This window comes from Bacillus sp. AFS041924, from assembly GCF_002577195.1.
GTDB lineage: Bacteria > Bacillota > Bacilli > Bacillales > Bacillaceae_G > Gottfriedia.
This window is the reverse complement of sequence record NZ_NULG01000011.1, coordinates 5,478-54,688: the sequence shown is the minus strand read 5'-3', so window position 1 is coordinate 54,688 and position 49,211 is coordinate 5,478. Positions and strand designations below refer to the sequence as shown.

The window sequence follows — 49,211 nt, the reverse complement described above, 5'->3', positions numbered from 1 at the left end:
AGTCTGAAAATCAAATTTTTAGGACTTTGTCTACACACTGAAAGAAAGGAAGAATATTCCTTTCTTTTACTTTTTTTATCAAACCATTCCATTTAACCATGTATGATTTTCATGTTAAAATGATAACTATGATTAATTAAGCTAGGAGTTGAAAGAATGTTACGAATTGGATCTCATGTTTCTATGAGCGGAAAAAAGATGTTTTTAGCCGCTAGTGAAGAAGCAGCAAGCTATGGTGCAAATACTTTTATGGTGTATACAGGTGCACCTCAAAATACACGTCGTAAAGCACTAGAAGATTTAAATATTGAAGCAGGTTTAAAACATATGGCTGAAAATGGAATTGCAGATATTATTGTCCATGCGCCTTATATCATTAATATTGGAAATACAACAAACCCAGCTACCTATGAACTAGGAGTTGAGTTTTTACAAAAAGAAATAGACCGTACAGCTGCTCTAGGAGCAAAACAAATCGTATTACATCCGGGAGCTCATGTTGGCGCAGGTGAAGATGCTGGTATAGATCGCATTATTCAAGGTTTAAATGAAGTACTAACTGCTGATACTCCTATACAAATTGCGCTTGAAACTATGGCAGGAAAAGGCTCTGAATGTGGTAAATCATTCGAAGAAATAGCGAGAATTATGGAAGGTGTTCAATACAACGATAAATTATCAGTTTGTTTGGATACATGCCATATTAATGATGCTGGCTATGATATCGTGAATGACTTTGATGGTGTTTTAGCCCAATTCGATCACTTAATTGGTATTGATAAAATAAAAGTACTTCATATTAACGATAGTAAGAACCCAATGGGAAGCCGAAAAGACCGACATGAGAACATTGGCTTTGGAACAATTGGATTCAAGGCATTAAACTATATTGTTCATCATCCACAATTAATGGACATCCCTAAAATACTAGAAACTCCATACGTTGGTGAGGATAAAAATAATAAAGTCGCACCATATAAATTAGAAATTGAAATGTTACGCAATCAAGAATTCAATGAAAGCTTCATTCAGGAATTATTGAAAGCTTAATTTAATGAAAACCAGCCCAATTTAAGTTTGTTTTATCTTCTTTTTTCCAATTAGCTATGAAAATCTTTTGAACCTTAAGTTAAACAAAAAAAAATCCCCTAACAAAATAGTTAGGGGTAATTCTATCTTCTCTATAAAACCATCTCTACAACTTTCTTTAACTTACTATCCATATATGAAGCGATTATTTTCCCATCTTTTATTCGCTTTACAGTGACAACATTATTAATTTGTTCGTGATCGTGTTCATCTAAATGTAATAATTTAATATAGACCACATTTGCCTTATCACGTTCGATTAAACTACTTGCGATATTAAGAGCTAGGTTATGGCTTAAATCATCCAAATGAAACAAATGATTAAACTTAAGTTCGTGCTCTGTTTCTTTGTCTAAATATACAATTTCATAATGTAGCTCATGTAAATCCATATTAATCCCTCTCATTTCGTTTTAGATTTAGTGGCAATACGTTGTATGAGCATTATATGATATGTGAAATGAGTAGAGTTATTAATTAACGCTTTTTAATGAACATTTAAACCAGGCTTAAGTTAAGTTAATTTTTGAAAAATAGTGTCGATTTGTTGAGCTGTAGCTTTAGAAGTAACATTTTCAATTTGGGCAAGAATTTGTTTTTTATGCTCTGCATCATAAATATTGTAATTTTTTCCGTTTAATATTGCAGCCACCTTATTGGCTTGATCTGGCGTAATATACACTTGATATTGCTGGCTTAATTTTAAAAGGTCTTTTGGTGTTATATTATTGACCTTTTTATTTACGAGAGTTTGGATAATATTCATTCTGGACCTCCTCTTAGATGAAATATTACATCAATAAATTTTATGAAAGGTCATTAAAAATAATGAGCATAGGACACTAATTCCAATTAATTTTTCAGAAATAATGGGTAAAAAAGCTTTTTGAAGAAGAGGAAATTGCGATAAAAAGCAGGAAATAGCAGTTGTTATAAAGAGATTAACGTTAAGGGAGAGATTGCAACTATGAATCCAGGAACTTAATTACTAAGGCGTTAAAGTATATGAATGATGAGATCGTGAAGGCAAAATAAGTAACTAATCAATTAAACTATTAAACTATAAAAGCTTGAATTCATAATAGAATTCAAGCTTTTGTTTAAAATTAATGGATTGCATTCTTTTTAAATTTTCCACCTTTTACATCAGCGATATTTCCGATTGCTACGAAAGCATTTTCATCATAGTCTTCAACAATTGACTTTAATTTTGCTTCTTCAAGTCGAGAAATAACTGTGAAGATGATTTTTTTATCTTCACCCATAAAGCCACCTTCGCCATGAAAATACGTAACACCTCGACCTAATCGAGCATTTAGTGCATCCCCAATTTCTTTATCATTATCACTAATGATCCATACAGATTTAGTATCCTGGAATCCTTCGATCGTTAGATCAATTGTTTTAAAAGCTACATAATAGGCAATTAATGAATACATAGCATTATCCCATCCAAATACAAAGCCTGCACTTCCTAGAATAAATACATTAAATGCCATAACAACCTCACCAATTGAAAAAGGTGATGATTTTGTTAATAGTATTCCGATAATTTCTGTGCCATCGAGTGAGCCTCCATTACGAATGACTAAGCCTACTCCTATTCCTAAACCTAAACCACCAAATAATGCAGCTAATAATGGGTCATTTGTTAAATGTGGAATGTCCTTAAAAAGGGAGGTAAATACTGAAAGTACAGTTATACCATATAATGTTGAAATAGCGAATGTTTTACCAATTTGCTTATAACCTACTATTACAAAAGGTAAGTTTAATAAGAATAGGAAAATACCTAGATTAATCGAAGTAATATGGGAGAGGATCAAAGAGATACCTACGATTCCACCGTCAATTATATCAGTTGGAATAAAGAAAGATTTTAAGCAAACTGCCATTAACACAGCTCCTAAAGTAATAAAAAACCCCCGTCTAATAATCTTGAAATTTGAAAGCTTACGATGTGTAATTGTGTTCAAAAAACCACCTCTTTATCTATATTTATATGTTAATTGTAACATATTGTATATTTCGTCACAAAGTAAAAAAGCTTATTTATTAAAATTGTATTACAATTTAACTACTAAAATTAAGCCTTTTAAAGTATGGAAAATGATGAAATTAATCGATAAATAATAAAACCTTTACCGAGTTTTCTTTGTTTACAAATATGAAGTATTCTCTTATACTAAGAGCTTGAAGTAAAACGTAATTATTCCTAAATAGATGAAGGTGTTTAAATAAATGAGTCAAAATATCATAAAAATTGAAGATTTGTCTTATAGCTATGAACGGCAAAAGGTTTTAAAAGACATTAATCTTCAAGTTAAAAAAGGAGACTTTTTAGGTTTAGTTGGACCAAACGGTAGCGGTAAATCAACTCTACTAAAATGTATATTAGGGATTCAACAACCAGATGAAGGAAAAATAGAGTTATTTGGTACAGATATTCGAAAAATGAAAAGCTGGGAAAAAATTGGTTATGTATCTCAAAAAGCAAATAGTTTTAACTCTGGATTTCCAGCATCAGTATTTGAAGTAGTATCTTTAGGGCTTGTTTCAAAAATTGGCTTATTTAACGGTTTTAAAAAATCTCATAAACAAAAAGTTGCAGATGCCTTAAGATCAGTTGGAATGTATGAGTTTGCAAATCGTAATATTGGTGAACTTTCAGGTGGCCAACAACAACGTGTCTTCATTGCCCGCGCACTTGTAAGCGATCCAGAACTATTAATACTTGATGAACCAACTGTTGGGGTAGATGCTGAAAATGTAGAAAGCTTTTATCAATTACTTAGCGATTTAAATATCAAGCTCGGTATCACTTTATTATTAGTATCACATGACATAGGCATTATTACTGATAAAGTATCACATGTTGCATGCTTAAATAAAAGACTCCATTTCCATGGTAGTCGAGATAAGTTTAAAGATGCAACTGAGAAGGATTTATCTCTTCTATATGGCCACACTGTACATGTACTATCTCACAATCACGAACACGAAGATGGAGGAGATAGAATATGATGGATTTTTTTCATTATGATTTTCTAAGAAATACTTTAATCACTGGAATGATTATTGGAGTGATGGCTCCATTATTAGGTGTATTCGTTGTATTTAGAAGATTATCACTAATATCTGATGCTTTAAGTCATGTAACTTTGTCAGGAGTTGCAGCAAGTCTTTTACTTGAAAAGTTTTTCTTTACTTCTGGTTTTATTAGTCCTTTATTTATGGGGATGACATTTTCGGTAGCTGGAGCATTTTTAATTGAAAAATTAAGAAGTGTATATAGACATTATCAAGAGTTAGCAATTCCAATTATACTTTCAGGTGGAATGGGATTAGGTGTTATATTAATTTCATTAGCTAATGGATTTAATACAGATCTTTTTAGTTATTTATTCGGTAGTGTAAGTGCTGTTTCAGGTGAAGATTTAATAACTGTCATAATTATAGCAGTATTAGTAGTAATATCTATCATAGTACTTTACAAAGAATTGTTCCTATTATCATTTGATGAAGAATATGCAGTTGCTTCAGGAATAAATGCAAAATGGATACATTATTTGTTTATATTATTAGTTGCTTTAGTAGTATCCATTTCTATGAGAGTTGTAGGCGTATTATTAGTTTCTTCACTTATGACTCTACCAGTAGCAGCAAGCATACGTATTTCAAAAGGTTTTAAGCAAACTATTTTCTTTTCAATTATTTTTGGAGAGCTTTCAGTTGTTGCAGGTATTTTACTTTCTTATAATTTAAATCTAGCGCCTGGTGGTACGATTGTAATCCTGCAAATCCTTATTCTTATTTTTACTTTAAGTTTGAAGAAATTAAGAACAAGTCAAAGGTAGTGATTAAATGAAATTAGCAGATGCATCAAAATTATTAAAAGAAAGAGGTTTCAAAAATACGCCTAAACGTTATGATATGCTCGAGTATATTTTTAGGCAAAATAAATATGTAACTGCAAGAGATATTCAACAAGCTTTAAAAGATAAATACAAAGGGCTTAGCTTCGATACAATTTATCGTAATTTATCCACGTTTATCGAGGTGGATGTAGTTGAAGTAACAGAACTAGAAGGAGAAAAACGTTTTCGTTCAAAGTGTTCTTCATCAGAACATCACCATCATTTTATTTGTTTAGATTGTGGAAATACAAAAAGTATTTATAGATGTCCAATGGACAATTTATCGGTTGATTTACCTGGCTATACGGTACAAAGTCATAAATTTGAAATTTACGGTCTTTGTCCAGATTGTAGTTGAAGCTAATACATACTACAATCAGAGTGAAAATTAGTGTGCATACGTAAGAGAGTACAAATTGTACTCTCGTTTTTATTTTGTAGAATTAGTAACCTGAAGTAGTTGGATTGAAATTCAATACATAATTTTCCAATTTAGTTTATACTTTAATTAGAGGTAAATTGTTCAAATGAAAAACAAAGGAGAGAATATATGGCTATAGGAGATATAATATTTCAGTTGTTTGTCATCTTAATACCAATTGTTATTATTATTTTTGCGGTATTTATTTTTCGATTTCTTAAAAAATACATGCTTCAAATGCAGAGACTTGAGGCAAAACTTGATAAAATAAATGAAAATTTAAAAAATGGAAAGTAGACAAGAGACAATTTGACTTAAAAGTGTTGAAATATCAAAATGCCCGCCAACCGCTCGCTTTCTTCGTTGCTTCGCCTGCTAAAGCGGTGCTCATTACCGTTNNCGCGCCTCGAAAGACAAGCGCTTACATCCAGTCTGAAAATCAAATTTTTGGACTATGTTTACACACTGCGACAATAAATATTATTGTCTTTTTTCGATTTATAAGGTATAGTAAATTTCAACATATATGTTTAAATGTTTAAACGTATAATCTTAATGGAGTTAATTAACTATTATAAATGTTCAAAGTAGGAGAAAAACGATGAAATTAAATGAAACAGTATTAATTACAGGTGCATCCGGTGGTATTGGAAAGGAATTAGCTTTTTTATTTGCAAAGGATGGATTCAATTTAGTTTTAGTAGCAAGATCAATTGATAATTTAATGAAAGTCAAAAATGAAATTGAATCAAAGTCAATAGTAAAGATTCATATATTCTCAAAGGATTTATCAAAAGAGGATGAAATTATTTCTTTACAAAAGGATTTAAATAAAGTAAATATTCAAGTCGACTATTTAGTGAATAATGCAGGGTTTGGGACATTTGGAGAGTTTGTAAATACAAATTTAGATGAAGAGTTAAACATGATTGATTTAAATATACGTACTGTTACACATCTTACAAAACTGTTTTTAACTGGTATGGTTGAACGAAATAAAGGTGGCGTGATGAATATTGCGTCTACTGCAGCATTTCAACCGGGACCATTAATGGCAGTTTATTATGCTACAAAGTCGTATGTACTTTCTTTTTCAGAAGCACTTTCGAATGAAATGAAAGGAACGAATGTTATGATAACTGCTGTGTGTCCTGGAGCAACTGAAACGAATTTTGGAAATCGCGCTAATATGCATGAATCAAATTTATTCCAAAGTGGAGTAGGAAATGTAAAAGATGTTGCTAAAGTAGCTTATAAAGGATTTAAAGACGGAAAGACGATTGTAATTCCTGGAACAACGAATAAAATACTAGCAAATTCTGTTCGATTCATGCCAAGAAAATTAGTTACGAACGTCGTAAGACATATCCAAAGAAGAATATAATAAAAAACGACTCAATCATATGCGATTGAGTCGTTTTTCGTTCTACTAAATTATGTACGAATTCCGACAAGCATTTTGGTAGTATAGATCTATGTAAAATGAAACAAGGCAATATATTCATGAATAGTTGAGGAATTAATAAATTATATTATTGTTGTCCAGCAGGGTGTGTAAATACTTGGAATAATACGCCAAATTTGTCAACTACCTTACCATAACATGGACTAAATCCAGTGTCTTGTAATGGTAATTCTACTACACCACCATCTGAAAGTCCTTCAAAAAATCGTGTTGAAATTTCAATCTCATTTGTAGAAATACAAATTGTTACTTGGTTTCCACTTTGGAATGGGTAACCGGGATAAGTATCTGAAAGCATTAATACTGATTCACCGATTTGGATGGTAGCATGCATGATTAAATTCTTAGCATCTGAAGGGACTTTTCCTTCTGAATCTCCACTAACTTCTCCGTAGGTTTGACTAAATAATACTTTTGCATCAAGCGCTTTTTCATAAAAACTTATTGCTTCTTGTGCATTTCCATCCATGATTAAATAAGGGATTAATTCTACTGACATTCACGTCACTCCTTGATTAAAATTAGTTTTTATTGATTTGAAAGAACTTAAACTAGGTATTCATGAACGCTTGTCTGACCATTGCCATATTCTATTCTATCTATATATAAATTATAAGATAAAGAACATATGTTTGCAATAATGATTTATTTTAATTGTTTCGACATGAAACGAGAACTTTTGTTCTTTTTGATTGTTAATTTATTCGTTAAATAGAGGGGAATTCCATCTATTGTTGAATAGTATGCAATAGGGCAAGATGTTTTACTAAACTTATAGCCTAGGAGGCTGAGTAGTTTGCAGGAGCTCAAAAAATATAGAAGAAATGTCTTCCTATTATTATTTGTAATAGTTATTTCTTATATAGGCCACTTTGCTAAGCCTTTGCCAATTGTTAGTAGAAGAATTTTAGAAGGAATTTTTTGGCTTTCACTTACAGGTTGCTTTGGAATTATAACAAATGGAGTAATAAAATTTAGCCAAAAAATTGGTAAGTTAGCATATTTTTTTGTTTTAGGAAGTTTAGTTAGTGCAGTTTTTGCATTTACAATCGAAACTTTAAATAGCATAAAGGTTATATCTTATTATATTTATTATATTTGTCTTTTAGCGAGCTTAATTACGGGTGTAATAGCAATTATAAAAGAAGAAAAAGGATTAGCAAAATTATCGGGCTTTATATTAATGCTCTTATTCGGATTAATCTTTATGTGTACATTTATTGTGTGGAATATTAATGGTGCACAATTATAGAATAGTTTTTGTCAATTTTTCCATCTAGAAATAGATGGTTTTTTATTTTTCAACAGTGAAATAATTTAAAAAGGTATTAAGTTATTTTTCTAGAATAGGTGAGATATTAGATAGATTAAAAGCGAACTACAAACTGATTATGGGGGTAAAAAATGAATAAAATGCTTTGGAATACACCTGAGAGCTTGAAATCATTACTTACGGAGCTAGTTAGCTGGAAAAGTATTACGTTAACAGAGGGTGAACTTCAATTCCCAATTAAGTTATATAAAAAACTAGCTGAATTACATTATTTTCGAGACTTACCTAATCAATTGAAGCTACAAGATTCTGATAAAGGCAGGAAATTTTTAACCGCATTGTATAAACACCCAGAAGTAAAAGAAACGATTTGTCTTATAAGTCACTTTGACACCGTTAATACAGAAGAATATGGTGAACTTGAACATCTATCTACAAAAACGGATGAATTAACAAAGGCTTTTCAAGAAAGACTTGATCAATTATCCAAAGAAGTACAAACTGATGTGAAATCTGGTGAGTATTTATTTGGTCGTGGCACAATGGATATGAAAATGGGACTTGCGATGCACATGAGTATAATTGAGAAAGCTAGTACTGAGAAATGGCCGATTAATCTTCTATTATTAACAGTACCTGATGAAGAAGTAAATTCAGCTGGAATGCGCGACGCAGTATCAACACTAGTAAATCTTCAGGAAGAATATGATTTAAATTATAAATTATTTTTAAATGGTGAGCCTGTATTTACACAAGAACCAGGAGATCCAAAGTATTATATTTACTCTGGTACAATTGGTAAAATTATGCCAGCAGCATTATTTTATGGAAAAGAAACTCATGCAGGGGAACCGTTAAGTGGAATAACATCACCATATATTGCCTCATTTTTAACAAGAAAAATGGAATGGAATGACGAATTTCAAGAAACTGATTTTGATGAAATAACGCCTTTACCAGTTACGTTGCAGCAAAAGGATTTGAGGTTAGAGTATTCCACACAAACTCCATTTCGTTCAGGCGCGCTGTACAATGTATTTTTAATGAAAAGAAATGCTTCTGAAGTTTTTAATCTATTTGAAAAAATAGCACTAAAAGCTGCTGAAGAATGCAATATTGAATATGCAAATATATGTAAAAAGCATAACGTGAATACGATCGGAAAAGTAAAGGTTATTCAGTATAAAGAATTATATAAGTATGCAATTGATAAACTAGGTGAGGATTGTATACTGAATCTTAAAAAAGAAATATATTCTCATAGCGAGTGGGATGATCGAGAGAAATCATTTAGGCTTGCAGATTATTTAATGATTCAATGTCAGGATCTTGCACCAGCAATTATCATTTTGTTTGCACCACCGTATTATCCTGCAATAAATTCCACTGGAAATGAATTAGTTGAGCAATGTATTAAGTTTTCTTCTGAACTTGCTAGTAATCAATTTAATTTACCTGTAAAACGAATTCACTATTTTAATGGAATTAGTGATTTAAGCTATGTTAATTATAGTGACTCATCGAGCGGATGGACAGCATTTGAGAAAAACACACCAGTATGGGGAGATTGTTATACTTTGCCTTTTAGTTTAATGGAAAAACTAAATGCTCCTGTATTAAATATTGGCCCATTCGGAAAGGATGCCCATAAGCTAACTGAGCGATTACATATGAGAAACGCATTTGAAGAAGTACCTTTTATAGTAGAAGAAGTGATTCATATGGTTAGTAAAATGAATAGAAGCTAATCGATGTACCTGGTCCTCAGAAACGAGTATTAATTGAACAATATTGATAAAGTTGTGAACGTCGTTAACATTTCTTTGAGACTCGTTGATAGATTGTAATATACCTTTGATCTAGCTTAATAAATGCCAGAATGAGAGTTATGTTTATAGATAACCAATCATAAATCTTTAAAATGGGTATAGTTTTGAACAAAATTTTACATATTCGCAAAAAATCCACAAGAATGTTAATTCTCTTGTGGATTTTTATCATTTTAGCGATTAATATTCTATTTCTTCAATATCCTTTGGTTGAGGAAGTGGTTGATTATTATTTTGACGCTCATTAACATTATTTATTTCATCTTCTCTTCTTTCTCTTATTAAGCTGTTTTGCTTTTTGCGATCTTTCAATTGAAACATCTCCTTTACTTTGTTTACTTGTAATTTGTTCAAAAACTGATTTAATTATTAGAAGTTTAGAAAGTAGAGTGTTGGAAAGAGATGATTGGACTTTGTCTATCTCTTATCCCTTTATTTCAGCTATTTGATTAAATAGCCGGTTGAAAATTGATTGCCATTCGTCTTGATTTTTTATTTCAGTTATACAGATTCGATGGTTTTTAGTTATTTTTAATTGATGATCTGATAAAGAGATTCTTCCTTCCTTTGTTAGTAAATTGACAATTTTATATTGGGTAAAGATTGTTTCGTTGCTAGTTTGGAAGTATTTAAATTGTTCTTCAAATTGATGAAGCTGTTTCGGAATGATTGAAATAAATAATAAGTCTTTCCAAGATTCATTGAAATTTTGAAGGATGAAGGACGAATTATCTTGTTCTTTTATACGATAGGATCCATTTGAATCGGAGTATTCATATTGATCCTGTAAGAGAAGGGGCTCTAAAAAACCGCCACCAATTCCTACGTCTGCTAGATAATTTTGATCATCTATTTTTACTAATATAGATAAGTGTGAGAATTCAGGATTCCAGCACTGTTTTTCTTCGTTCCAAAATTTGGTTGAAATAAAGGAGACATTATAACCTAATTCCTTTAAGACTGATAAAAGTAATGAATTCGTTTCAAAACAAATTCCGCCACGCTTTCCTGAAGCTATTTTTTCCATTATTTTAGAAGGATTCATTGTTAGTTGAATTTGAGAAATAATATCAATATTTTCAAAAGGAATGGAAAGTAAGTGATGCTTATGGATTTCTTTTAATGAGGAATATGAGATTGTATTGGGTTTCTTTAAACGGATGTGTTTAAAATATGTTTCGATCAGCATGGGGTCCTCCGTAAAGTGTTATTTTAATAGTAAATATAATGAGTATACAATGAGTCTTAAATAAAAAGTAAATAATACGAAAAAAATTTAAAATTTTCTAAATTCATAGTTGACACATAGGAATAGTGTGTTTATTATTAAGCTTATATAAAAAATCAAAATGGCTGATTGGAAGACCAAAGGCCCTTAACTATTTTCATTAGTTAAGGGTCTTTTTGCACTTTAAGAAAGTATAAATTGGCAGCGGGTGATGAGTACTCGACGTAACTGTCAATTTTAGGAATAAGTGCAAATACGTCTCTGCCTTCACATAAAAGGCTAGGCAATTGACGAGTTTTCTTTAGTTTTGTGCCTTAAAGGGGAGATATTAATGTGTTGAATTGTCGGGATGGGTACAAATAAAAATCGGAAAATTGAATTTGAGAGGGGCAGATCATTGTGGGGGCAAAAAATTGGATTATTAGCTCGGTAGTTGTTGTTTTGGCTGTTTCAGGTGTACTATATGCTACCTTGAAGGACGATAAAACTGCGGCTACTAATATAGAAGCAGGAAATAAAGAAGTAGAATTGTTAAATGTTTCGTATGATCCAACTCGTGAATTATATGAAAACTACAATAAAGCTTTCAGTAAATATTGGGAAAAAGAGAATAACCAAACAGTAACGATTAAACAGTCACATGGTGGATCAGGGAAACAGGCTAGAGCGGTAATAGACGGTTTAGATGCCGATGTTGTTACACTAGCTCTTGGATATGATATTGATTCGATCAATGAAAAGGCACAACTAATATCCCCTAATTGGCAAAAAGAATTTGAATACAATTCAACACCATATACTTCAACGATTGTTTTTTTAGTAAGAAAAGGAAATCCGAAAAATATTAAGGATTGGGATGATCTAACGAAAAAAGGAGTTGAAGTAATTACTCCGAATCCTAAAACTTCTGGTGGAGCGAGATGGAATTATTTAGCTGCATGGGGCTATGCAGACAAAAAATATGGTGATGAGAAAAAAGATAAAGCTTTTATGAAAAAGTTATATAAAAATGTTCCTGTATTAGATACTGGAGCACGTGGTTCAACAACTACCTTTGTTGAAAAAGGAATTGGAGATGTATTAATCGCATGGGAAAATGAAGCGTTACTTTCTGTGAAGGAATTCGGCGAAGGAAAATATCAAATTGTTTATCCATCGATTAGTGTTTTAGCTGAACCACCAGTTGCGGTTGTAGATCAAAATGTTAAACGAAAGAAAACTGAAGATGTGGCTAAGGCTTACTTATCATATCTTTATAGTAAAGAAGGTCAAAATATCATAGCAGAAAATTACTATCGACCTAGAGATAAAGAAATTCTCTCAAAATATAACAAACAATATCCTAGTCTACCTTTGTTAACAATTGATAAAGATTTTGAAGGATGGAGTAAAGCTCAATCGAAGCATTTTGACGATGGAGGAGTATTTGACCAAATTTATCAATAATTAAGCAATTAAGAAACAGTAATGAAAATAAGGAGGACATTGGATTATTTATGGCTTGTCTTCATTAGCCTGTCCAAGTCTTCTTTATTTGATTTTTCATTTTAAGGAGGATTGACATAAGGTGTTTAAGAAGCGAAAGAGAATCCTACCTGGATTTGGATTAACGTTTGGATTTTCAATTTTATATATTAGTTTTTTTATTTTTCTACCAGTTTCGATGCTATTTCTACACTCTTTAGATATAGGGTGGTCTAAATTTATAAAAATTGTTACTCAAGATAGAGTACTAATGTCTTATAAAGTAAGTTTTGGAACTGCTTTTATTGCAGCAATTATTAATGCTATATTCGGGTTATTAGTAGCCTGGGTACTTGTAAGATATCGTTTTCCTGGAAAACGAATTGTAGATGCTTTCATAGATTTGCCTTTTGCTTTACCGACTGCAGTTGCAGGGATTACGTTAACAACATTGTATTCTCAAGATGGTTGGATTGGTAAATTTTTCTCATTCAAAATTGCTTATACACCCCTTGGGATCATTATAGCTCTTACTTTTATTGGGTTACCTTTTGTTGTAAGAATGGTGCAACCAGTTCTGGAAAATTTCCAAAAAGATGTTGAAGAAGCAGCGGCAAGTTTAGGCGCAAATCGTTTTCAAATTTTTTGGAAGGTAATTTTTCCAGGGATTTTACCGGCATTATTAACTGGATTTTCTCTAGCCTTCGCAAGGTCTTTAGGAGAATATGGGTCTGTCGTATTTATTTCAGGAAATATGCCAATGAAGACTGAGATCACACCTTTATTAATCATGACAAAATTAGAGCAATATGATTATGCAGGTGCCACTGCACTTGCCGTTGTTTTATTAGTCATTTCTTTCCTACTCCTATTTATCATTAGTATTTTTCAAAGATACGCAAATCGTGCATTTGTTCAAGGAGGTAAGAGTTAAAAATGGAAAGAGAATTACAGATTGATCGAACAATAGAAGTGAATGCTATTGGGAAGAAAAAATCGAAATTAGGCGTTAATACAATTCCGATTATATTAATCACTATAGTCATCCTATTTTTAGCGTTATTTTTATTTCTTCCATTAGTTTCTATTTTTATTAAGGCTTTACATGATGGTTTTGGTGTATATAAAGAAGCAATCTTAGACGAAGAAACTTTAGCTGCAATTAAATTGACTTTTGTGGTAACTATTCTGACTTTACCACTTAACGCGATTTTTGGAATTTCAATTGCATGGGCTACAACGAAATTTGATTTTAAAGGGAAAAACTTATTATTAACTTTAATTGAACTACCCTTTGCCGTTTCTCCAGTTGTAGCAGGATTTTTATTTGTGCTTTTATTTAGTCCTAATAATGGGATATTTGGTGGTTGGTTAAAAGAGCATAATTTAAAAATTATTTTTTCAACCCCAGGAATTGTTTTAGCAACAATCTTTGTCACACTCCCTTTTGTAGCGAAAGAATTAATTGCGGTTATGCAGGCGACAGGAAGTGCTGAAGAAGAGGCGGCGCTAACATTAGGTGCAAACGGATGGCATATTTTTTGGAAGGTGACACTACCAAAAATTAAATGGGGACTTTTGTATGGAGTTATTTTATGTAATGCAAGAGCGGTAGGAGAATTTGGGGCAGTCTCAGTCGTTTCCGGTCATATTCGTGGAGAAACAATTACAATGCCACTTCATATCGAAAACTTATATAATGAATATCATTTTTCACAAGCGTATACAGTTGCGTCACTTATGTCCATTTTTGCGATTCTAACGTTAATTATAAAAAATGTCATTGAATGGAAAGTTCTAAAGGAAGAGAAACAATAGGAGTGGATTGTATGTCAATTAAAGTTTCGAATGTCATAAAAAGCTATGATAATGAGTCTGCCTTAAAGGGAATTGATTTAAATATAAAAAAAGGGGAATTGGTTGCTTTATTAGGTCCCTCTGGTTCAGGGAAAACAACATTATTACGTATCATTGCTGGTTTAGAAAATCCTGATATAGGTGATATATTTTTTGAAGATCAAGATGTAGCGAATTTACAAGTTAAAGAAAGAAATGTCGGCTTTGTATTCCAGCATTATGCATTATTCCAGCACATGACTGTTTTTGAGAATATAGCATTTGGTTTAAAGGTTAGACCAAGATCAACACGTCCATCAAAAAGAAAAATTGATGAGAAAGTGATGGAGTTATTAACTTTAGTAAAATTAGAAAGCTTTGCTAATCGATTTCCATCTCAATTATCCGGTGGACAAAGACAACGTGTTGCATTAGCTAGAGCATTGGCTGTTGAACCAAGTGTATTATTATTAGATGAACCATTTGGGGCATTAGATGCAAAAGTTCGAAAAGATTTAAGAAGATGGCTACGCAAACTCCATGACGAAATTCATATTACAAGTATATTTGTAACACATGATCAAGAGGAAGCACTTGAAGTTGCCGATCGAGTTGTCATTATGAATGGTGGTACAATTGAACAAATCGGAACACCTGAAGAAGTTTATCATACACCTGCAAGTCCGTTTGTTTATGATTTTCTTGGAAAAGTAAACTTATTTCATGGTCGAATCAAACAAGGAAACTTAGTAAGCGGAGGATTAGAAATCCCATTACCAGAATTAGAAGAACAAGAACATAAGGAGCATAAAGAGGTTACTGGCTATGTGCGTCCTCATCAAATTACCATTGAAAAATTTGAAACAAATCAAACATCAATTAGTGCAATCGTAACTCATATTCATGCAGTAGGACCTATTGTTTATGTAGAGGTTTTACGTGAGGATACAAAAGATTATGTTGAAATCGAACTCATGAACGAATTATTTTACGAACTAAATATCCAACTAGGAGAACGAGTATTTGTACGCCCTAATGAATTAAAGGTATTTATTCCTCAAGATTTTTCTATATAGTAGTGATATGAGGAAAGCATAAAAAAATGGTTAAGGATTAAAATCCTTAACCATTTTTAATTTGTAAAAAGAAAAGTTTAACCTTTTGCTGCTTCTAGTTCAGCTAGTTTTTCTTTAGCGATTATGTCGATTTCACGTTTTAGTTCTTCTACCATTGTTGCTTCTGGTACTTTACGAACGATTTCTCCGTGGCGGAATAGTAATCCTTCACCTCGTGCTCCAGCAATACCGATGTCTGCTTCACGTGCTTCACCAGGACCGTTTACTGCACATCCTAGTACGGCAACTTTAATTGGTACTTTTAGTGTTGAAATGTATTCTTCAACATCATTTGCAATACTAATTAAGTCAATTTCAATTCGGCCACATGTAGGGCACGAAATTAATGTCGCAGCATTTGAAGATAAACCGAACGATTTTAGTAATTCTCTTGCAACTTTTACTTCTTCAACTGGATCTGCACTTAATGAGATACGCATTGTGTTACCGATCCCTTTACTTATGATGGCACCTAAACCAGCGGCACTCTTAACTGTACCAGCAAAAAGTGTACCTGATTCAGTGATACCTAAATGTAAAGGATAATCGAATGCTTTTGATGCTTTTTCATAAGCTTCGATTGCAAGGTTTACATCAGATGCTTTCATTGAAACGATAATATCATGGAAATCTAAGTCTTCAAGAATTTTAATGTGATGTAATGCACTTTCAACCATACCATCAGCAGTTGGATATCCGTATTTCTCTAAGATACGCTTTTCTAAAGAACCAGCATTAACACCGATACGAATTGGAATACCTTTTGCTTTAGCTGCATTTACTACTGCTTCAACTTTTTCTTTTCGACCAATATTACCTGGATTAATTCTAATTTTGTCTACTCCGCCTTCAATTGCTTTTAAGGCTAATTTATAATCAAAGTGAATATCTGCAACAAGTGGAATGTTGATTTGTTTTTTTATATCAGCGATTGCATTTGCAGCTCTTTCGTCTGGTACTGCCACTCGAACAATCTGACATCCAGCTTCTTCAAGTCGTTTAATTTCTGCAACTGTTGCTTCAACATCGTGTGTTTTTGTTGTTGTCATACTTTGGATTGAAATTTCATTTGCTCCACCAACAACTACATTTCCTACTTTAACTGCACGTGTTTTACTTCTATGTGTAATTTCGTTCACGAGTAACTCGCTCCTTCAAAAATAACTTATTTCTATTTTATATATATCTACATTATCATATTTTCTTCATGATTACTCATTTTATCAACTGGTTCTAAAGAAATATAACACAAAATTTACTTTTGTGAAGAGTAAATTGGGAATTTATATGATTTTCCACTTTGAATTTTTGTTGGTAAAAGTCCATCGTTTAAGGCTGAAAAGTCTTTTGTAATTTGGCTGATTGGTTGATTGAAATCGGGATTAAGGTTTTCAATAATGCCCAAAACGGTGTCTCCATTCTTCACTTGAATTTTTTCATATTTTGGAAGTGTCGTTTTTTTCGTTTCTGATTTTGAAGCTTTTGCAACCGTAGCGATATTTTTAGTAGGAATTGTCCCTACTTGAAGATCAAAAAATATTATATATGCGATTAATAAAGATCCGAATAAAAAAGCTATTTTTTTCATTGATAATCACTCCTTTTGTAGACTATATGCTTGTCCACAACGAATATTCCATATTAGGAGAGTGAATTTATAAATTTTTAGACAAAAAAAAGAAGTGTGAAAGCACACTTCAGTAAAGATTATTTTTTGCTTGGTAAATTTTTTATTGTCAATGTATACATACCAACTGTAATCAATATAAAGATTAAAGTTTGGAATGGAATATTTATTCTTAATAATCCAAGTAGTAAATAGATAACAGTAGGTAATGTTAAACTATACGTAACCATTGCAAATCGTTGTCTGAATGGTAGATGCTTAGTTGACTTAAATAAAGCCGTTAAAAACGCTAATAAAGTAGCAACAATAAAGATGAAGATACATGACCCTAAATAAAATAGGAAAAATAGCGCGATTAAAAATACAGGAAGAGCTTCTTTTATATTATTAATAAATGTTGAAACATCCGCTTTATTTATTTCTGTAGATTTTAATGAAGGGTAAGGATAATCTTGCTCGCCTTTATCATTTTTTATGACTACTCTATTTTTTAATACAACAACTACAAACTGTTCATTTTTTAATTTTGCTGGTATGAGAGTTTCTTTTGGATAGAAAGCATATTTATATTCACCGATTTTTCGTTCAAATGGAGAATTATCGTTAATAGTTAATGATCCTTTGTTTAAAGAAATCGATTGAATATTTTCTTTTAGCAAATCAGATACATTATTCACCTGAAGCTTTACATCTTTTTCAAATGAAAAGAAACCTGGAAGAGTATATAAAATTGCTAGTAGGAAAAGAAAAAAGATTGTTTTACCGATTTTTTGGAGTCTATATCTAGATATTGTTTTTGGAGAGTATAAACTAAACCAAAATTGTTTAAATATATTCATAAACTCATCCTTTCTTATTTTAATGTTATTTCACTTCCCGAAATTTATTATGTAACTTTCGGGCTATTTTGTATATTATAATCTTTTTTTGGTAATTGAATATTAAACTTTAAATAAAATGAAAAGCGTATGATTACGGGGCGGAGAAGTTTAATGAAAGACAATTGGAAGATTTGTATTTTTGGTTTAAGAGTAGAATTAAAGGAGTAAAGTCTAGTGGGGAACATGAGCTTTTAGATGTGTTTATCAATACATAAAACAGTTTATTTTCACTAAAAATTTATTAATATAAATTAATATCTAAAAAAAAGTAAAAAATACATTGACGTTTAATTTTAGGCATGATATATTAAATATTGTCTTAAGGACAACACAAATTATTCCGCAGTAGCTCAGTGGTAGAGCACTCGGCTGTTAACCGAGTGGTCGTAGGTTCGAACCCTACCTGCGGAGCCATTTATATAGTTTGGCGGTGTAGCTCAGCTGGCTAGAGCGTACGGTTCATACCCGTGAGGTCGTGGGTTCGACTCCCTCCGCCGCTACCAATAATTTATTATGGAGTAATACCCAAGTCCGGCTGAAGGGATCGGTCTTGAAAACCGACAGGGGTGTAACAGCCCGCGGGGGTTCGAATCCCTCTTACTCCTTACTGATTTAAGCGAATGTCCCCATCGGATTAATCGCGATTTTGAACAAACCGTTCAGGGTCCGATTAGCGAGTCCGATGGGGATTTTTGTCGTTTCCGGAACTATTTAAGGAGGGTTTACGGGGGATGACATCGCAAAATGAAACGAAGAAATTAAAACGTCCGATTCGTAAGAGAGCCGGAGCAATTAAACCGCTAGATGCTGACGAGAAGTTAAGCTTACTGTCGTTATTTGACCGCTTTATGGTCGCAAAGAAGGCGGAACTTATAGCGCCGAGGACACGAAAGGACTACGAATTACATTTTCAGTACTTACTTCGCTATTTGAAACGGGAAGGCTACGAATATAATTTAAAGTCGCTTACAGTCGACGTATTTACGCATTACACAATCGATATGATAGAACATCAAGGACTAAGTCCAGTTACGGCAAACGTACGTATAAGGACAACTAGGGCGTTCTTACGATGGCTATACAATCAATCGTATATAAGAGACGCTTTACATTTAAGTTTTAAGCCGTTAAGGACACCGCAAGATACAATCGAATCATTTACGGTTGAAGAAGTTCGAGCAATGTTTCGTGTTATTGATACGGATACTTATACGGGATTTAGGGATCAGTTGGTTCTTACGATGTTATTAGATACGATGGTTAGAATTTCCGAACTAGTCTCGATTAAACGGGAGAACATCGATTTAAAAGGTAAAGTAATCAAACTTGAATCTAAGGCTACAAAGACTCGTAAAACTCGTTATGTGCCGTTAAGCGATAAGACGATAAAATTAATTAAAGAATACTATTTCGAAACGGAAGATTTTGAAAACGAGTATTTATTACTTACTTATGAAGGTGAACAAGTTAACGCGGATACTTTGCGAGAAAGAATCGCCTATATCGGAAGAGTAGCAGGTATTCATAAACGAGTATCACCGCACACATTCCGTCATACTGGCGCACTGATGTATATTATGAACGGTGGGGATCCGTTTAGTTTACAGAAAATACTTGGACACTCTGATATGACAATGACGAGAAGGTACGTTCAAATGACGAATAAAGACGTAAAGGCGCAGCATAACCGATATAGTCCGTTAAGTAGTTTATAAAGGTATATATGTCAAATATTACGGCACACTAACCGTAAAGGGGTGTGAAGTATGCACGTAGTATTAGGATTAATCGGCGGAGCAGTTGTCGGAGCATTAACGTTATTATTAGGATTATAAGTAGTATGGCGCTCTTAACGGGGCGTCTTTTTTATGCGCAATTATTCCCAAATTTAACAACTTCGGGGGCTACTTCGCTTGTCATATTACTAGCACGAAGCTCCTGGCGGACGTCCATGCCCTGAAACTCGGGGGGTCTGAAGGTAATAATACGTAATGTTTTAGCGAATTTAGATAAGCTTAAGGCCAGTAACGACGCGGGTTTTAGCCGAACGTGTTACTTTCCCTAAACTCTCGATTAATGGGAAGGTATAAAATGAACGGAGTCGGACCGTAAAATCAATGTCGAACGATTCCCTAATATTATTCCCTAAAGTATGATATACTGATTCTAATGGGGGCGATATTATGGCGGTGTATGGATACGCTAGAGTAAGTACGCTAGAGCAGGATTTAACCGTGCAAATTAACGCGTTAGAGACGGCAGGTATTGAGGTATTATTTAGCGAGAAACTAAGCGGGAAGTCAGCGAAAACTAGGCCACAGTTAACGGAATTACTTGCGACAGTTAAAGAAGGTGACGTAATCATCGTTTATAAGCTCGATCGTTTAGGACGGAGTATTTCCGATGTAGTCCGTATTTACGAAGAACTACTTTCTAACGGAGTTCATTTCGTATCATTATCGGAAGGAATAGATACGCGCAGAAGCAACGATATTATGACGAAAGCCCTAATAACAATGCTCGGATTATTTGGCGAAATGGAGCGGACATTTATCCTAGAACGTACGGCAGCCGGCCGAGAGCTAGCGAAGAATAACGGCGTTAAGTTCGGACGTCCGGGTATGAGTAAGAAGCGTATCGATCACGCGATAAAGTTATGGACGGAAGGTAAGGATACGATAGGCGAGATAGAAGCGAGTACAGGCGTGAGTAAGTCGGTACTGTATCGCCATATAAAAGAAAGAGGGTTGACTCGATAAGGGTCGGCCTTTTTTCGGAATCCCCAGAGCACCACGTTCAAAAGCGGTTTTCTTGTGAATAATCAATCTGAGCACCGTTCAACACCTCGCTTTACATAGCTTTACACAATAAAAAAGACGCCATTGTCAGCGCCTTATTGCCACGTAATATTTTCGAAGCCTGGATACAAATTTCCTTCTACGGCTTGCATTCCTTGTGGATCTTCTACAACGATATGCACGTAATAGCCATCGTAAACTTCTCCGTAATAATATTTCGTCGGCTTGCTACCATCTACGTAATTAGAAATTGTTCGCAAGTATGAATCTGCGTAATCTCTTGCCGTATTCTTATCCGTGAAACTTACTCCGTCTACTACTAATTTCATTTCGATTTTATCTCCGTTAACCTCAAACGAAGCGTCCTTGATATTTTTACGGTTTTTTATATCGTCAATTGTTGATTGAATCGCTGTCTGCGGGATTGGTGTGTACTTCGGTTCAGTCGTTGCTGTCTTTTCTCCGTTACTGCAAGCGCTTAGTAAGGCTGATAATAACATTAAAATTACTATAAACCGTTTATAAAATCCCATTAAATTCCTCCTAATATTTTCCATCTATATGATACTATTCGACTAGTCCGTTAATTATCCTTTAAACGCAAAAAAGCGCCGCATTGGACGCTCCTTAAGTGTGCATTTGTCTGATCAATTCATTTCCGTCAATTAAAGTAATATTAGTTTTAGTTGCGTATTCAAGCGCGTCCTTCGTAAATCCTGAGGAAGTAATGAAATATCCACGTCGTACTCTATCCGCACTCATTGCGCCTTCTAGCTTCTGTACATCTGGCCTACCGACGTTACCCTTCCAATGCTTAACCTCTACGTATATCGGTTCATTGTCTTCGTCATAAGCTACGATATCTTTTCCGCCGTCTCTACCGGCTTTTGTAACGTGCGTTTTAAAATCTCTAGTGATTTGCAAGAAAGCAGCTACGTAATATTCAAAATCTCGATGGTTCATGTTATATAAATGCTGTTTTTCTTTGTATACCTTAAGTTGATTCCATTCTTTTTTCTTTATTTTAACTGCGTAGCCATTATTAATTTGAACTACGATCATACCGAATAATAAAAATCCCAAAATTGTTAATACAGCAGACATCGGCATATTATTCACCTCTACGATAGTATGCCCCTTTATTCCTCTTCGTATGTATACAATTCATCTACTTTACAATTCAATATATAAGCTAATTTAAATAATTTATTAGCTGGGGGATAGTGCTCACCTTTAAGCCATTTACTAAATTGTTGAGGTGTTACATCCAGTTTACTTGCTAAAAACCCTTTTTTAAGTCCACTTTTATTTATTAGTTCGTCTAAGTTATTTTTCATTGTCATCACCTTATTAAAATAATTCAATAACATTTAGTTAAATCCTTTGAAGATTGATTTTCATAAAAATGAAGATATATTTTCAGGTACTTGCAATATTAGGTAAATACCTACATACGATTAATTAAACGACAAACAAAACGAATTCACTCGAGATTTCGCAAACGTCTTTATAAAACGAGAGGAGTGAAGGTATGAGAATGTATTATGGAGCATTATATCAAACACCTTATTTATACAGTTCTACGGCATTAGAAAGGTACTTTAATCATGCGAAAGATGATGATGAGGTCAAGGCAATTCAACATCATATGCAACGACATGAGGTATACGATGATCCATCTTATGAGGGATTTATGAAAGTAACTAAATTAATCCAGAAAGATCAATTTGAGGAATATGAAACTGATTGGGATTCATTAGAAGAAATGTTTAAACCATTTGTTCAGTATGATGGAACAATTCGATTAAGACCGAATCGACATATAGGTAAAAATGCTCTAATCGAAAGCGAGGAGTTTTAATGAAAACTGAAACAATTCCATTTCGTGATTTTATGGATGGATCGTGGAAGAAGCCGAAACAAGTTGCTACCTTACTTCCTGCAGTGGCATTTGTACCAAATGAACCAACTACATTTCTAGTCACAATGCTTGGCATAGGTCTAGTTGTCTTAATAGTGGAACGTTGTTTGCAAGATACAGATTACGCTGAAAAAGTTCGTGTCTTCCGATCAAGATACATTAAATACGCTTTTCCAGGTTGTGTCGCAGCTACTGGCGTTTATGTATTCGTTAAAATCGTACACATCCTTTTATGATCTATTCGTTTTATCTATCCGTTTTAAATTTCGCCTGGTGAATAGTTATTGCGAATATTTAATTCCTTATTATATAAGTGTTTATTTCGATATTTAACTATGCGTTTTTAGAGCAACTATCCTATATAGGATATTAAGGAGCTGATTACTATTTTTATTACTACCTTACTTTCATCTAGTGTTGTTGTCGGTGTGGGTGCTTCTGTTGGGTTAATAAAACCTAAATCGAATGATAAGAAAACGATTAAGCGTTTATTTGAAATAGCGAATATGTGCGTTAAAGAAAAAGACATCATAAAGTACCCAAGTTTCAAAAAGTCTGTACCAAATGATAACCATATTTCTTACTTCTACAGACTACCTCTGGGGATTCCATCTAAATTAATTATTCAATTCCAGGAAGTGTTATCAGAAGGATTAAACAAACCAGTTGTTATTGACTTTTCAAATTACCAATTAGAAATCAAAGTATTTCATAATGAATTAATCAAAAAGTACCAATGGAACAAAAATGTATTAAAACCTAACTCTTATGAAGTGTTTATAGGTAAATCATTAACTGAAGATATTTTTCATGATTTCGATTCAAGTCCTCACATTGTTATTGGTGGTGGTACTGGATATGGGAAAACGGTATTACTTAAATTAATTTTCACTGAGTTGATTTTACAAAATCCTGATGATGTTGAATTTTACATCATTGATCTAAAAGAGGAATTAGAATTCTTTAGATATAAAAACCTTAAACAAGTTAAAGAAGTTGCAGGTAATCCATTAGAAGCGTTCCAGTTATTAACTAAATTAGTTGCTGATATGTTCACAACGATCGAAGAACTAAAAACAGGTGGATTCGAAACAAATATTAAAAATGTAAGCAGAAAAAGAAAATTTGTTATTGTGGATGAAGCTGCTGAACTCGCTCCACATGGCGAACCAAAAATGAAAAAGCTTTTATATGAATGTCAATTTATGTTAAGTGAAATTGCTAGGTTAGGTCGTGCTGTTGGCTACAGATTAATCTTTGCAACTCAATATCCAACTAGCGATACATTACCAAGACAAATTAAACAAAACGCAGACTGTCGGATCGGTTTGAGATTACCAACTTATACAGGTAGTGAAGTTGTTATAGATGAAAAAGGACTAGAAAAATTACCTTACAAATTAGCAGGTAGAGCAATCATGAAAACAGACAAAAAAACTGAACTACAAATACCAAACATAAAAGACAGTACCGTTTGGGAGGTTCTAAAGGGTTATGAGGAGAAAAAACGAAAACCGAATAGAGGAAATACTACAAAGTATGAAAACACTGAAATTCGCAACGAGAAGACAGTTACAAGGGGTTCACAGCCTACAAGGGATAAGAAACGCACAGAGAATACTAAAAACAATGGCAACGGACGAATTATTATTGGTGACGAGGTTCTCAAATGAAAATATCTACTACCTTTCAAAAAGCGGTGCAGAACGAATTGGAGTTAAGCCGATAAAAAAGAGTATTCAAATCGATCATCATTTATTAAGAAACGAAGCATGGTTAATGTTAGGTATGCCTAATTGGAAAGTTGAAAGTCCTATTAAATTTGCATTAGAAGGCAAAGAACACAATATTATTCCAGACGCATTAATGATTACAGATACTTTATATTGTATCGAGATTGACCGTAAACAAAATATGATTAAAAACAGAAAGAAATTTGAAACGTATGGAAAATTAAATTTTATATATCAAGCACAGAAGGGAAAAAAGATTATTATTAAGTTTTTTACCACATTAAAATCACGAAAGAAGTTAATTGAGAAGTTAGCCGAAGAGTTTCAAGTAGTTTGTGAAGTTTATGTAATCGAGGATATATAGCAAAAAAGAAAAGACGTCCGATTAATCGGCGTCTTCTTTTGTGTACTCAATTAAATCATCTAAGGTATATGTCTTATTTTTACCTTTTTCTTTTGCAACTTTATTAATCGTATCTAACACTCTTTCTATTGTAGGAAGTTCTATTCTTTTAGTATTTCCTTCGACTAGATCATGTATTGTAGCAGGCCTAACCTTAGATTCAACTGCAATACTATTCTTAGTTTGTTCTAAATCTTCTAGAATACCAGCTAACTTAAAATTAAATCTCATAGTAACAGCCCTCTTTCTTTATCGTTAATTCTATTATATAACGTCATACTTCTATAGTCATACTTTTATTTTTTATTTTTTTTTTAAAAAAGTGTTGACGTATGACTCCTGTAGATATATTATAAAGTTAGAAGTTATACTTCAGTCGTTAAACTACAGTCGAGGAGGTAATAAAATGTTTTGTTGGATTAGTTACGAAAATGAAGGGGGTTACGCTATGACACTCCCAACAACGAAATTTACTCGCAAAGGTAAGGAATTTAATACTGGCGAAACCTGGTTCGAAACAAAAGACGTATATCGTATAGCACCTCACATACTTCTTGAATTGTTTGAAGAGAGCAGCGAATTTGTCTTCCGAATATTAGACGAAGAACTTGCACGCAATCAAGACGAGATAGTTATCGATGAAGAATCCTTTGATCTACATATTAAGACTGTAGGCGGAATTATTGACGGAATTACAATTGACTTTATTGAAGAAAATCAAGAATTGTTGGTAAGTAAACCTTTTATAAAAGCTATCGAAAGTTTAGCAAATAAAAACTAATAGGGGGAAACGGGAATGAGAAAAGTAACGGTTGAGCACTTATTTCAAGGCGGAGTAGACGGAGAGTTTCCGGATGTTGGAGTATTATACGAGGAGCAAGGTATTGTACTTGTCGTTGATCCATACGGACTAATCGAAATTTATACCGCACATCAGCATCCGACTAAAGGCGAAGGCTACGTCGCTATCGATCCGCAAGAAGAAAACTTGAACTCGGATAATCCGGAATATGTAGTCGATTTAATCTTATCGGGAGGTATGAAATAATGGAGCGATATTTAGTAACGGTAAAGTATATCTACGAAGGTAAGCAATTCGATCACGAGAACGAGCCAGGCGTTTTACTTCCGAATAGTCGAGTATTTGTTACGGGTGAGAGCTTATCTATTTTCGATTATACTCCGACAAATGATCCGAATGTAGTAGTCGTTAATTTGGACGAAGGATATAACGATTATTACCGAGAAGGTGACGAAGACTTCCTTATTAATTTAATCGTCTCATAGGCTAAAGGGTTACGGCAATAACCCGTTATAATAAAATGGTTGTCGGCAAACAACTAAGAAAGTAGCATCACACGGCGGCAACCGAGGTGGTGAAAACATTGGACGGAACGATTTACAATAAAGATGATAGCTGACAGGGCAATTAGGCGGGCCCGGGTCGGCTTTTCATTTACCTTGAAACCGAACGTATGTTTGTTTTATGCGTGGAATTGGGGTTTGTCGGGGTATATAAAGTAGGGAGATAAATTTTCTTTTGAAAATGTGTCCGAAAAGTTATTTCCGTTTGTATTATCTCATGAAGGTGAAAATCAGATGGAAAATGTGCGCGGGTTCCCTCCTAAGGACGGCATACATAGTAAGAGCGCTAAATCTTCGTAAAAGCTGCGCGAAAGTGATCCTAAAGGGATATAGTCCTATGAAGTCATTTTCCGGAATTTGTGTCCGAAAATGAAAAGTCATGCGACATATATAGTAAGAGCATAAAGTCACCCAGAAAAATGTGCGCGACTTTGAAATCTCATGCGTCATATGGAGTAAGAGGTAAATGTCCGAAAAACAATTCTTACGGATATAGTTATGTGTAATTAAAAAATAATGGAAAAGTGAAAGGGGAAATTTAACGTGGTACAAATTGGAAACATTACTTACTTTGATAAAGAGGACAAAGAATTTTTGGTTAGTCAAACAATGATAGCAGGAGTTGTAGACGAACGAATAAAGGAATTAGTTGACGAAATTAATGGAATTGAAAACTTGGTGACTATGAATAGTTGTCAAGGGGGTAGTGAGCCGTATACAGAGCAAGAGGTTAAAGATAGAGGTGGAAAGGGAAATCACTGTCCGATTACATATGTTGACTTCTACGCGATAGATCACGATTATTACACTGCTAATTTATTAATAGCGTTTATTATTGCTGAAATTGGAAGCGAAGAAAGAGTTAGTGGGAATATGAGCTTTGAAGAAGATGGATATATAGATGAAGATGATTATTTTCAACCTAACGGATTAATGTCATTACGATATCGAATAGAAGGAGAATCACCTGAAGTTATATCCGAAATTACAGCTGCTGTACGTAAGTTTAAAAAACAGTTAATTAAATTCTAACACAATGCCCGGCTTATGTCGGGCTTTTGATTACCAATTAAAAGGAGGAGTCCAAATGGACGAAAAAAAAGTTTTGCCAAACGACAAGGCAGCGTTATTGTCTGCTAACAATTACGAAATGTACAATCTCGATTTATTACGAAAGGTATTTCCGAGGATTATTGCGGAACATGACGCACAGTTTCAGCGAAAACAAAGGAAGCCTCAGATTCGAGATGTTATTACGCTTTACTTTTATTTACTTTCGTATGTTGACGGTAAGCATACGCGATCAGACGGATCAAAGAGTGATAGGTTCGGCGCAAGTTTTCCGTCGATTGAAAAAATTACGACCGATCTAGGAATCGCAACAAAACGAATTAAGCCACTTGCCGATATTTTAGAAGCTAACGGACTTATTCGCCAAAAAATCGTATGGAACGGTAAGTGGTATTATCCGTCATTTTGCCCGCGAGTGTCTGACGATGGTTATTTAGTAAATCAGGACGGCGAAAAGATAGTGCCGGATATTTCGGTATATAAGTGAGATGGTCATTAGATGTCCGTTTCGATTATGGCATTAGATACCTCTTTCCATTGTTACCTTAGATGTCTATCTAAACATACCAAGTTAAACATACCAATCTTAAACATACCAACAAAAGATGGCAATCTTTCTTATCGAAAGAATTGCAGTCTATTATTATCGAAAAATTACTTAATAAAAGATTATCGATAAATAAGGTAATAATCGGAAGGTTTTATATAAAAAGAAAAAAAGATAACAAGGGAGGAAAAAAGAATGAAAATTGAGGCGACAATCTTAACAGTAAATAACGCTATAAATTTGGCGCAGGCACGAACGGAGCTTAATCGCACTATGCTAAAACTTCGCACGGAATACGGTTACGCCCCGCCTAAAGACGTAAGCTATCCCGAAATGAAGCAGCGATGTAGCGAGTTAACAAAAGCAATAGACATCGCGATGGAGCTATACGTAGAAAGTACTGGGAAGCTACCGGAGCGTATGCGCAATCTCGGTTATGTAAAATTAGAGGCGTACGCAAATGTTCCTGATAATCGTTTGAAAAAAGCGCCACTATACACGGTAGAAGCTGCGGGTAACTTATTGGATTTTAACGCAGATTACTTGATCAAAGCGGCTCATAACGCAGCAATCGCGAATAGGACACGTAAAGAATGGGCGCGACTAGAATACGAATACGTAGAACGAAATGATTATAATTTGCGAGATTTATATGACGATTTAATGGAACGACTGGATGCCTCGGAAAATTTTATAACGTTCGAGGAATATCGAGAGGAACGTAGAAAGTGGAAACGTTGTAAATACTACGCTTGCGATAACTACTTTCCTATAGCAAACGAGCGTATTATACGACCACATATTAAAGCTCGAAGAATTGACGCCGAGTATTGCTGCGATGAATGTAAGAAGTCGCAAGAGAACGCTAAAGTCCGTTACGAAAAGACTGGGACATATTTACCAGAATATGCGTATGAGTACGTTTTAGAAGAGACAATAGAAAGAAAAGAGAAGAATCATATCGTAATAAGTCCAGAAAAAATATTTGAAAATATTTGATAAAACAGGACAAAAGCCGCCCTAAACAAACCAATTATTATAGAAGGGCATTATGCCCAATTATTTATAACTAACTTGTACGGAAGAGGAGGAAAGTGTATGAGAACAGAAGCTTTTAAAGCAACGCGTCTAAAACTCGGGATGACTCAGGCAGAATTTGGAGAGTTTTTAGGTGTTTCGGAGTCAACGGTTGCAGCGATCGAAAATAACAGACGAAGAATTTCGGACGTTGTGCGAGGTAAATTGGCGGAAAGAATCTCAGTTAACGATGAGCTTATATCTTTTTTTGATGCTTATGAGAAAATAGCAAAAAATTATCCATCATAATTATATGTCAATATCAAATAAATGTCAAGAAGGTATAGAATGAAAGCCGGCTAATCGCTGGCTTATTTAATTTGAGAAGAAGGGACGGAGAAAGATGAATCAGCGTAAGGTCGATTCAATACGCAGTAAATTAGCGCGACTTGCTCGGAATGAATGCGCGCTTTATAAGAAAGACGGAGAATGCGATATCCAACAATGCGGCCTATGTATCGTAACGATTAAAACGGATAGCTTGCCAGGCAATGTTTGCCCGTATTTTATGAAGCACGTTTTACCGGCTGAAACGACATTAATGAACGATTATCTCGAGTATTTTCCGCAAGGGTATCCACTTAAAAAAACGAAAAAGAGATTATCTACGTGCCATCGATGTAACGAGCAATTTCAGAGCCGGAGTAACGCAGCAAAGTATTGCGATTATTGTAGAGCATTAAATGATCGTGATAAAGCAAGGGCAAGGAAACAAAAAGAAAGACGCAAATTGTCACGGGATTAAATCGAAATTTTTAGCTTGTAATGTATACATAGCTAATAGCCTTTTTTTGCACTTACAAACGTTGATGTATCAAGGGCTACGGTTGCCCTATTCCGTGACATTAGGTAGATGAAAAAGAAAGGAAGACGCAATAATGGAAAATAAAAAACCACGAAATTCAAAGCGAAAGCCATTGCCGGCATATAAGCGCATGACTGTTGGGATAGGCGATATTATATCGGAGGAATTAAGAAATAAAATCGAAAGGCTAGGCGTAAAGCTTGGCGCTAACAAATAAGGGGGATTTAAATTTATGAAAACAATCGAACAAATTAAGGAATTAGTTACTAAAGCGCAAGACCTGCAACACAACTCAACGAAAGAATATCGTGTTTTACAGGACGCGTTTAACCTTAAAAAGTCTGAAATTCAACTTAATAGAGACTATACATTAGAGGGTAAGAAGAAGCTAACTGACTCTTTACGCAGTAAAAAAACGATCGAATTAATGCAATTATCCCGTAATCAAAGCAAAATGTTTAAGGAATTGTTAAACGAAGCGAAGAAAGAAGCGGAGAACATCGTCCATTCAAAAAGTCCTAAAGTAGATCCGGTAAAAGAAGAACGATTTAAGCAGCGTCTAGCCGAAGTTAAGACGGAGGTATTATTATCAGACGCTAAAAAAGGCAAGCAGATTCTTTCGGATTTTCTTAAGACAGTCGATGAGCAAGCATTCGCATCTGAGATCAAAAACGAGTTTTCTGCGCTTGTTGGACCGATACTCGCTGACGCTGGCCAAGATGCGAGGGAATATCGTATAGACCTTTCGAAGATGTTCGAGGAAGTAAAAGTTCGTTCAATGAGTCCGGAAGCGTTGGAAGCTATGAGAATCGCTGAGTATGCGGGAGCTGCTATCGGAAATGATTTCTTCCTTCCGATCGTAGTAGAGAAATCCGGCGAGAACCTAGGTGAGTTAGCGAGTAAATTCGTTAATAAGCCCGAGCAGTATTTCGAACTATTCCCGGAAGATGCAAAGTATAATCCAAACGGATTAAAAACGATGGAAGAGATAAATGAAGAAAGAGACGCAATGATAGAATAGGACGCCTTATGGCGCTTGTTTATCAATGAACGGAGGTGAATAACCATGGCTAAAAAAATCACACTCAGGGAAGTATCGCGTCCTGGCAAGGAGATATTAACGGTCCCGACGCTAGTAACAAAACCTGTTAAACCGAAAAAGTAGTATCTTGGGGCGCTTAATTGCGCTCCTTTTTTATTTATAGAAATGGAGGGAATTAAATGGAAGAATTAAATGCTAAATTTAGAGCACGCAGTCATCGATTACTTGAGCTCGGCATTGCTGCGAATCATATCGTTGAAAAAGGTCGTAGTAAATCCGGAAGAGTTCCGACAAACTTAGTCCGTGGGTTGGAAGATTTTAAGCTATCCTTAGACGCTATGCGAGACGACCCGAGATATAAAAGTATTGCTCAACTAAATATCGAGTTTGTTAACGAGGTTGTTTCATTTGCGAAAGCAATTAACGCAGGAAACAAAGAGATAGCCGAGGATCATTTACGGAATTCCGTTGATTTACACGAAAAGAGCGACGGCCTTATTAACGCTTTAGTGGACGAGATAGAGGTGAGCGCAAATGTCGTATAACCTCGTCGCCCACCTTTCTTTACGCGATGGCGGGTTCGCTTCAGGTCTTCGTCGCGCTAGTCAAGCAGTAACAAGGATGTCTTCGAGTTCGAGCAGCTTAACAAGTCAAATCGTTAAACTTGGACTAACATATAAGGCTACAACTCTCGCAGTTGATACGTTAAAGACCGCGATGCAGGGCGCAATGGAGATCGAGACAAATAAATTAACACTTTCTGCATTGGTTAACGATACGGAAAAAGCGAATAAACTTTTCGATATGCTCCAGCAAAAAGGACTCAAATCGGTGTTTTCAGATAGCGATTTCATGAATTCTGGGAAAGCTTTTCTGCCAGTTACAAAAGATTTGAAACAAATTAACAAACTGCTTGGCATCACCGAACGATTAGCGAGTTCTAACACTCTTGAAGGTATGACTGGGGCTAGCTTCGCAATCAGGGAAGCATTGAGTGGTGATCTCGTATCATTACAGGAACGCTTTAATATCCCGAGATCAATGCTAAAGGAAACGTTTAAAGGCGCGGATACTGCAACAGAAAAAATTGCAGCGTTAGATAAGGTATTAAATAATCTCGGATTCACGCAAAAATTCGTTAACGATGTAAATAAGTCAGCTTCGGCGCAATGGCAAACGTTAAAATCGAATGTAACAACCGCACTTGCTAATATGGGAACGGCAGCATTAGATAAGCTAAAAAAACCGTTGACCGATATTAATAACTGGATACAAGGCGGTGGACTTAATTGGATAAAAGAGAAGGGATCCGACTTCCTGGCGGGCGCAGTCTCGAAAATAACAGAGTTTGTAGCTAATATAAAACCTGAAACAATCCAAAAATGGGGAGATAATATCAAATCCGCAGGAGAGAAATTATCAAATTTTGCTAAATTCGTTTACGACAATTGGCAACCGATAAAAGAAGCGTTTATTGCTCTTTCTGTAGGTATAGTAGCTGCAAAAGTTGCGATGATTGGATTAGATATAGCAATGATGGCCAACCCGATAGGACTAATAATCGCAGCGGTATATCTTTGCACAGCAGCATGGGTTTATCTTATTCGAAACTGGGATTCCGTAAAGGCTAAAGCACTTGAAGTGTGGGCTGTCCTAAGAGGTTTTCTAGGCCCGATAGGTACCTTAATTGAAGCAGGTGTTAGATTAGCGCTAAATTGGAGCAATACTTGGGCGACGATAAAGCAAGGTGCAGCAGACGCAGTAAATAGCGTTATCGGAAAAATCAATGCGTTAATTGAGAAAATCAATCTAATTCCTGGCGTAAAAATTCCGATAATACCGAAAGTGCACTGGGGAGACGTAGCAAAAGCTGCGAGTTATGTAAGTGGTGGAATTCAAAGTAGTTCGCATATTACTAGAAAATCGCATCACGCCGGGCTTTCAAACGTTCCCTATGACCAATATCCGGCAAATTTACATCGCGGTGAGCGCGTTTTGACGGCAGTTGAGAACGAGGAATACAAGAAAAACAAAAGCGGTAAGGGCGGCGTCACGGTTAATGTTGGGACGATGAACGTACGTAATGACTCCGATATTAAGAAGGTCGCTTATGAATTAGCTAGATTAATCGAAAAAGAAGGGGTGCAGATGGCATAATGGCGCGTTTAGAAGGTTCAGGAGCATCAAGGTTAGTTAAGTTAATACAAATGCACGGTAAAAACGATTCAATTTCTATATGTTTAGCAACAATTACCGCAGCTCCTCCATCAATCAAACTTAAAGTTGACGGAGATAAATTCGAACTTGAATCAGACGACTTCGAAGTTGCGGAACATTTAACGAAGCATACTCGCCAGGTAAAAATAGCCGGCGGGGCTACGCAATCGCTCGCATTTCAAGATGAACTAAAAGTAGGGGACCGAGTAATCGTACTTTCGTATAACAATGACCAGCGATACTTCGTAATGGACCGAATTGTAAGTTATTACGTAGAAACTTAAGGCGCCATGCTACAAGTGGCGCTTATTTAAATTGGAGGGGACGAAATGGAGTTAGACTTAAAAAAGCTTGACGAAGACATCCGCAGATTCGACGAAGAGTTAGAGGAACTGAAGCGCGAACGTGTAGCGAAAGGGTTGCCCGCAGAAAGACCGCCAAGTTTTGTTTCGTTAAAATTAACGCATGAATTATTCGAAAGAGTTTGTCCGTTACGTAACGCTATCATTAAATACGCCTCTTTAATTGGGACGGCCGGAAGAGTGCTGCCATTAGACGTTAAAAAGCTTCGCGACAAATATACGCAGGATTTAACGTTGCTTAATGAATCCGTAGGAGTATTTAGTAGTCTGACGGGCCATGCGATGATCGACTCGTTAAACAAGATTGAAGAAGCAATTAATTCGGACGAGACAGAAGTGTTCGATTTAGTACGTGGATTATACGTTAATATTTCGTTATTTATGGATCGACCAGCTATTTACGATCTAGTTTTCGATAATGTAGCCGAGGTTATTGACGATGAAGAACAAGCGATAGCACATTACGAAAAAATAAAACATTTAATTTAGGGGAGCGATAATATGAAAGCAAGTGATTTAAAGAAAAGGCTAACGGATCAGCAAGCGAAGGCTGCGTATCTTTTAGTATTAAACGATTTCGAGGGCGGTAATCAAACGCAAGAAGAAATTGCGCAGGAAGTAGGCGTTAGTCGAAGAACACTACTTGAATGGCGTAGAAAGCCGGAGTTTATTGCGTATCAAGGCGCATTATCGGACCAACATCTCCAAGCATTTCGTAGTAAGGCGGATAAAGTTCTGATAGATCAAGTAGAAAAAGGCTTTATTAAAGCGCTCGACTTATATTACACCTTGTTAGGCCGAAAGGTAACGAAGACAGAAACGACTGAAGTCCGTCAAACATCTACGTATATGAGCGACGATGAAATCCAGGCGGAATTAGAAAAGTTAACGAAATCAATCGGAGAGTAACGAAAAAGGCGTCCTTCTAACGAGGGGCGCCGATTTTTTTTTATTTATCGTTTTCATCGATTAATTTTCCGCCATTTAATCTTACTAATTCTTCAGTAGCTTCGGCAGTTCTTTGTAGGTATTTCAATATCAAACTAATTGCGAAAAATATCATAGCGGTAATAATTGCCGAAAGAAGAGTACTTATTACTAACATTGTCTTCGGTATTGCTACATTATACATCATGTCGTTTTCAAAACTTTTAGCCAACGCTAGTATAACTCCGGATCCTAACGCACCTAATACTATGGTTATCCATCCTAAGTAATAGAAAAACTTTGCAACCACAAAAAAACCTCCAATAATTACGGAATCTTTTTTGTATTTTTTCACAAACGAGCAACATTATTCTTTCTTAGACCTACGTTATTAATTTATCTAAGAATAGCGGTAATTTGACGTCACTTTTTTTGTCTCCGTACTTGTACGTTCCTACTATATGTAGTAAAATTTAAACCGACAGGAAATCGACAGGAATCCGCATGGGGATTTCGAAAAAGTCCGATTGGGACGCTAGATATATCAGAGGTTTGCGAGGGATGGACGGTACAATACGGTCTTGAAAACCGACAGGGGTGTAACAGCCCGCGGGGGTTCGAATCCCTCTTACTCCTTAAACAGTGAAAAAGTCTTCAACGTTGTCGTTGAAGACTTTTTTTGTTAACTTACAATTGAACCAGCTTTGTGATGCTTTTTATCAACATAAATATGCTCAATTCTTAAATCAGATAGAATATGTTTCATTTGTCAGTAGCATATTGATCATCATCTTTTTTAACTAAATAAAAATGTTTTATTTGTGGTCTTTTAGTGGCTGCTAAATACGGTTAACGGTCATTATTTAAGTTAAAAAATTGTATTTAAATTTTTACCAAAGAATATTAATTCATTGATTTTACTCTTTTCTGAGCATTACTATTGAAATTTTTCAGTATATTTGATAACTTTAAATTGAAATTCACTACAATTCTTGGGAGGAATTTAAAAATGTCAAAATTTGAATTACCACAATTACCTTATGCTTATGATGCATTAGAACCACACTTTGATAAAGAAACGATGAACATTCACCACACTCGTCACCACAATACATATGTAACAAACTTAAACGCTGCTTTAGAAGGTAAAGAAGTAGCCGCTTCTTCAATTGAAGAATTAATTTCTAACTTAGATGCACTTCCAGAAGGTATTCGTACTGCTGTACGTAACAATGGTGGTGGTCATGCTAACCACAGCTTATTCTGGACTTTATTAACTCCAGAAGGAACTGGCACACCAGTTGGAGAAGTTGCTGAAGCAATCAACGCTAAATTTGGTAGCTTAGATGAGCTTAAAGCTGCTTTCACTCAAGCTGCATTAACTCGTTTCGGTTCTGGTTGGGCTTGGTTAGTAGTAAACAATGGTGAGTTAGAAGTAACAAGCACAGCTAACCAAGATTCACCATTAATGGAAGGTAAAACTCCAATCTTAGGTTTAGATGTTTGGGAGCATGCTTACTACTTAAACTACCAAAACAAACGTCCTGACTACGTTGGTGCATTCTGGAATGTAGTAAACTGGGAAAAAGTAGAAGAGTTATATCAAGCTGCAAAATAATTTATAAAACAAGAACACTACTTAATTTATTAAGTGGTGTTTTTTTATTTGTTTTAAAAAGGATAAATTTTCATTTACTCGGAAAACTAGTTCATGAGACAAAGGAGAGTTATGAATGAGTAGGTGGAAATTTTTAATAGGTAATGTAGATTTAAATAAAGACTTAATTCTATTATTGAGTGTCGGTGGATTATTTACTTTAGCGACGGCTTTATCTAGCACATTTGTAAATGTTTATTTATGGAAACAATCAAATAGTTACTTACCAATTGCTTCGTACCAATTTTCGATTGCGTTCTTTCAGGCGCTTACATTCGTAATTGCTGGTAGATTAGCTAAAACGATTGATCGAGTTGTTATTTTAAGAATCGGTATTTCTTTTTTAGCGATATTCTATATAGTTGTTTTACTATTTGAAACGAAGACGCTATTAGCAACGATATTGATTGGTGCGATATTAGGAATTGGCAATGGCTGTTACTATTTAGCATTTAATTTACTGACATTTGAGGTAACAGAACCTGATACTAGACAATTCTTTAATGGTTTTTTAGGGCTAATCAATTCATTTACAGGTATGCTTGGTCCATTTATTGCTGGAGCAATTATTTCTTCAATGATTGGAAATAAAGGCTACCATTTTGTGTTTATAATAGCAGTCATTTTATTTGTATGTGCAGTTGTTTTAAGTTGTTTCTTGATAAGAAGAGAACTTGATAGTGAATTCAATATTAAGCGTGTCATTCAAGAAAGAAAATTAAATAAAAACTGGCGAAAAATAACCAATGCTAACTTCTTTCAAGGTACTCGAGAAGGAATTTTTATGTTTGTCATTTCAATTTATATTTTCTTGTCTACTGGTAGTGAATTCGCTTTAGGGAAATACGGATTAATTACATCTTTAATCAGCTTTATTACCTATTATATTGTTACAAGAATTATAAAAGAAAATTTTAGAATGAAAGCTATATTTATCGGTGGTTTTCTATTGTTTTGCGCTGTATTTGTAATCGCTTTTAAAATTACATTTCCATTATTGATCATATACGGCGCAATAATTTCTTTGGCATATCCAATCATTTTAGTACCTTACTTATCTTTAACATATGATATAATAGGAAAATCGTATAAGGCCAGGGAGTATAGAGTGGAATACATAGTGATACGAGAAGTGTATTTAAATAGTGGTAGAATGTTTTCGATTGCTGTATTTATTGTATGTACTACAATATTTCCACCAAAACAATTTATCCCAATATTATTGTGTTTATTTGGAGCAGGACACTTTTTGGTCTATTTCGTCATGAGGAAGCTAGAATTTAAGCATGCTTAAGTATTTTCATTAAATTGTCAAAAACTTGGGCAGTGATTCCATTTCCTAATCATTAAAATATTAATATGTAGATTAGAAGTAATTGTAGAAAAAAGAGGAGAAAAAATGAATAAACCAAAGAAATATAAAATCACATTACCCACACGACTGAATACACTATTTTTTCTTGTGTTTGTCCTATTTTCTATTTTAATTCTAAGATTAGGTGTTGTACAAATTGTTAAAGGTGAAGACTACAAATTAGAATTAGAACGAACAGAAAATATGACCGTCGATCAATCTGTACCTAGAGGGAAAATTTTAGATCGTAACGGTAAGGTTGTAGTAGATAATACGCCTTTACGTACAATTACTTATACAAGAAAAAAAGGTACGACTTCAGGTGAGTTATTAGAAATGGCTAAAAAGCTTAAAACTTATATCAAAATGCCAACTAATAAAATAACTGAAAGAGATAAGAAAGATTTTTGGTTACTAACAAATCCTAAAGATGCAAAAAAACTAGTATCAAAAAAAGAAGATAAACAACTAAAAGCACAATTTAAAGATGATGATCCTGGTTACAATAAGGCTTATTATCAATTACAGCTTGATAAAATTACAGAAGATAATCTCAAATCTCTTGAAAAAGATGAAAATGCATTAGAAATACTTGCGATTTACAAGCAAATGAGTGCTGGTTATGCATTAACTCCACAGACTATTAAAAGAGAAGAAGTTAACGAAAAAGATCCTAAAAAAGCTAAAAAAGCTAAAGAAGAAGGTGAAAAAGAATTTGCACGAGTTAGCGAACATTTGGACGAGCTACCAGGTGTAGATGTAACGACAGATTGGGAAAGAAAATACGTTTATGACGATACGTTCCGAACAATTTTAGGTAATATTACTTCTGAAAAAGAAGGGTTACCAGCTCAGAATGTAGATTATTATTTAGCACGTGGTTATGATCGTAATGATCGTGTAGGAAAAAGTTATATAGAAAAACAATATGAAGATGTTTTACGTGGTACAAAAGGTAAAGCACAAAATGTTATTGATTCAAATGGGAACGTAGTAGATACGAAAGTAATTACTGAAGGTGAGCCAGGAAGTGATTTAGTCCTTTCAATTGATATTGAACTTCAAGGTAAGGTTGATGAAATTGTAAAGAGAGAACTTTTAAGAGCAAAAGCAACTTCAAATGGTCGATATTTGGACCGAGCATTTGTTACGATGATGAATCCGAAAACGGGTGAAATTTTAGCAATGTCAGGAAAGCAAATTGTTAAAGACAAAAAGACAGGAAAAAATAAAATTGTAGATTACGCAACAGGAAATCTAACATCATCTTATGAGATGGGTTCAACTGTAAAAGCTGCGACTCTTTTAACTGGTTATCAAACAGGTGAAATTACCCCGGGGCAAAAGCAATTCGATACACCGATTAAAATTAAAAGTACACCAGTAAAAGCATCTTATAAAAACTTTGGATGGATTAATGATTTAGATGCATTAAAGTATTCATCTAACGTTTATATGTTCCGAACAGCTATGGCTATTGGACATGCAAATTACGTGGAGAATAGACCTTTAGATATCGATGTAAAAGCGTTTGATACATTCCGTAATAGTTTCAGTCAATTTGGACTAGGTGTTAAAACTGGAGTTGATTTACCAAATGAAGCAATTGGATTTAAAGGTGTAGATACAAGCCCAGGTTTCCTTCTTGATATAGCGATTGGGCAGTACGATACTTATACACCACTACAATTAGCCCAATATGTTTCGACCATCGCAAATGGAGGTTATAGAATTAAGCCACATGTTGCGAAAGAATTAAGACAACCTTCAATCGGCGAAGATACTGGTGTTATTAAACAAGAAATAAAGACTAAAGTATTAAATCGAATTGATATGAAACAGTCATATATCGATCATGTAAAACAAGGTCTTATCAAAGTATATAATGAAACTGGAGGTACGGCTAACAAATATTTCCAAGGTGTAGACTATAAAGTGGCTGGTAAAACAGGTACAGCTCAATCTGTATACGACGGTCCAGATCGTAAAAAATACAATGGGCCACAGAAAACTTATAATGAAACATTAATGGGATATGCTCCGTATGACAATCCTGAAGTTGCCTTTGTAGTAGTAGTACCATGGTTACAAACAGACCAAGCTCCAGTAAATAAATACATTGGTCGAGATATTATGGATGAATACTTTAAATTGAAAAAAGATAGACAATCAGTTTATAATGACGAGCCTAAAAACAAAATTGATAACCAAGACAACACAGATACACAAAATACGAATCAATAAAAGAGAAAGGGAAATCCTTTCTCTTTTATTTCTAAAAAAACCTTTATCCAATCCAAAAGAGCTTCAGAACTTATTTACATAATCTTTACATACCGTTAAAACAGGTTTAATAGTTTTTGAATATGATTATTCATGTAATCTGTTACTGAAAATAAACGATTATAAATTTTAGCTATTATTTAGTTAATATTTTAAAACGAATAGAATGCTTCTTTTAGGATGAGAGGGGATAGAAAGTTATGACAGCTACGTTAAATAGAGAGAATATAATTAGAAATGATGATATTGAAGAGACAAATACAAATGTAAAAAAATCAATTGTTTATGATACTCAAGATTTAAATTTATGGTATGGACAAGATAAAGCACTAAAAAATATCAATTTAAGTATTTATGAGAATGAAGTAACCGCGATTATTGGGCCAAGTGGCTGTGGTAAATCGACTTATTTAAAAACATTAAACCGCATGGTTGAGTTAGTTCCTACAGTTAGAACAGAAGGAAAAATCCTTTATCGCCAACAAGATATTTTCGATAAAAACTATCCTGTAGAAGAATTAAGAACTCATGTTGGAATGGTATTCCAAAAACCAAACGTATTTCCTAAATCAATTTGGGAAAATGTAGCATATGGTCCAAAAATACATGGCATTAAAGATAAAGCTACATTAAATGAGATTGTTGAAAAAAGTTTAAAAGGTGCAGCTATTTGGGAAGAGATAAAAGATCGTTTACATGAGAATGCTTTTGGTCTTTCAGGTGGTCAACAACAACGTTTATGTATTGCTCGCTGCCTGGCAATCGAGCCTGATGTTATTTTAATGGATGAGCCAACTTCGGCATTAGACCCTATTTCAACTTTAAAAGTTGAAGAACTAATTCATGATTTGAAGAAAGAATTTAGTATTATTATTGTTACCCATAATATGCAACAAGCAGCTCGTGTTTCTGATAAGACTGCATTCTTTTTAAGCGGTGAAGTAGTTGAGTTCTCAGATACAAATAAACTGTTCTCAACACCTAAAGATAAACGTACTGAAGACTATATTACCGGACGATTCGGTTAATAGAAGGGGAATAGGTGAGAAGAGATGAGAAATCAATTTGAAGCGGACTTAAAATCATTACAAGAAATGATCATCGAATTTGCAGAGAAAACGAAAAAAGCTGTTATTAAAAGTATGGAAGCATTTCGTACCGAAAATATTGAATTAGCATTAGAAGTAATTGATGAAGATGAGCGTATTAATAAATTAGAAAAAGAAGTTAATGAATTAATTTTAGTTATTATTACGAGACAGCAACCGGTTGCTGTAGATTTAAGAAGAAATTTAACAGCTATAAAGATTGCTCATGATCTTGAACGAGTTGCTGATTATGCTGTAAATATCGCTAAATCGACAATCCGTATTCGAAGTCGTCAAGAAAACTTACCTATAGAGAATATAGAAAAGATGCATGAACTTGGCTTAGAAATGTTAACAAAAGCTGCAGAAGCATACCGAACTGAAGATTTACAAGTTGCAAAAGAGGTTGGTGAAATTGACGATCTAGTTGATGAGTTATATGGAACGACTGTTCGAAATTTAATGTCAAGTATTGTTGAGTCACCTGAGCATGTCGCAAATATCTTGCAAATGGCATTCATTTGTAGATATCTTGAAAGAATTGCAGATTATGCAACAAATATTGCAGAGAATATTTATTATTTAGTTAAAGGTAAGCATTATATATTAAATCAATAAAAAATGACAAAAGGGTGTTTAGACAATTTTTTCCTGAACGCCCTTTTGTCATATTTATGTAATATTAAGCATACTTCTTTAACTAGTATAAGATATTGAGGTGGTAATAAATGAAGGTTGTTATTTTAGCTGGAGGATATGGTCAAAGGCTTTTACCAATTACTAACAACATTCCTAAGCCACTATTACCAATCGCAAATAGAGCGGCAATTGAACATTTAATATTACATTTAACAAAAATAGGTTTTACAGAATTTATTATCCAGCTTCATTATATGTCCCAAGCTATTATTGAGACGATAAATGCAATGAAATTAAAAAATGTTTCAATTGATTATATTATAGAAGAAAAAAGTTTAGGTTCAGCTGGTTGCTTAAGGCTATCTAGACATTTTCTTAATGAACCCTTTCTATTAGTGAATGGTGATATTTTATTTGACGGGGATATTAGGGATTCAATTAAAATTCACTTTGAAAATAAAAGTAAATTTTCTATGTTTGTAAAACAAGTCGAAAAGTGTGGATCATATGGAAATGTAAAAGTAAAAAATGGACAAATAATCGATTTTATTGAAAAGCCTAATGTAGGTAGCGAAATTAGTAAGTTAGTTAATACTGGAATTTATATTATGAGTCCGGAATTATTATTTCAAATTCCAGAAAATCGCTATTTTGACATCAGTAATGATTTAATACCTCTAATGCTAAAAAATAATATTCCGTTAAGTGCTTATCATTTAGATGGTTATTGGATTGATTACGGGACACCTAGACGGTTTGCAAAGTTAAATGTAGACTGGATTGAAGAAAGATTAAATTTACCTATACCAGCCGTTCAAATTTTACCGAGAATCTTTTTAGGTGAACATGTTACGATAAATAACAATGTGAAGATTGTTTCTCCAGTTATTATTGGGAATGATGTTACGATCGAAGAGAACTGTGTGATTGGTCCATATGTGTCAATTAGCTCTAATATTAAAATCGGTCAAGGAAGTGTATTACATCATCAAGCAGTTTTCCAAAAATATACTTTGAATTATGAAAATAAGTTTGTACATAATTCAATAAAAAAAATATCAAAAGAAATGCATTGAATCAATAAAAACTATGGAAATTATCGCGAAAGAATGTTATTATATACAAGTCTGATTATGTCACTATGTCAGGAGGGAAAATAAAATGCGCGTAAATATTACATTAGCATGTACAGAATGCGGAGATCGTAACTATATCACTACTAAAAATAAACGTAATAACCCAGACCGTCTTGAGCTTAAAAAATATTGCCCAAGACTTAAAAAAGTTACAGTTCATCGCGAAACAAAGTAAACAGTAGGAATTTTCCTACTGTTTTTTTTGTATATACATACTTATAATTTTAATTAGAATACAGTTGCACTATATTAATCCTATACTAAAGAAACTTTGAACCTGACCTAAGGAGGCGTTATGATGGAAAAAAAAGAAATTAGAAATTCTATGATGAAGAAATTAAAAAATATTTCAAGCCTAGACAGAGAAGAAAAATCAAAACAAATTGTCGAAAAATTATTAAATTCAGATCAATTCTTGTGTGCAGATATTATAGCAACTACGATGCCAATGGAGCATGAAATCAATACTAAGTATTTAATAACTGCTTGTTGGAAAATGAATAAATCAGTAGTTGTGCCAAAATGTAACCATGACACTAGAAAAATGCATTTTTACAAGATCAATTCTTTTGAGGATTTAAAAAAAGGATATTTTGGTATACAGGAGCCATTAGAAGAAAAATGCGAGGAGATTGGAAAGGAGTTTATTGATTTAATAATTGTTCCTGGAGTAGCATATACAAAATATGGTGAAAGACTAGGTTATGGTGGCGGATATTATGATCGATACTTAGAGGATTATAAAAAACAACTCATGGCTTTAGCATATGACTTTCAAATATTGAATGAACTACCTACAGAAAAACATGATATTAAAATGCCATTGATTTTAACTGAGTCAAAAAAAATAGAAGCAATCTACTAAGTGCATAATGTGACACGATTTGTTTGAAAATAGGTAAGACTTAATTACGAAAAGACATATTGTAATTACTAGGCAAATTTATAAATTTGTGCACAATGTAGTTGAACTCAACAAAAATTGTAACAAATTTGTAAAATGTTTCACAAACTTTGAGTGGAAATACATATATAATATAGAAGTCCCAATTACTTACACTTTTATAACACAAATGAGGTGGATATTATGTTACACAAAGAAGTTAACCGTGTTGCACTTATCGGAACAGGCGCAGTTGGAGCAAGCTATGCTTTTGGAATGTTAAATAAAGGTGTTGCCGAAGAATTAGTAATGATTGATTTAAACAAGGATAAAGCGGAAGGTGACGCAATGGATTTAAGTCATTGTTTACCTTTTGTAGATTCTAGAACAAAAATATGGGCGGGAGATTACAGTGATTGTAAAGATGCAAGTTTAGTCGTTATAACAGCTGGAGCAGCCCAAAAACCAGGAGAAACACGATTAGATTTAGTAGCAAAAAATTGTGCTATATTTAAAGGCATTGTTGGAGAAATTATGGCTGCAGGATTTGACGGTATCTTTTTAATTGCCACGAACCCAGTAGATATTTTAACTTATGCAACTTGGAAGTATTCAGGGTTACCGAAAGAAAGAGTAATCGGATCTGGTACAAGTTTAGATACTGCACGTTTTAGATATATGCTTGGAGATTATTTTAATGTTGATGCAAGAAATATCCATGGATATATTATCGGTGAACACGGAGATAGTGAATTACCTGTTTGGTCTCAAACAACGATTGGTACTTCACCTGTACACCATGTACTAAAGAAAAATCCACGATATACGCAAAGAGAGCTTGATGAAATCTTTTTAAATACACGTGATGCTGCATATCACATTATTAAGAAAAAAGGTGCAACATACTATGGAATTGGAATGGGTTTAGTTAGATTAACTAAAGCGATTCTTAAAAATGAAAATAGTATTATAACTGTTTCTGCCTATTTAGAAGGACAGTATGGAGAAAATGATATTTATATAGGAGTTCCAGCGGTAATTAATCGTGGTGGAATTCGAGAAATCGTTGAGCTAGATTTAAATGAATTAGAACAACGACAGTTTAAAAAATCAGTTGAAACATTAAGAAGAACGATGGAACCTATTTTATAAACTCTACAGCTTAGACCTCTTTCAAATCGAAAGAGGTTTAAGTATGTAAATAATTTGAAAATTAAGCTATCATTTAATATTGTTAAAGTAACAAATAAGATATCGGGAGGTTACTTTGAGAAAGATAAATAAATTGGTATGGGGATTATTAATATTAATTGTTGGACTAGCTCTTTTTTTTAGAAACCAAAATTATATTAACTTTCAGCTAAAACGGATTAATGATGCCAACTCTTTCGTAAAATTTCCTAATTACAATGATACAGTAACCGAGGCTGAGGATGGCTTACAAGAGGTAACGAATCCTAAATCAAATTTAGTATTAGTTAATAAGGAAAGAAAGCTACCTGATGAGTATGAACCACCTGATTTAATTTATCCGATTGTTCCATTACATGGCGTAAATAAAGAAAAAACATTAATGAGAAAAGAAGCAGCTCATGCATTAGAAAATTTATTTGAAAGAGCTGAGGCAAGTGGAGTAAAACTTACTCCAGTTTCCGCATATCGCTCGTTGGATAGACAACAAAGCTTATATAATTATTATATCCAAATCCATGGTGAAGACTGGACACATTCCTTTAGTGCTGTTCCAGGAACAAGTGAACATCAAACAGGATTGTCTATAGATGTTTCATCTCCGAGCTTTGGAAACAAGCTCGAACAAGAATTTGGAGAAACAAAAGAAGGAACTTGGTTAGCCGCACATGCACATGAATTTGGATTTGTTATTCGATATCCAGAGGATAAAGTTGAACTTACTAAATATAATTATGAACCGTGGCATATAAGATATATTGGGAAAAAATACGCTACTTATCTTTATAAAAATGATCTAGTATTAGAAGAAGTAATGAAACCAAAAAATAATTAAAAGTACCTACGAAATAAATGCTTTGTTTGGTATTTCACATTGACGAGCAACCGTTTCCAACTTATACTAATTACATATTTAGAAAGATTAAATAATAGGAGTTAAGAATGAAATCCGTATATGATATTCAACAATTTCTTAAGAATTATGGCACAATTATTTATACTGGTGACCGATTAGCTGACTTAATGCTAATGCAAGATGAACTAAAAGAATTATTTCTAGCGAATATTCTAGATAGTAAAGATTTGCAAGTTGCTACTTTGATATTAAAAAAACAGATGGATGAAATAAAAAATAAAACGGTTTGAAGAAATCTTTTTTTTTTAGAAAAAATTGCAAACGATTTCACTGCGAAGGGAGAAGGCATTAATGGCTAAAATGATTGTAGGTGTAGATTTAGGTGGTACAAGCATTAAATTAGCATTATTAACAAATAACGGGGAATTCATTGATAAGTGGGAAGTACCAACTGATAAATCTGATAGTGGGAAGCATATTCCAAAAACAATCTCAAATGCAATTGAAGAGAAGCTTAAACAGATGAATAAAACAAAGGATGATATTGCTGGAATTGGTATTGGGGCACCTGGTTCAGTTCGACTAGAAGATGGACTTATATTTGCAGCAGTAAATTTAGGATGGGTTAATTTTCCTTTAAAAGAAATTTTAGAAAAAGAATCTGGTATTCCAGTAATAGTAGATAATGATGCAAATATAGCAGCTGTTGGTGAGATGTGGAAGGGTGCTGGAAACGGCGCGAAAGATGTAGTAATGGTTACACTAGGAACAGGAGTTGGCGGTGGTGTAATTGTAAATGGAGATGTAGCACATGGAATTAGTGGAGCTGCAGGGGAGATTGGCCATATAACAGTACAACTTGAAAATGGAGTAATATGTAACTGTGGAAAAACGGGATGTTTAGAAACAATTTCTTCAGCTACTGGAATTGCAAGAATAGCGAATGAGAAATTGCAAAATACGACAAAAGAAACGATTTTAAAAGGAATGTCGAATACTTCACCAATTACCGCTAAGGAAGTTTTCGAAGCGTACTCAAAAGGTGATGAAGTTGCAAAAGAAATCGTTAATAATGTAATGAAATATCTTGCTTTAGTCTTAGCGGGAGTTGGGAATACATTAAATCCCGAAAATATCATAATTGGTGGCGGGGTTTCGAATGCAGGTGAGTTGTTATTAAAACCACTAAAGAAATATTTTGATGAATTTGCCTTTACGACAGTTCGCGAATCGACAAAACTTTCAATTGCCAGATTAGGAAACGATGCTGGAGCGATTGGGGCAGCTTATTTAGTAAAAAAATTCATTACTAACGAAATTTAACTTAAATTTAAGGTACTTCTAATAGAAGTACCTTATTATGTTTATTGTATCGAATTAATAAAAAAGTTAGTTATTTGACGAGTGAACTAGTTTATGATAAATTGAATGACGTTAACAAAAAAACTAAAGTTACGTCAAATAATCTTTATTCGATTATATGTATCATTTCAAAAATTCTTGGTACTGATTACCAATAAAATAGATATATGAAATGCCAAACATTGTTTTATAATAGATTAATAGTCTTAACAAGAGGAGGAACAGACTATGTGGAAAAAGTTTACAAAAAACTTTGGATTCCCGTTACTTGCTGTATTCCTTTTATGGATTAAAGCAACTTTACTAAGCCAATATTACTTTGATTTAGAAATTGAAAATTCTATGCAAAAATTTATCTTGATAATTGCGCCTATATCTTCATTATTAATATTTTTAGGTATTGGTCTTTTTGCCAAAGGACCTAAGCGAAATAGGGCGATTATATGGATTAGTATTATAATGTCATTTATATTAATAGCCGATACTGCCTACTATTCATTCTTTGACGATTTCGTTACGATTCCAGTTTTATTTATGACTCGAAACTTTGCGGATTTAGGATCAAGTGTAAAAGCAATGATTAGCTATAAAACAATCTTTGCTTTTTCTGATATTTTTATCCTAATTGCAGTTAATTACTTCTGGGGTAAAAAATTCTTTACAACTGGAAATATTAAAGGAAAAGCAAGAACTGCATATTTCTTAGCAGCAGTCGCTATTTTCTTAATTAACCTTGGATTAGCAGAAACTGAACGTCCACAATTATTAACACGTTCATTCGATAGAGAGTACATTGTTAAATTCTTAGGATTATACAACTACCATATATATGATATGGTTATTCAATCTAAAACATCTGCTCAAAAAGCGATGGCTGATGATAGTGAATTAGCTGGAATTGAAAATTTTATTCGTGCAAATGACACTGGTGTAAACGCAGAATTACACGGTAAATATAAAGGTAAAAACGTTGTTGTAATATCATTAGAATCATTACAAAATTTCGTTATTGGTCGAAAAATTGATGGACAAGAAATCACTCCATTTTTAAATCAATTTACGAAAGAAAGTTACTATTTTGATAATTTTTACCACCAAACTGGACAAGGTAAAACATCAGATGCAGAATTTCTAATTGATAATAGTATTTTCCCACTAGACCGTGGAGCGGTATACTTTACTAACAGTGGAAATACGTTTACTGCTACACCAGCGATTTTAAAACAAAATCAAAATTATTATTCTTCAGTAATGCACTCAAATAATAAATCGTTCTGGAACCGAGATCTGATGTATCCAAGTCTTGGCTTCGATCGTTATTATAATGAAGTTGATTATAAAGTAAATGCAGAAAATTCAATTGGTTGGGGACTAAAAGATAAAGATTTCGTTCAGCAATCAGTAGACAAAATGGTTACTATGCCAAAACCGTTCTACAATCGTATGCTTACTTTAACGAACCATTATCCATTCGAATTAAATGATGAAGACTTAATGATTCCACGTTTAAAAACTGGAGACCAAACTGTTGATAATTATGTAACGACAGTTCGATATTTAGATGAATCAATTAAAAACTTTATGGAAGAAATGAAAGCTAAAGGTTTATATGATAACACAATTATTGTCATGTATGGTGATCACTATGGTATTTCTGAAAACCATAACCGTGCAATGAGCGAAGTTTTAGGTAAAGAAATTACACCAGCTGAGCATGTTAAATTACAAAAAGTACCTTTATTTATCCACTTACCTAAACAAACTAAAGGTGAAACAATTCATAAAGTTGCAGGACAAATTGACGTAAAACCTACAATTTTAAACTTATTAGGTGAAGATCCAAATAATACTTCTATCAACTTTGGTAATGATATATTCTCTCCAAAACACAAAGACTTTGTAGTTTTCAGAGATGGTACAATTGTTACTGATAAATATATTTACACTGGTGAGAAGATGTATGATGCTAATACAAGTGAAGAACTAAAAGATCAAAAACCACCTAAAGAAGACTTAGCAAAAGCAAATAAATCACTTGAGTACTCAAACTCAATTATTTATAAAGATTTACTTCGTTTCTATGAAGTAAAATACAAAAAAGCAAATACAAAGTTTGAATAAGTAAAAAAAGCACTTCCTTAAACGGAAGTGCTTTTTTGAGTAGACGAATTTACAAAAGATTATTTTAGTCATTGAGTTAAAATAGAAATTTTAGAACGTTTCTGACCAAATTATAAAGTACCAAAAGAGTACTCGACTTCTATGGGAATGAGGGGAGGTTAATAACCCCGCAAACGCGCCGAGGAGGGTGGTTCTTTGACAACGCTCGCTTTCTTCGTTGCATCGCCT

59 protein-coding genes, 4 tRNA genes and 1 pseudogene are annotated in these 49,211 nt (G+C 33.8%); 50 read left to right on the top strand and 14 right to left on the bottom strand.

Annotated elements, in window-relative coordinates; translation table 11 throughout:
- Positions 1-156 precede the first annotated feature (156 nt).
- Positions 157-1,050 (top strand): deoxyribonuclease IV, encoded by an 894-nt coding sequence (locus COC46_RS04230; RefSeq protein ID WP_098808510.1) that lies wholly within the window; start codon positions 157-159, stop codon positions 1,048-1,050.
- 131 nt (positions 1,051-1,181) lie between these two features.
- Here COC46_RS04230 and COC46_RS04225 read toward each other — a convergent pair whose 3' ends face one another.
- From COC46_RS04225 to COC46_RS04215, 3 genes are all read right to left on the bottom strand, one after another.
- The gene (locus COC46_RS04225) at positions 1,182-1,481 is read right to left on the bottom strand and encodes a hypothetical protein (RefSeq protein WP_098808509.1); all 300 of its coding nucleotides are present in this window, start codon (positions 1,479-1,481) and stop codon (positions 1,182-1,184) included.
- Positions 1,482-1,603: 122 nt separating this feature from the next.
- Complete coding sequence (locus COC46_RS04220; RefSeq protein WP_098808508.1) at positions 1,604-1,855, bottom strand: DUF2624 family protein; 252 nt, start codon at positions 1,853-1,855, stop codon at positions 1,604-1,606.
- Between the two features lie 340 nt (positions 1,856-2,195).
- Entirely contained in the window at positions 2,196-3,065 is an 870-nt protein-coding gene (locus COC46_RS04215) for a YitT family protein (protein WP_098808507.1), read from the bottom strand.
- Positions 3,066-3,330: 265 nt separating this feature from the next.
- Between COC46_RS04215 and COC46_RS04210 the strand changes: the two genes are divergently transcribed.
- The 5 genes from COC46_RS04210 to COC46_RS04190 all read left to right on the top strand — a co-directional run bounded on the left by COC46_RS04210 (position 3,331) and on the right by COC46_RS04190 (position 6,811).
- Positions 3,331-4,113: a metal ABC transporter ATP-binding protein gene (locus tag COC46_RS04210; RefSeq protein ID WP_098808506.1), complete on the top strand. Its 783-nt coding sequence runs from the start codon at positions 3,331-3,333 to the stop codon at positions 4,111-4,113.
- Positions 4,110-4,946, top strand: a complete 837-nt coding sequence (locus tag COC46_RS04205; RefSeq protein ID WP_098808505.1) for a metal ABC transporter permease — start codon at positions 4,110-4,112, stop codon at positions 4,944-4,946. The genes COC46_RS04210 and COC46_RS04205 overlap by 4 nt, the downstream gene beginning before the upstream one ends.
- A gap of 7 nt (positions 4,947-4,953) precedes the next feature.
- Positions 4,954-5,364, top strand: a complete 411-nt coding sequence (locus tag COC46_RS04200; protein WP_098808504.1) for a Fur family transcriptional regulator — start codon at positions 4,954-4,956, stop codon at positions 5,362-5,364.
- Positions 5,365-5,556: 192 nt separating this feature from the next.
- A complete protein-coding gene (locus COC46_RS22105) occupies positions 5,557-5,724 on the top strand; it encodes a hypothetical protein (protein WP_098808503.1) in 168 nt (55 codons plus the stop codon).
- A 304-nt stretch (positions 5,725-6,028) separates the two neighbouring features.
- A complete protein-coding gene (locus COC46_RS04190; RefSeq protein ID WP_098808502.1) occupies positions 6,029-6,811 on the top strand; it encodes an SDR family NAD(P)-dependent oxidoreductase in 783 nt (260 codons plus the stop codon).
- 148 nt (positions 6,812-6,959) lie between these two features.
- Here the strand turns inward: COC46_RS04190 and COC46_RS04185 are convergent, their stop codons facing one another.
- Positions 6,960-7,391, bottom strand: coding sequence for a VOC family protein (locus COC46_RS04185; protein ID WP_098808501.1), 432 nt, complete (start codon positions 7,389-7,391; stop codon positions 6,960-6,962).
- Positions 7,392-7,688: 297 nt separating this feature from the next.
- On the opposite strand from COC46_RS04185, the gene COC46_RS04180 reads away from it, so the two are divergent.
- Both COC46_RS04180 and COC46_RS04175 read left to right on the top strand, forming a co-directional pair.
- On the top strand, positions 7,689-8,144 hold the full coding sequence (locus tag COC46_RS04180) for a hypothetical protein (protein WP_098808500.1): 456 nt from the start codon (positions 7,689-7,691) through the stop codon (positions 8,142-8,144).
- A gap of 152 nt (positions 8,145-8,296) precedes the next feature.
- Positions 8,297-9,913: a M20/M25/M40 family metallo-hydrolase gene (locus COC46_RS04175; RefSeq protein ID WP_098808499.1), complete on the top strand. Its 1,617-nt coding sequence runs from the start codon at positions 8,297-8,299 to the stop codon at positions 9,911-9,913.
- Between the two features lie 261 nt (positions 9,914-10,174).
- Here the strand turns inward: COC46_RS04175 and COC46_RS22565 are convergent, their stop codons facing one another.
- On the bottom strand, positions 10,175-10,306 hold the full coding sequence (locus COC46_RS22565) for a hypothetical protein (protein WP_255294807.1): 132 nt from the start codon (positions 10,304-10,306) through the stop codon (positions 10,175-10,177).
- 112 nt (positions 10,307-10,418) lie between these two features.
- Entirely contained in the window at positions 10,419-11,183 is a 765-nt protein-coding gene (locus COC46_RS04170; protein WP_098808498.1) for an arylamine N-acetyltransferase family protein, read from the bottom strand.
- Between the two features lie 438 nt (positions 11,184-11,621).
- Between COC46_RS04170 and COC46_RS04165 the strand changes: the two genes are divergently transcribed.
- The 4 genes from COC46_RS04165 (at position 11,622) to COC46_RS04150 (ending at position 15,598) form a co-directional block, all read left to right on the top strand.
- A complete protein-coding gene (locus COC46_RS04165; RefSeq protein WP_369700013.1) occupies positions 11,622-12,668 on the top strand; it encodes a sulfate ABC transporter substrate-binding protein in 1,047 nt (348 codons plus the stop codon).
- Positions 12,669-12,789: 121 nt separating this feature from the next.
- Complete coding sequence (gene cysT, locus COC46_RS04160; protein ID WP_098808496.1) at positions 12,790-13,620, top strand: sulfate ABC transporter permease subunit CysT; 831 nt, start codon at positions 12,790-12,792, stop codon at positions 13,618-13,620.
- Between the two features lie 2 nt (positions 13,621-13,622).
- Positions 13,623-14,504 (top strand): sulfate ABC transporter permease subunit CysW, encoded by an 882-nt coding sequence (cysW, locus tag COC46_RS04155; protein ID WP_098808495.1) that lies wholly within the window; start codon positions 13,623-13,625, stop codon positions 14,502-14,504.
- A gap of 11 nt (positions 14,505-14,515) precedes the next feature.
- The gene (locus COC46_RS04150) at positions 14,516-15,598 is read left to right on the top strand and encodes a sulfate/molybdate ABC transporter ATP-binding protein (RefSeq protein WP_098808494.1); all 1,083 of its coding nucleotides are present in this window, start codon (positions 14,516-14,518) and stop codon (positions 15,596-15,598) included.
- A gap of 77 nt (positions 15,599-15,675) precedes the next feature.
- Here the strand turns inward: COC46_RS04150 and ispG are convergent, their stop codons facing one another.
- The 3 genes from ispG to COC46_RS04135 form a co-directional block, all read right to left on the bottom strand.
- The gene (gene ispG, locus COC46_RS04145) at positions 15,676-16,776 is read right to left on the bottom strand and encodes a flavodoxin-dependent (E)-4-hydroxy-3-methylbut-2-enyl-diphosphate synthase (RefSeq protein WP_056475001.1); all 1,101 of its coding nucleotides are present in this window, start codon (positions 16,774-16,776) and stop codon (positions 15,676-15,678) included.
- Between the two features lie 116 nt (positions 16,777-16,892).
- Positions 16,893-17,225: a hypothetical protein gene (locus COC46_RS04140; RefSeq protein ID WP_098808493.1), complete on the bottom strand. Its 333-nt coding sequence runs from the start codon at positions 17,223-17,225 to the stop codon at positions 16,893-16,895.
- A 119-nt stretch (positions 17,226-17,344) separates the two neighbouring features.
- On the bottom strand, positions 17,345-18,103 hold the full coding sequence (locus COC46_RS04135) for a DUF1189 domain-containing protein (RefSeq protein WP_098808492.1): 759 nt from the start codon (positions 18,101-18,103) through the stop codon (positions 17,345-17,347).
- A 381-nt stretch (positions 18,104-18,484) separates the two neighbouring features.
- Here COC46_RS04135 and COC46_RS04130 point away from each other — a divergent pair.
- The 5 genes from COC46_RS04130 (at position 18,485) to COC46_RS04110 (ending at position 20,904) form a co-directional block, all read left to right on the top strand.
- Positions 18,485-18,559: transfer RNA gene (locus COC46_RS04130), tRNA-Asn, on the top strand.
- Positions 18,560-18,571: 12 nt separating this feature from the next.
- Positions 18,572-18,648 (top strand) — tRNA-Met (locus COC46_RS04125).
- Positions 18,649-18,660: 12 nt separating this feature from the next.
- Positions 18,661-18,750: transfer RNA gene (locus COC46_RS04120), tRNA-Ser, on the top strand.
- Between the two features lie 126 nt (positions 18,751-18,876).
- Positions 18,877-19,860 (top strand): tyrosine-type recombinase/integrase, encoded by a 984-nt coding sequence (locus COC46_RS04115; protein WP_098808491.1) that lies wholly within the window; start codon positions 18,877-18,879, stop codon positions 19,858-19,860.
- A 468-nt stretch (positions 19,861-20,328) separates the two neighbouring features.
- Positions 20,329-20,904, top strand: a complete 576-nt coding sequence (locus COC46_RS04110) for a recombinase family protein (protein ID WP_255294806.1) — start codon at positions 20,329-20,331, stop codon at positions 20,902-20,904.
- Positions 20,905-21,038: 134 nt separating this feature from the next.
- On the opposite strand, the gene COC46_RS04105 is transcribed toward COC46_RS04110, so the two are convergent.
- The 3 genes from COC46_RS04105 to COC46_RS04095 form a co-directional block, all read right to left on the bottom strand.
- Positions 21,039-21,476, bottom strand: coding sequence for a hypothetical protein (locus COC46_RS04105; RefSeq protein ID WP_098808489.1), 438 nt, complete (start codon positions 21,474-21,476; stop codon positions 21,039-21,041).
- Between the two features lie 94 nt (positions 21,477-21,570).
- Entirely contained in the window at positions 21,571-22,047 is a 477-nt protein-coding gene (locus COC46_RS04100; protein ID WP_176545054.1) for a restriction endonuclease, read from the bottom strand.
- A gap of 35 nt (positions 22,048-22,082) precedes the next feature.
- Positions 22,083-22,280 (bottom strand): helix-turn-helix transcriptional regulator, encoded by a 198-nt coding sequence (locus COC46_RS04095; protein ID WP_176545053.1) that lies wholly within the window; start codon positions 22,278-22,280, stop codon positions 22,083-22,085.
- Between the two features lie 194 nt (positions 22,281-22,474).
- On the opposite strand from COC46_RS04095, the gene COC46_RS04090 reads away from it, so the two are divergent.
- From COC46_RS04090 to COC46_RS04075, 4 genes and pseudogenes are all read left to right on the top strand, one after another.
- Complete coding sequence (locus tag COC46_RS04090; RefSeq protein WP_098808486.1) at positions 22,475-22,804, top strand: hypothetical protein; 330 nt, start codon at positions 22,475-22,477, stop codon at positions 22,802-22,804.
- Entirely contained in the window at positions 22,804-23,100 is a 297-nt protein-coding gene (locus COC46_RS04085; RefSeq protein ID WP_098808485.1) for a hypothetical protein, read from the top strand. The genes COC46_RS04090 and COC46_RS04085 overlap by 1 nt, the downstream gene beginning before the upstream one ends.
- A 192-nt stretch (positions 23,101-23,292) precedes the next feature.
- Positions 23,293-24,537: an FtsK/SpoIIIE domain-containing protein gene (locus tag COC46_RS04080; RefSeq protein ID WP_098808484.1), complete on the top strand. Its 1,245-nt coding sequence runs from the start codon at positions 23,293-23,295 to the stop codon at positions 24,535-24,537.
- Positions 24,455-24,961 (top strand): annotated as a pseudogene (locus COC46_RS04075) (replication-relaxation family protein); the annotation flags it as partial. The gene COC46_RS04080 and the pseudogene COC46_RS04075, both read left to right, overlap by 83 nt.
- 21 nt (positions 24,962-24,982) lie before the next feature.
- Here COC46_RS04075 and COC46_RS04070 read toward each other — a convergent pair.
- A complete protein-coding gene (locus COC46_RS04070) occupies positions 24,983-25,231 on the bottom strand; it encodes an XRE family transcriptional regulator (protein WP_098808482.1) in 249 nt (82 codons plus the stop codon).
- A gap of 217 nt (positions 25,232-25,448) precedes the next feature.
- On the opposite strand from COC46_RS04070, the gene COC46_RS04065 reads away from it, so the two are divergent.
- From COC46_RS04065 to COC46_RS04000, 15 genes are all read left to right on the top strand, one after another.
- The gene (locus COC46_RS04065; RefSeq protein ID WP_141550870.1) at positions 25,449-25,781 is read left to right on the top strand and encodes a hypothetical protein; all 333 of its coding nucleotides are present in this window, start codon (positions 25,449-25,451) and stop codon (positions 25,779-25,781) included.
- A gap of 15 nt (positions 25,782-25,796) precedes the next feature.
- Complete coding sequence (locus COC46_RS04060; protein WP_098808480.1) at positions 25,797-26,048, top strand: hypothetical protein; 252 nt, start codon at positions 25,797-25,799, stop codon at positions 26,046-26,048.
- Positions 26,048-26,287, top strand: a complete 240-nt coding sequence (locus COC46_RS04055; RefSeq protein WP_098808479.1) for a hypothetical protein — start codon at positions 26,048-26,050, stop codon at positions 26,285-26,287. Before COC46_RS04060 ends, COC46_RS04055 begins: the two co-directional genes overlap by 1 nt.
- A 621-nt stretch (positions 26,288-26,908) precedes the next feature.
- The gene (locus tag COC46_RS04050) at positions 26,909-27,397 is read left to right on the top strand and encodes a tRNA-wybutosine modification methyltransferase TYW3 (RefSeq protein WP_098808478.1); all 489 of its coding nucleotides are present in this window, start codon (positions 26,909-26,911) and stop codon (positions 27,395-27,397) included.
- Positions 27,398-27,452: 55 nt separating this feature from the next.
- Entirely contained in the window at positions 27,453-27,923 is a 471-nt protein-coding gene (locus COC46_RS04045; protein WP_098808477.1) for a hypothetical protein, read from the top strand.
- 393 nt (positions 27,924-28,316) lie between these two features.
- Complete coding sequence (locus tag COC46_RS04040; RefSeq protein ID WP_141550869.1) at positions 28,317-28,982, top strand: hypothetical protein; 666 nt, start codon at positions 28,317-28,319, stop codon at positions 28,980-28,982.
- A gap of 99 nt (positions 28,983-29,081) precedes the next feature.
- Positions 29,082-29,309, top strand: coding sequence for a helix-turn-helix domain-containing protein (locus COC46_RS04035; RefSeq protein WP_098808475.1), 228 nt, complete (start codon positions 29,082-29,084; stop codon positions 29,307-29,309).
- Positions 29,310-29,403: 94 nt separating this feature from the next.
- Positions 29,404-29,805 carry a hypothetical protein gene (locus COC46_RS04030; protein WP_098808474.1) on the top strand — a complete coding sequence of 134 codons (402 nt, stop codon included), beginning with the start codon at positions 29,404-29,406 and terminating at the stop codon, positions 29,803-29,805.
- Between the two features lie 133 nt (positions 29,806-29,938).
- Entirely contained in the window at positions 29,939-30,082 is a 144-nt protein-coding gene (locus COC46_RS22440; protein ID WP_218012443.1) for a hypothetical protein, read from the top strand.
- A 15-nt stretch (positions 30,083-30,097) separates the two neighbouring features.
- Positions 30,098-30,886, top strand: a complete 789-nt coding sequence (locus COC46_RS04025) for a hypothetical protein (protein WP_098808473.1) — start codon at positions 30,098-30,100, stop codon at positions 30,884-30,886.
- A 200-nt stretch (positions 30,887-31,086) separates the two neighbouring features.
- A complete protein-coding gene (locus tag COC46_RS04020) occupies positions 31,087-31,452 on the top strand; it encodes a hypothetical protein (protein ID WP_098808472.1) in 366 nt (121 codons plus the stop codon).
- 184 nt (positions 31,453-31,636) lie between these two features.
- Complete coding sequence (locus tag COC46_RS04015; RefSeq protein WP_141550868.1) at positions 31,637-33,064, top strand: phage tail tape measure protein; 1,428 nt, start codon at positions 31,637-31,639, stop codon at positions 33,062-33,064.
- Positions 33,064-33,408, top strand: a complete 345-nt coding sequence (locus COC46_RS04010) for a DUF2577 domain-containing protein (RefSeq protein ID WP_098808470.1) — start codon at positions 33,064-33,066, stop codon at positions 33,406-33,408. The genes COC46_RS04015 and COC46_RS04010 overlap by 1 nt, the downstream gene beginning before the upstream one ends.
- 45 nt (positions 33,409-33,453) lie before the next feature.
- Positions 33,454-33,975, top strand: coding sequence for a hypothetical protein (locus COC46_RS04005; RefSeq protein ID WP_098808469.1), 522 nt, complete (start codon positions 33,454-33,456; stop codon positions 33,973-33,975).
- Between the two features lie 12 nt (positions 33,976-33,987).
- Complete coding sequence (locus tag COC46_RS04000; RefSeq protein ID WP_098808468.1) at positions 33,988-34,395, top strand: phBC6A51 family helix-turn-helix protein; 408 nt, start codon at positions 33,988-33,990, stop codon at positions 34,393-34,395.
- Between the two features lie 40 nt (positions 34,396-34,435).
- On the opposite strand, the gene COC46_RS03995 is transcribed toward COC46_RS04000, so the two are convergent.
- The gene (locus tag COC46_RS03995; protein WP_098808467.1) at positions 34,436-34,723 is read right to left on the bottom strand and encodes a hypothetical protein; all 288 of its coding nucleotides are present in this window, start codon (positions 34,721-34,723) and stop codon (positions 34,436-34,438) included.
- A gap of 248 nt (positions 34,724-34,971) precedes the next feature.
- Between COC46_RS03995 and COC46_RS22100 the strand changes: the two genes are divergently transcribed.
- The 14 genes from COC46_RS22100 (at position 34,972) to COC46_RS03930 (ending at position 48,983) form a co-directional block, all read left to right on the top strand.
- Positions 34,972-35,049 (top strand) — tRNA-OTHER (locus COC46_RS22100).
- Positions 35,050-35,422: 373 nt separating this feature from the next.
- Complete coding sequence (locus COC46_RS03990) at positions 35,423-36,031, top strand: superoxide dismutase (RefSeq protein WP_088010981.1); 609 nt, start codon at positions 35,423-35,425, stop codon at positions 36,029-36,031.
- A gap of 115 nt (positions 36,032-36,146) precedes the next feature.
- On the top strand, positions 36,147-37,364 hold the full coding sequence (locus tag COC46_RS03985; protein WP_098808466.1) for an MFS transporter: 1,218 nt from the start codon (positions 36,147-36,149) through the stop codon (positions 37,362-37,364).
- A gap of 105 nt (positions 37,365-37,469) precedes the next feature.
- Entirely contained in the window at positions 37,470-39,668 is a 2,199-nt protein-coding gene (locus COC46_RS03980; RefSeq protein WP_098808465.1) for a peptidoglycan D,D-transpeptidase FtsI family protein, read from the top strand.
- 239 nt (positions 39,669-39,907) lie between these two features.
- Positions 39,908-40,735 carry a phosphate ABC transporter ATP-binding protein PstB gene (pstB, locus tag COC46_RS03975; RefSeq protein WP_098808464.1) on the top strand — a complete coding sequence of 276 codons (828 nt, stop codon included), beginning with the start codon at positions 39,908-39,910 and terminating at the stop codon, positions 40,733-40,735.
- Positions 40,736-40,759: 24 nt separating this feature from the next.
- Positions 40,760-41,413 (top strand): phosphate signaling complex protein PhoU, encoded by a 654-nt coding sequence (gene phoU, locus COC46_RS03970; protein ID WP_098808463.1) that lies wholly within the window; start codon positions 40,760-40,762, stop codon positions 41,411-41,413.
- Positions 41,414-41,523: 110 nt separating this feature from the next.
- Positions 41,524-42,510: a nucleotidyltransferase family protein gene (locus tag COC46_RS03965; RefSeq protein ID WP_098808462.1), complete on the top strand. Its 987-nt coding sequence runs from the start codon at positions 41,524-41,526 to the stop codon at positions 42,508-42,510.
- Positions 42,511-42,595: 85 nt separating this feature from the next.
- Positions 42,596-42,745, top strand: coding sequence for a 50S ribosomal protein L33 (gene rpmG, locus COC46_RS03960; protein WP_056475024.1), 150 nt, complete (start codon positions 42,596-42,598; stop codon positions 42,743-42,745).
- 123 nt (positions 42,746-42,868) lie between these two features.
- Entirely contained in the window at positions 42,869-43,435 is a 567-nt protein-coding gene (locus tag COC46_RS03955; protein ID WP_176545052.1) for a 5-formyltetrahydrofolate cyclo-ligase, read from the top strand.
- A gap of 222 nt (positions 43,436-43,657) precedes the next feature.
- Entirely contained in the window at positions 43,658-44,605 is a 948-nt protein-coding gene (locus tag COC46_RS03950; protein WP_098808460.1) for an L-lactate dehydrogenase, read from the top strand.
- Between the two features lie 115 nt (positions 44,606-44,720).
- On the top strand, positions 44,721-45,479 hold the full coding sequence (locus COC46_RS03945; RefSeq protein ID WP_255294804.1) for a M15 family metallopeptidase: 759 nt from the start codon (positions 44,721-44,723) through the stop codon (positions 45,477-45,479).
- 107 nt (positions 45,480-45,586) lie between these two features.
- Positions 45,587-45,790, top strand: coding sequence for a YqgQ family protein (locus COC46_RS03940; protein ID WP_098808458.1), 204 nt, complete (start codon positions 45,587-45,589; stop codon positions 45,788-45,790).
- 61 nt (positions 45,791-45,851) lie between these two features.
- A complete protein-coding gene (locus tag COC46_RS03935) occupies positions 45,852-46,823 on the top strand; it encodes an ROK family glucokinase (RefSeq protein ID WP_098808457.1) in 972 nt (323 codons plus the stop codon).
- A gap of 267 nt (positions 46,824-47,090) precedes the next feature.
- On the top strand, positions 47,091-48,983 hold the full coding sequence (locus COC46_RS03930) for an LTA synthase family protein (protein WP_098808456.1): 1,893 nt from the start codon (positions 47,091-47,093) through the stop codon (positions 48,981-48,983).
- Positions 48,984-49,211: the final 228 nt, after the last annotated feature.

Excerpts from the sequence above, each read along its gene's own strand:
- COC46_RS04230 (WP_098808510.1), top strand. The coding sequence starts at position 157 with ATGTTACGAATTGGATCTCATGTTTCTATGAGCGGAAAAAAGATGTTT.
- COC46_RS04225 (WP_098808509.1), bottom strand. The coding sequence starts at position 1,481 with ATGGATTTACATGAGCTACATTATGAAATTGTATATTTAGACAAAGAA.
- COC46_RS04220 (WP_098808508.1), bottom strand. The coding sequence starts at position 1,855 with ATGAATATTATCCAAACTCTCGTAAATAAAAAGGTCAATAATATAACA.
- COC46_RS04210 (WP_098808506.1), top strand. The coding sequence starts at position 3,331 with ATGAGTCAAAATATCATAAAAATTGAAGATTTGTCTTATAGCTATGAA.
- COC46_RS04205 (WP_098808505.1), top strand. The coding sequence starts at position 4,110 with ATGATGGATTTTTTTCATTATGATTTTCTAAGAAATACTTTAATCACT.
- COC46_RS04200 (WP_098808504.1), top strand. The coding sequence starts at position 4,954 with ATGAAATTAGCAGATGCATCAAAATTATTAAAAGAAAGAGGTTTCAAA.
- COC46_RS22105 (WP_098808503.1), top strand. The coding sequence starts at position 5,557 with ATGGCTATAGGAGATATAATATTTCAGTTGTTTGTCATCTTAATACCA.
- COC46_RS04190 (WP_098808502.1), top strand. The coding sequence starts at position 6,029 with ATGAAATTAAATGAAACAGTATTAATTACAGGTGCATCCGGTGGTATT.
- COC46_RS04185 (WP_098808501.1), bottom strand. The coding sequence starts at position 7,391 with ATGTCAGTAGAATTAATCCCTTATTTAATCATGGATGGAAATGCACAA.
- COC46_RS04175 (WP_098808499.1), top strand. The coding sequence starts at position 8,297 with ATGAATAAAATGCTTTGGAATACACCTGAGAGCTTGAAATCATTACTT.
- COC46_RS04170 (WP_098808498.1), bottom strand. The coding sequence starts at position 11,183 with ATGCTGATCGAAACATATTTTAAACACATCCGTTTAAAGAAACCCAAT.
- cysW (WP_098808495.1), top strand. The coding sequence starts at position 13,623 with ATGGAAAGAGAATTACAGATTGATCGAACAATAGAAGTGAATGCTATT.
- COC46_RS04150 (WP_098808494.1), top strand. The coding sequence starts at position 14,516 with ATGTCAATTAAAGTTTCGAATGTCATAAAAAGCTATGATAATGAGTCT.
- COC46_RS04140 (WP_098808493.1), bottom strand. The coding sequence starts at position 17,225 with ATGAAAAAAATAGCTTTTTTATTCGGATCTTTATTAATCGCATATATA.
- COC46_RS04135 (WP_098808492.1), bottom strand. The coding sequence starts at position 18,103 with ATGAATATATTTAAACAATTTTGGTTTAGTTTATACTCTCCAAAAACA.
- COC46_RS04115 (WP_098808491.1), top strand. The coding sequence starts at position 18,877 with ATGACATCGCAAAATGAAACGAAGAAATTAAAACGTCCGATTCGTAAG.
- COC46_RS04110 (WP_255294806.1), top strand. The coding sequence starts at position 20,329 with ATGGCGGTGTATGGATACGCTAGAGTAAGTACGCTAGAGCAGGATTTA.
- COC46_RS04105 (WP_098808489.1), bottom strand. The coding sequence starts at position 21,476 with ATGGGATTTTATAAACGGTTTATAGTAATTTTAATGTTATTATCAGCC.
- COC46_RS04100 (WP_176545054.1), bottom strand. The coding sequence starts at position 22,047 with ATGTCTGCTGTATTAACAATTTTGGGATTTTTATTATTCGGTATGATC.
- COC46_RS04095 (WP_176545053.1), bottom strand. The coding sequence starts at position 22,280 with ATGAAAAATAACTTAGACGAACTAATAAATAAAAGTGGACTTAAAAAA.
- COC46_RS04090 (WP_098808486.1), top strand. The coding sequence starts at position 22,475 with ATGAGAATGTATTATGGAGCATTATATCAAACACCTTATTTATACAGT.
- COC46_RS04085 (WP_098808485.1), top strand. The coding sequence starts at position 22,804 with ATGAAAACTGAAACAATTCCATTTCGTGATTTTATGGATGGATCGTGG.
- COC46_RS04070 (WP_098808482.1), bottom strand. The coding sequence starts at position 25,231 with ATGAGATTTAATTTTAAGTTAGCTGGTATTCTAGAAGATTTAGAACAA.
- COC46_RS04065 (WP_141550870.1), top strand. The coding sequence starts at position 25,449 with ATGACACTCCCAACAACGAAATTTACTCGCAAAGGTAAGGAATTTAAT.
- COC46_RS04060 (WP_098808480.1), top strand. The coding sequence starts at position 25,797 with ATGAGAAAAGTAACGGTTGAGCACTTATTTCAAGGCGGAGTAGACGGA.
- COC46_RS04055 (WP_098808479.1), top strand. The coding sequence starts at position 26,048 with ATGGAGCGATATTTAGTAACGGTAAAGTATATCTACGAAGGTAAGCAA.
- COC46_RS04045 (WP_098808477.1), top strand. The coding sequence starts at position 27,453 with ATGGACGAAAAAAAAGTTTTGCCAAACGACAAGGCAGCGTTATTGTCT.
- COC46_RS04040 (WP_141550869.1), top strand. The coding sequence starts at position 28,317 with ATGAAGCAGCGATGTAGCGAGTTAACAAAAGCAATAGACATCGCGATG.
- COC46_RS04035 (WP_098808475.1), top strand. The coding sequence starts at position 29,082 with ATGAGAACAGAAGCTTTTAAAGCAACGCGTCTAAAACTCGGGATGACT.
- COC46_RS04030 (WP_098808474.1), top strand. The coding sequence starts at position 29,404 with ATGAATCAGCGTAAGGTCGATTCAATACGCAGTAAATTAGCGCGACTT.
- COC46_RS22440 (WP_218012443.1), top strand. The coding sequence starts at position 29,939 with ATGGAAAATAAAAAACCACGAAATTCAAAGCGAAAGCCATTGCCGGCA.
- COC46_RS04025 (WP_098808473.1), top strand. The coding sequence starts at position 30,098 with ATGAAAACAATCGAACAAATTAAGGAATTAGTTACTAAAGCGCAAGAC.
- COC46_RS04020 (WP_098808472.1), top strand. The coding sequence starts at position 31,087 with ATGGAAGAATTAAATGCTAAATTTAGAGCACGCAGTCATCGATTACTT.
- COC46_RS04015 (WP_141550868.1), top strand. The coding sequence starts at position 31,637 with ATGGAGATCGAGACAAATAAATTAACACTTTCTGCATTGGTTAACGAT.
- COC46_RS04010 (WP_098808470.1), top strand. The coding sequence starts at position 33,064 with ATGGCGCGTTTAGAAGGTTCAGGAGCATCAAGGTTAGTTAAGTTAATA.
- COC46_RS04005 (WP_098808469.1), top strand. The coding sequence starts at position 33,454 with ATGGAGTTAGACTTAAAAAAGCTTGACGAAGACATCCGCAGATTCGAC.
- COC46_RS04000 (WP_098808468.1), top strand. The coding sequence starts at position 33,988 with ATGAAAGCAAGTGATTTAAAGAAAAGGCTAACGGATCAGCAAGCGAAG.
- COC46_RS03990 (WP_088010981.1), top strand. The coding sequence starts at position 35,423 with ATGTCAAAATTTGAATTACCACAATTACCTTATGCTTATGATGCATTA.
- COC46_RS03985 (WP_098808466.1), top strand. The coding sequence starts at position 36,147 with ATGAGTAGGTGGAAATTTTTAATAGGTAATGTAGATTTAAATAAAGAC.
- COC46_RS03980 (WP_098808465.1), top strand. The coding sequence starts at position 37,470 with ATGAATAAACCAAAGAAATATAAAATCACATTACCCACACGACTGAAT.
- pstB (WP_098808464.1), top strand. The coding sequence starts at position 39,908 with ATGACAGCTACGTTAAATAGAGAGAATATAATTAGAAATGATGATATT.
- phoU (WP_098808463.1), top strand. The coding sequence starts at position 40,760 with ATGAGAAATCAATTTGAAGCGGACTTAAAATCATTACAAGAAATGATC.
- COC46_RS03965 (WP_098808462.1), top strand. The coding sequence starts at position 41,524 with ATGAAGGTTGTTATTTTAGCTGGAGGATATGGTCAAAGGCTTTTACCA.
- rpmG (WP_056475024.1), top strand. The coding sequence starts at position 42,596 with ATGCGCGTAAATATTACATTAGCATGTACAGAATGCGGAGATCGTAAC.
- COC46_RS03955 (WP_176545052.1), top strand. The coding sequence starts at position 42,869 with ATGGAAAAAAAAGAAATTAGAAATTCTATGATGAAGAAATTAAAAAAT.
- COC46_RS03950 (WP_098808460.1), top strand. The coding sequence starts at position 43,658 with ATGTTACACAAAGAAGTTAACCGTGTTGCACTTATCGGAACAGGCGCA.
- COC46_RS03940 (WP_098808458.1), top strand. The coding sequence starts at position 45,587 with ATGAAATCCGTATATGATATTCAACAATTTCTTAAGAATTATGGCACA.
- COC46_RS03935 (WP_098808457.1), top strand. The coding sequence starts at position 45,852 with ATGGCTAAAATGATTGTAGGTGTAGATTTAGGTGGTACAAGCATTAAA.
- COC46_RS03930 (WP_098808456.1), top strand. The coding sequence starts at position 47,091 with ATGTGGAAAAAGTTTACAAAAAACTTTGGATTCCCGTTACTTGCTGTA.